Origin of the sequence: Cupriavidus lacunae (assembly GCF_003353055.1) — a bacterium.
GTDB lineage: Bacteria > Pseudomonadota > Gammaproteobacteria > Burkholderiales > Burkholderiaceae > Cupriavidus > Cupriavidus lacunae.
Window position 1 is genome coordinate 1 of record NZ_QKWJ01000042.1, and the last position, 56,256, is coordinate 56,256.

The window sequence follows — 56,256 nt, forward strand, 5'->3', positions numbered from 1 at the left end:
GATACGCCCTCGTGGAGACTCGCCAACCGCTGAGAACGCTCGATCAGCGCGACACCGTCTCAAAAGCCGCGGCGCACCGATCCATCGGATTCCCTCGGGCTCAAGTCCGACGGACTCCTAGGCACGCCGCTGTTTCATTCCTCCAGCCCGGACTGGCTGCCCACGCGCGCCGGCGTGAACGCCTTGCCCAAGGTCCTGGCCATGCTGGCCATCTGGGAACAGATAGAGGCCAGCACCGGTGCCAGGCGGTCGGCCGCGGTGATCCAGCGGTGCGAGCCCGGCCCCGTGCGCACCGGCGCGGCTTTCTGGGTGCGGCAGGCAACAATGTAGGGTCAGGCGATCCGTTCGCAGTGATAGGCCTCGGTGCGATAGGGGAAGGCAACCTCGGCGCGGCCTGACAGGGCGGAATGTCCCTCGATGACGGCCTGCAGGCGCTGGCGCACGCGGCCCTGCTCGGCTTGCGGCAGCGAGGCGATAAAGCTGACCGACATGACGCGGTCCACAATCACCTGCTGCGGCGCCCCCACATGGGCGTAGGGCAGGCTCTGCAGGGCCAGCGGCCCGAAGCCGTCGGCGGGAAAGACCCGCTTCCAGTCGCCCTTGTAGAAGCGCGGCGCGTCGCCTTCATACGGCGTCATGATGGCCGTCAGCTGCGCCACCCAGTCCACGCTTTCATCGCGCACGTTCCACACCAGCCCGAGCCGGCCGCCGGGACGCAGCACGCGGCGGATTTCCGCCATCGCGCCCGCATTGGCAAACCAGTGGAAGGCCTGCGCGCAGACCACGGCGTCGACGCTGGCATCGGGCAGCGGGATGCTCTCGGCACTGCCTTCCAGCGCCTGCACCGACGGCAGCGCCGCGGCCAGTTGCGCGCGCATCTGCGCGACCGGTTCGACCGCGATCACCGTCGCCCCTGTCTCCACCAGCCGGCGCGTGAACTTGCCGGTGCCCGCGCCCAGGTCCAGCGCGGTGCGGCCGGCGTGCAGGCCCAGCGTGCCACGCAGCCAGGCATCGATTTCAGCGGGATACTCGGGACGTCCGCGCGCGTAGGTATCGGCCTGGCTGGCGAATCCCTGTGCGGCGGCTTCGTGGATGGCGGTCATGGGTGGGCTCCGGTTTGTGTCCTGTTCCGTAGATAGCTTGCCAAAATGAAATCGTCCAGTTGGTCGTCAGGCTAGGCGCGAGGAGGCGCCATAGCCGTAGCTATGGCAACGACGAGCAACGACGCATGGCGGCCAACTGGGCGATTTCATGGCAAGGTATTTGCGGAACAGGACACTAATTACCGGTGCCGTAGCCTACTCTCCATGCCGGCGTCGGGCAAGGCCAGGGTTAGCGGACTAATGCTGCATGCCCCAGCGCCTCTTCGATTGAATGCGTGACGAACAGCAGCGTGAAGGCGGCATCGTCCCGTTGGATTGGCGCTTGCCAGTGCAAGCGCCTGAAATGACTTGCGATACCGCTGCCGACTTCAGCGCGGCACGTCGCCTTCGATGGTGGTGCGGTACATCACGCGCCGCAGTTCAGGCGGACAGCCGGCAGCAAGATGCAGCAGCGAACGGTTGTCCCAGAACACCAGGTCATGCGGCTGCCACTGGTGGCGATAGATATGCGCGGACTTGACGCTGTGCGCGAACAGCTGGTCCAGCAGGTCGCGGCTTTCATCCTCGGGCAGGCCAGCGATGCGGGTGGTGAAGTGCTCGCTGACGAAAAGCGCCTTGCGTCCGGTCTCCGGATGGGTGCGCGCCACCGGCTGCAGCACCGGCCTGACCTGCGCGATCTGCTCCGGGCTCAGGTTGGGCCGCCACGGGCTGCGCTGCTGCAGCTCGGCGTAGCGCGCCAGGTAGGTGTGTTCGGCCTGCAGGCCATCGATTGCGCGTTGCAGCGCGGCCGGCAGCGTGTCCCATGCGAGATGCATGTTGGCGAACAGTGTATCGCCGCCTTCGGCGGGCAGCTCGCGCGCATGCAGCAGCGAACCGAGGCTTGGCTTTTCCTTGTACGACAGGTCCGAATGCCAGAAGTGGCCGGCATCGCCCAGCCCGATCGGCTTGCCGTTCTCGACCACGTTGGACACCACCAACACTTCCGGATGGCCCGGCAGCTGGAACTGGTGCAGCACGTGGATCTGCAGCGGGCCGAAGCGGCGGCTGAAGTCGATCTGCTGCGCGGGCGTGATCTGCTGGTCGCGGAACACCACCACGTGGTAGTCGAGATGGGCGCGATGGATGCGGGCAAAATCCGCGTCGGACAGCGGCGTCGACAAGTCGAGCCCGATCACCTCCGCGCCCAGCGGCGCATCCAGCGGACGGATCTCGAAACTCTGTGCACCCGCAGCAAAGGCGGTGGAAAGCGGCGCGCTCTGCTGGCGCGAAACACTGGCGTGGGCGGTTGCGGTCGTCATGGCAAGCTCTGGCATACGGGGGAAGCCGGTGCGGCATCGGTGATCATTGATGTCCCGGGATGCCGCCTACAAGCTTGCACTGTAGAGAGCTGGCCATTGCAGGGTCAACGAATCATATTGCTGGCCCTTATCCGCTTATCGCATATCCATGTCTCGACACTTGGCAATGGCGCGAGGTGAGCCTCTTCGTTAGCTCACTCGGCCAACGAAGAAGATTGCATGCCGATATGCCAACGCCGCGCCGCGCGCTATATGCGCGCGGCCGATAACCAAAGCCGGAATCATTCGTTCAGGTTCGCGCGCAGCGCCGCTTATCGTGGAGCCGTCCTCCACTTCAAGAAGGTCCGCACGATGACGACCCCGCGCCCCGATGCCACCGCCGCACACACACTGACCCGCCGCGACCTGCTGCGCTGCGCGGCCTGGTCCGGCCTGGGCATGGCGGCTTCGCTGTCGCCGCTGTCCGCGTTCAGCGCCAGCCCAGCCGCGCGGCCCGACGTGATCCGCATCGGCGTGGCCCAGCCCGCCACCGGCACGCCGCCCAGCTTTGCCGGCAGTTCGCTGGCGATTGCCCATGCACGCGGCTGGCTGGAGGAATCGTTCAGGCCGACCGGCACGCGCGTCGAGTGGTTCTTCTTCAAGGGCGCGGGCCCGGCGGTCAACGAGGCGCTGGCCAACCGCCAGCTCGACTTCGCGCTGCAGGGCGACCTGCCCTCCATCGTGGCGCGCTCCGCCGGCCTGAAGACGCGGCTGGTGCTGGCCACCGGCGTGCGTGCCAATATCTATGTCGGCGTGCCGCCCGATTCGCCGCTGAAGACGGTCGGCGACCTGCGCGGCAAGCGCGTCTCGCTGTTCAAGGGCACCAACATGCATCTGCCCGCGCTGCGCCTGCTGGAAGCGAACGGGATCACCGACAAGGACCTGCGCCTGCTGAACCTGGACACCGCCGGCTACCTGGCGGCGCTGTCCACGCGCGATATCGACGCCGCCATCGGCGCCATGGACATCCTGCGCCTGCGCGACAAGGGCGCGGTGCGCATCCTGTACTCCAGCAAGAACCAGTCGCCGATCTACACGCGGCAAAGCCACGTGCTGGTGACCGATGACTTTGCCGGGCGCTATCCGGAAGCCACGCAACACCTGGTGAAGGCTGCGGTCGAGGCGGCACGGTGGGCCTCGGACGAACGCCATCGTGAGGAAGTGCTGCGCACCTGGGCGCGAGCGGGTACGCCTTATGACCACTGGAAGGAAGACTTCGACGGCGAGCCGCTGCGAGTGCGGGTGAACCCGAATTTCGATCCTTTCCTGGTCAGCCGCTACAAGGATGCGGTCGAGCAAGCCTATCGCTTCAAGCTGAGCCGCGCGCGCTTTGACGTGGACCAGTGGATCGACCAGCGCTTCCTGAGGACTGCCCTCAACGACCTGAGCCTGCAGAGCTACTGGCCCGTCTACCAACCCAACGGCAAGATCCTGGGAGCCTGACATCATGTCCGTCGCCGATTCGCTTTCACTGCCCGCCGCCGCGACACCGCGCGTTGCGACTCCGCGCCACCCACTGCACTGGCAGGACGTCACCCGCTGGCTGCTGGCCTGGCCGGTGCCGCTGGCGCTGCTGCTGGTCTGGTATGTCGCTGCCCGCAATGCGTGGATTCCGCCGCAGGTGCTGCCCGCGCCGGAGGACGTGGCGCGCACGCTGGCCGACCTGTGGCAAAGCGGCGAGCTGCAGGCCAATCTGGCCATCAGCGCGCTGCGCGTGGCCGGCGGCTTCGCCGTGGGGCTGGCCGGGGGCCTGGCGCTGGGCGTGGCCATGGGCCTGTCGCCGACCTTCCGCGACTATGTCTACCCGACCTTCAAGGCCTTCAGCCAGGTGCCGGTGCTGGGCTGGCTGCCGCTGCTGATGCTACTGGTCGGCATCGACGAGGCGCTCAAGGTGATCCTGATCGCCAAGGCTGCCTTCGTGCCGGTCGCGCTGAACACCTACAAGGGCATCGGCAGCGTGCCGACGCGCTACCTGGAAGTGGCGCGCGTGCTGCAGCTCACGCGCTGGCAGACGCTGTCGCGCGTGGTGCTGCCCGCCGCGGCCGCGCCGGTGTGGAACGGGGTGCGCTACGGCCTGACGCACGCGTGGCTGGCGCTGGTGGTGGTGGAGCTGCTGGCCTCGTCCGAGGGGCTTGGCTACATGATTGTCTATGGGCGCCAGCTGTTCCAGCTCGACATGGTGCTGGCCGCAGTGGTGGTGGTCGGCGTAGTGGGCTTTGCACTGGACAAGGCGCTGGCGCTGGCCGAAGGCGCGGTGCTGCGCTGGCGCAAGCCGGGCTTCTGAGGCGAGGCTGAGATGACCACTTCCTCCCTGCGCCAACGACTTCGCCTGCCGCGCGCATTGCGTGGCTGGGTGCTGCCCCTCATGTTGCTTGCCCTGTGGTGGGCCGCCGTGCGATTCGGCTGGACCACCTCGCCGCTGCTGGTGCCAGTCTCCAGCGTCTGGGACACCGCCGTGCGGCAGGTACAGAGCGGCGCGCTGGCCACGGCATTGGCCGCCAGCCTGTGGCGCGACCTGGCCGGCTTTGCCATCGGCGCCAGCGCCGGGCTGGTGTTCGGCACGGCGCTGGGGCTGTCGCGCCTGTTCGAGCACCTGGTCGGCCCCAGCTTCCATACCGTCAAGCAGATCTCGCTGTTCGCGTGGATCCCGCTGATCTCGGTCTGGTTCGGGCTGGGCGATGCCGCCAAGGTCGTGTTCCTGTCGCTGGCGGCATTCTTCCCGGTGGTGCTCAACACCTTCGAAGGCATTCGCGCCGTGCCGGCCGACCTGCTGGAAGTGGCGCGAGTGCTGCGCTTCAACCGCACTCAGGTGCTGTGGCGTGTGGTGCTGCCATCGGCGGCGCCGTCGATCTTCGCCGGCATCCACCTGGGCCTGATCTACGCGTGGCTGGCCACGCTCGGCGCGGAGTACCTGCTGGTATCCGGCAAGGGCATCGGCAACACCATGGTCGATGGCCGCGAGAACTTCTGGATGGACCTGGTGATCTTCGGCGTGATCGTGGTCGGCCTGGTCGGCTTCACGCTGAACTGGCTCGCCAGCCGCATCGAATCCCGCCTGCTCGCCTGGCGCGGGCGCTCGGTAGCCGCCGGCTGAGCCACCAAGCCTTTGCCACGATGCCCCTCATTGAACGGAGACCCCCCATGCCACATGCCGGCACGCTAAGCATCGCGCACCTGCACAAGCAATACGAAGTCGAGGGCCGGGCCTTGCCCGTGCTCGAGGACATCACCCTGACCATCGCCCCGGGCGAGTTCGTCAGCATCGTCGGCGCCAGCGGCTGCGGCAAGTCCACCCTGCTGCGGCTGGTGGTCGGACTGGAAGAGGATTACCGCGGCGAGATCCTGCTGGACGGCAAGCGCATATCGGGCACCAGCCTGCAGCGTGGCATCGTGTTCCAGGAGCACCGGCTGTTCCCGTGGCTGACGGTCGAGCAGAACATCCGGGTCGCGCTGCTCAACACACCGGGCAGCGACACGGAGAAGGACCGCAACGTTGCCGAGCATATCGCGCTGGTGGGCCTGCGCGGCTTCGAGCATGCCTATCCGCACCAACTCTCTGGCGGCATGTCGCAACGCGTGGCGATTGCGCGGGCATTGGTGACACGGCCCGAGATCCTGCTGCTCGACGAGCCCTTCGGCGCGCTCGACGCGATGACGCGGGCCTACCTGCAACAGGAACTGCAGCGCATCTGGCAGGCCGAGGGCATCACCATGATTCTGGTCACCCACGACGTGGAAGAAGCCGTGTTCCTGGGCGACCGCGTGGTGGTGATGGAGCCGCGCCCCGGCCGCATCCGCCGCATCGTGCCGGTAGACCTGCCGCATCCGCGCCAGCGTTCCGGGCTGCCCTTTGCCCAGGTGCGCGATGCCGTGCTGCGCGAGTTCGCCGGGCAGGAGCCGGTCGCGCAGCCCACACCCGAACCTGAGTTCGCCTGACCCAAACCCCTTACCTCCCGGGAGCTTTGCGATGACCCAAGCCAACGCCACGCAAGACCAGACCGTCCACCTCGACATCCACCCGGTCGCCGGCCGCATCGGCGCCGAGATCCGCGGCGTCGCGCTGCACGGCGACCTGCCGCCCGCGACCTTTGCCGCCATCCGCGCCGCACTACTCAGGCACAAGGTGCTGTTCTTCCGCGACCAGGTGCATCTGGACGACGCCGCGCAGCAGGGCTTTGCGCGCCTGTTCGGCGACACCGTGCCGCACCCGACCGTGCCCTCGCGCGACGGCACGCTGTTACTTGAGCTCGACTCTCAACACGGCGGCCGCGCCAACTCCTGGCATACCGACGTGACCTTCGACCTGGCCTACCCCGCGGTCTCGGTGCTGCGTGCCGTGACCGTTCCCGCCGCCGGCGGCGACACGGTGTGGACCAATACCGCCGCCGCTTACCAGGACCTGCCCGAGCCGCTGCGCGCGCTGGCCGACAAGCTGTGGGCGCTGCACACCAACGACTACGACTACGCGGCCACGCGCGTCAATCCGAGCGACGAAGGGCTCAAGCGCTACCGCGAAGTATTCACCTCGGCGCTCTACGAAACCGAACATCCGGTGGTACGCGTGCATCCGGAAACCGGCGAACGCACGCTGGTGCTGGGCCACTTCGTCAAGAAGCTGCTGGACTACTCGTCGGCCGATTCGGCGCACCTGATTGCCGTGCTGCAGGGCCATGTGCAGCGGCTGGAGAACACCGTGCGCTGGCGCTGGCGCGCGGGCGATGTCGCCATCTGGGACAACCGCGCCACCCAGCACTACGCCATCAACGACTATGGCGACGCGCACCGCGTGGTGCGCCGCGCCACCGTGGCCGGCGATATCCCGGTAAGCGTGGATGGGCGCCACAGCGTGGCAGTGAAGACCGCCGTGCGTCGCGAGGACGCAGCGCCGGCCAACCAGTCCGCCGCCGCCGCGCAACGGCAAGCGGCCTGATCCAGCCTGTCTCTTCCGGGGAGCACGATCCATGTCACAGCAAAAGCCGCCGCGCCTGCTGCACCTGGGCGCCTTTGTCCAGGCCACCGGGCATCATGTTGCCGGGTGGCGCCATCCGGGCGCGCAGGCCGATGCCGGGCGCAACCTGGCGCACTACACCGCGCTGGCGCAGCGCGCCGAGGCCGCGGGGTTCGATGCGCTGTTCCTCGCGGACGGCGTCGCCATCCGCGGCATGGACGACGCCACTCTGCCGCGCACCGCGCGCGCCGCCACCTTCGAGCCGCTGACGCTGTTGTCCGCGCTGGCCGCGGTCACGCAGCGCATCGGCCTGGTGGCGACCGTCTCCACCACCTACAACGAGCCCTTCCACGTGGCGCGCAAGTTCGCCTCGCTCGACCACCTCAGCGGCGGCCGCGCTGGCTGGAACGTGGTGACGTCGTGGTCGGACGCCGAGGCGCGCAACTTCAGTCTGGAGCATCATCCCGCGCACGCCGACCGCTATGCCCGCGCCGAAGAGTTCGTCGACGTGGTGACCGGGCTTTGGGACACCTGGGAGGACGATGCCTTCCTGTACGACAAGGCCAGCGGGCTGCACTACGATGCGGACAAGCTGCACACGCTGGACCATCGCGGCGAGCACTTCCAGGTGCGCGGGCCCCTCAACGTCCCGCGCCCGCCACAGGGCCATCCGGTGATCGTGCAGGCCGGCTCGTCCGATGCCGGGCAGGAACTGGCGGCACGCACCGCCGAGGTCATCTTCACCGCGCAGCAGTCGCTGGCCGATGCGCAGGCCTTCTATCGCGGGCTGAAGGGACGGCTGGCGCGCTATGGCCGCACCCCCGACCAGCTCAAGATCCTGCCGGGCGTGTTCCCGGTGGTGGGCCGCAGCGAGGCCGAGGCACAGGAGAAATTCGAGGCGCTGCAAAGCCTGATTCATCCGTCGGTAGGACTGGCGCTGCTGTCGCAGCACCTGGGCGGCATCGACCTGGGCGGCTACCCGCTGGACGGCCCGCTGCCCGACAACCTGGTCGAACCGAACGGCGCCAAGAGCCGCTTCCAGCTGGTCACCGGCCTGGCCCGGCGCGAGGGGCTCACCATCCGCCAGCTTTGCCTGCGCGTGGCCACCGCGCGCGGCCACTGGTCGATCCACGGCACGCCGCAGTCCATCGCCGACCAGCTGCGGGCGTGGTTCGAGGACGAGGCCGCCGATGGCTTCAATGTCATGCCGCCGTGGCTGCCTGGCGGACTCGACGACTTCATCGAGCTGGTGTTGCCGGAACTGCGCCGGCGCGGGCTCTTCCGCGAGCGCTACACCGGCACCACGCTGCGCGAGCACCTGGGACTGCGCCGACCGGAGAACCTGCGCTGGCAGCAGGCCGATCAGCCGGCGGCCGTTGGCGCATGACGGTCCGCGGGCGTGCCGCGCATATCCAAATGCAATAACCTTCCTTGCCTCGCGGGGTCCCATCCGCAACCATAGCGGCCACGCCGCAACGGCAGTGCGCGGACCGGCTGGTACCATCGCACGGCCTGGTGCGCCCGCGCGGCGCACCGCTCGGCATGCCCGGCGTCACGGCAGGCCCTGCCGCGGTGCGCCGGTCCGGCACCCAACAGCGAGAAGAAGAGAGAAGAACATGAAACTCGAAACCCTGGCCGTCCATGGCGGCTATTCGCCCGATCCGACCACGCGCGCGGTGGCCGTGCCCATCTACCAGACGGTGGCCTACGCCTTCGACAACGCCCAGCACGGCGCCGACCTGTTCGACCTGAAGGTGGCCGGCAATATCTACAGCCGCATCATGAACCCGACCAATGACGTGCTCGAGCAGCGCCTGGCCGCGCTCGAGGGCGGCGTAGGGGCACTGGCGCTGGCATCGGGCATGGCGGCAATCACATACGCCATCCAGACCATTGCCGAGGCCGGCGACAACATCGTCTCGTCGAGCCAGCTCTATGGCGGCACCTACAACCTGCTGGCACATACGCTGCCGCAGTCCGGCATCGAGACCCGCTTTGCCGATGGACGCAACCCGGCCAGCTTCGGCGACCTGATCGACGCGCGCACCAAGGCGATATTCGTCGAGTCAGTGGGCAACCCGCTCGGCAACGTGGTCGATATCGAAGCCATTGCGCGCGTGGCGCACAACCACGGCGTGCCGCTGATCGTCGACAACACGGTGCCGTCGCCCTACCTGTGCCGGCCGTTCGAGCATGGTGCTGACATCGTCGTGCATTCGCTGACCAAGTACCTGGGCGGTCACGGCAACAGCGTCGGCGGCGCCATCATCGACAGCGGCAAGTTCCCTTGGGCCAAACACAAGGAACGCTTCAAGCGCCTGAACGAGCCCGACGGGTCCTACCACGGCGTGGTCTATACCGAGGCGCTGGGAGCGGCCGCCTATATCGGCCGCGCGCGCGTGGTGCCGCTGCGCAATACCGGCGCGGCGCTGTCGCCGTTCAATGCCTTCCTGATCCTGCAGGGCATCGAGACGCTGGCGCTGCGACTGGACCGCATCACCGAGAACGCGCTGGCGATCGCCCGCCACCTGCAGCAGCATCCCAAGGTGGACTGGGTCAACTTTGCCGGCCTGCCCGAGCATGCCGACCACGCGCTGGTGCAGAAGTACCTGGGCGGGCGCGGTCCAGGCATCCTGTCGTTCGGCCTGAAGCAAGGCGGCCGCGAAGGCGGCGCGCGCTTCCTGGATGCGCTGCAGCTGTTCACGCGGCTGGTCAATATCGGCGATGCCAAGTCGCTGGCCACGCATCCGGCGTCGACCACGCACCGTCAGCTCAATGCCGATGAGCTGAACGCGGCTGGTGTCAGCGAGGACATGGTGCGGCTGTCGGTGGGCATCGAGCATATCGATGATCTGATCGAGGATCTGGATCGGGCGTTGGCGGCGGCCTGAACTCGGAGGACAGAGCCAGTTTGTTTGCTCCCCTCTCCCACTGCGCGGGAGAGGGGAGCGTATGCGAGAGGCGACAGCATTCTCGAAAGCTATCGGCCAGCTAACCGTACCTGTCACACCCCACCGCGCTTGCCATGCGCCTCCAGCATGAAATACCCCAGCGACCCAATCACCAGCGGAATCACGTAATACAACGCCCGATACGCAATCAGCGCCGCCAGCAGCAGCCCGTGCGGCACCTGGCCGCCCAGCATCGTCAGGAACACGGTCTCGATCACGCCGAGCCCGCCCGGGATCCGCACCACTACGCCCGCCAGCCCCGAGGCCAGCAGCACCCCAAGCACCGTGAAGTACGCCGCATGCGTATGCAGCAGTGAATACAGGATCGCCGCCATCGCCATCCAGTGGGCGGCCGACAACAGGCATTGCAATGCCGCGAAGCGCACCGGCGGCACATAGATGTCGTGGTCGCTCACGGTGCGATGGCGGCCGTGCCACGCAGCGCAGGCGGCCAGGTAGCCTGCGGGGATCGCCAGCATCATCATGCCCAGCACCTGTGTCAGCGCCGCGGGAATGCCCCACTCCGGCGGCAGCACCACCACTTGGCCGGCGAGAATCCCCCCCGCCAGCAAGGCGTAGCCGAGCCAGTTGCTGCTCACCACCACCACGAACAGGCTCCAGATCTGCGGCGGGCTCAGCCCGGCGCGCGAATACAGCCGGTAGCGCACGCCCGCGCCGCCCAGCGTCGCGCCAAGGTTGAGACTGAGCGTGTAGCTGACATAGGCGATGGCCATCACCCGGCGCAGCGGCAGCGGATGCCCGGCATAGCGGCAGCCGAGCACGTCGAACTGGCTGTACAGCAATCCGCTCAGCACCACGAAGCCGGCCGCCGGCAGCAGCGTGCGGGCGTTGAAGCCGCGCAGCGCGGTCAGCACCGCGTTCCAGTCGATGGCGCCCAGCTTGCGCGCGATCAGCGCCAGCACCGCGGCGATGAACAGCAAACCGATGGCACGCCGCCACGCGGGCCAGTGTGCGTGCTGGCGGATGGCCGACAGGGTGGCCGCGCCCATCATTGCGCGCGCCCCCTCGTCAGGGCCGGCGGGACTGTGCAGGAATGCTGGGGTGCAACAACCACGCCGGTATGCAATTTCTGGCCTGCCTCGTCTTCAAACAGGATAAAAGTTTCCGTCGCTACGCTTTCGCGCGCGCGCCGGATCGCGTCGGTCCCGCACGAGAGCAAGCACGCCTCGCGGTTCCCAGGCCGGTGGGGGTTTTGCGGGGTGGACTGCATTGGTGTCATGGCGGTACAGAGTGCAAACACCATGCCAGCGGCACCGTCAGTGCATGGTAGCACCGGTTTCCTTATTCACCCCGGGCATATGACCATGCGTAATATCTCGTTCGCCTATTGCCTGCCCTTCCATACAATGGGCCAACGCCGCGGCAGGACGCTGCAGGCCTCCAACAACATAACGGGGAGCATCAGATGCAATACGGGAAATTCGGCTTCGTCGCAAAGCTGGCGGCAGCGGTGCTGGCACTGGGCCTGATCCAGGGTGCGGGCGCGGCCGATCCGGACAAGAAGGAAATCCGCTTCGGTGCTACCGCCGGCCCCTACGCCGACCAGATCCGCTACGGCGTGAAGCCGGTGCTGGAAAAGCGCGGCTACAAGGTCACCATCATCGAGTTCAGCGACTACGTGCAGCCGAACCTGGCGCTGGCCGACGGCGCCATCGACGCCAACGCGTTCCAGCACGTGGCCTACCTGAAGAAGTTCTCGGCCGACCGCAAGCTGGCACTGAGCGACGTGATCCAGGTGCCGACCGCGCCGATCGGCATCTACAGCCGCAAGCACAAGGCCCTGACCGAAGTGAAGGCCGGCAACACGGTGTCGCTGCCGAACGACCCGACCAACCTGGCGCGCGCGATCGCCATCCTGCAGCAGATCGGCTGGGTCACGCTCAAGCAGGGCACCGACCCGATCCGTGCCAGCGAACGCGACATCGACGCCAACCCGCACAAGCTCAAGCTGATCCAGCTGGAAGCCGCGCAGCTGCCGCGCTCGCTCGACGATGTGGACTATGCCTTCGTCAACGGCAACTATGCGCTGGCCTCTGGCCTGAAGCTGACCTCGGCGCTGGCGCTGGAGAAGATCCCCGACTACTACATGAACCTGGTGGCGGTAAAGACGGCGGACCTGAACAAGCCCTTCGTCAGGGACATCCGCGAGGCCTACGAGTCGGCCGAGTTCAAGGCCGTGATGCAGCAGCGCTTTGCGGGCTTCGTCCCGCCGCCATACCAGCGCTGAGCCACCGCGCTCCCGCCAGCAAGGAAGCGCCGCCAGGCGCTTTTTTGCTTTCCGGGCCGCCGCCGCGCGCATTGTGCGCAGCAAGACAATTTTGCGCCGCGCACGCCGCGCAAATGCCCTACACTCAAGCTCAAGTCCCCCGCGCCCAAGAAGCACGCCAGGGATCACAACGCGATCATTGCTGCGGATAGCTGCGAAGATCCTCGCGCCTGTCCACGCGGATCATATCGAGACAACCGCATCGAGAGACCTGCCATGTCCACGGTTGCGCGCTTCGAGATCGGCTATACCCGCTACCTTGCCCCGCCGGGCGACACGTCCCCCCCCACCTCTTCCCCTCCACCGCTGGCCAGCGATCCTGACGCACTGGTGCCGCTGTACCAGGCGATGGTGCTGACGCGCCAGTTCGACCTGAAAGCGATTGCCATGCAGCGCACCGGCAAGATCGGCACCTTCGCCTCGGCGCTGGGCCAGGAGGCCATCGGCGTGGGCGTGGCCCATGCCATGCGGCCCGAGGATGTGCTGGTGCCCTCGTACCGCGATCACGCGGCGCAGTTTGTGCGGGGCGTCACGATGACCGAGAGCCTGCTGTACTGGGGTGGCGACGAGCGCGGCAGCGGCTTTGCGGCGGCGCCGCATGACTTTGCCAACTGCGTCCCGATCGGTACCCAGGTATGCCACGCGGCCGGCGCCGCCTATGCGTTCCAGCTGCGCGGCGAGCCGCGCGTGGCGGTCTGCCTGCTGGGCGACGGCGGCACCTCCAAGGGCGATTTCTACGAGGGCATGAACATGGCCGGCGCATGGCACGCGCCGCTGGTGATCGTGATCAACAACAACCAATGGGCGATCTCGATGCCGCGCAGCGGCCAGACCGCGGCGCAGACGCTGGCGCAGAAGGCCATTGCCGCGGGCATCCCGGGCGAGCAGATCGACGGCAACGACGTGGTCGCGGTGCGGCACCGCGTGGGCGAAGCCATCGAGCGCGCGCGCGCCGGCGGCGGCCCCGCGCTGATCGAGGCCATCACCTACCGCCTGGGCGACCACACCACCGCCGACGACGCCTCGCGCTACCGCGACGAGGCCAGCGTCAAGGCGCACTGGCAGGAAGAGCCGCTGCTGCGGCTGCGCACCCACCTGCTGGCCCTGCATGCGTGGGACGCAACGCGCGAGGAAGCACTGGTCAAGGCGTGCTCGCAGCAGGTCGCGCAGGCCGTGGAAGCTTACCTGGCCCTGCCGCCACCAGACCCGGCCGCGATGTTCGACTGCCTGTACGCGGCCATGCCGCCTGAACTGCAGGCGCAGCTCGAGATTGCCCGGCGCTTCCCGGCGCCACACGGATGACCCGCGAACCCTGCGCCTCCACGTAGCGACCACAGCGAGCGAACCATGGCCGAAATCAATCTGGTCGAAGCAGTCAACCTGGCGCTGGCCCATGCGCTGGATCACGATCCCGATGTACTGCTGCTGGGCGAGGATATCGGCGTCAACGGCGGCGTGTTCCGCGCCACGGCGGGCCTGCAGGCGCGCTTCGGCGCGGCGCGGGTCATGGATACGCCGCTGGCCGAGGGCGGCATCGTCGGCGCGGCGATCGGCATGGCGGCGATGGGGCTCAAACCGGTGGCCGAAATCCAGTTCACCGGCTTTATCTACCCGGCGGTCGATCACATCATCAACCACGCCGGGCGCATGCGGCACCGCACGCGCGGGCGCCTGTCGTGTCCGCTGGTGGTGCGTTCGCCATGCGGCGCCGGCATCCATGCGCCCGAACACCATTCCGAAAGCCCGGAAGCGATGTTCGCGCACATGCCCGGCATCCGCGTGGTGGTGCCGTCGTCGCCGGCGCGCGCGTACGGGTTGCTGCTGGCGGCCATCGCCGATCCGGACCCGGTCATCTTCCTCGAGCCCACGCGGCTGTATCGCCTGTTCCGCCAGGAAGTGGCCGACGACGGCGCCGCGCTGCCGCTGGACACCTGCTTCACGCTGCGCGAAGGCAGCGATATCACGCTGGTGAGCTGGGGCGCGATGGTGCAGGAGACGCTCGCCGCCGCCGACGCCCTGGCCGGCGAGGGCGTCACGGCCACGGTCATCGACGTGGCCACGCTCAAGCCTCTGGATATGCAGACAATTTTGGAGTCGGTGACACGCACCAGCCGCTGTGTGATCGTGCACGAGGCCCCGCGCACCGCCGGCTTTGGCGCAGAAATCGCCGCGCAGCTCGCCGACGCGGGCCTTTACTCGCTGGCCGCGCCGGTGCAGCGCGTCACCGGCTTCGATACCGTGGTGCCGCTGGCTCGGCTGGAATACACCTACCTTCCGAGCGTCGCCCGCATCGTCGACGCGGCGCGAAAGGCGATGGCGGCATAACGCATGGATTGGCGAGGCGGACCGTTGACATCCTCCCCTCCCTAAAGGGAGGGGATTCCCTCCGCAGGCGATCGATGTCCCGATCGGGCAAGGATATTTAGCGCAGCGTTCACATCGCGATCATGTACAGCACCGCATTCACTGCATACCCACTGCCTTATTCCAAGGTCTGCGATACCTTTCGGCCTCTCCGGCGGCATTGCGTCGCACGAAGAGCAGACCTGGGTGGTGAAACGTTCGTCGACTTCCTCGTACCACGCGCCATGCGCAATCGCCTTGTACGCGAGCATTGTACGGAAGGACGACCAGCCCGCATCGAGGACGGACTTCGCCATGCTGGTCCTGGCGAGGCCGGCGGCGTTCACATTACCCACCGCGATGTAGTCAAAGTCCCGCACGAGGCGATGCGAGAGCTTGTGCAGGAAGTCACGCCGCGCATTGGCGATGCGCGCGTGGAGGTTCATTGCCAGTCGCTTCTTGCGCGCCCGTTGCGCCTTGGCAAGGGCTTGCTCGAGTTGGCCAAGGTGGCGTGGATTCTCGACTTTCTCGGCGGTGGAAAGCGTGGCAAGGTCCTTCAAGCCCAGATCGATGCCGACGCCGCGCGCCGGGGACCGGGCCTGAGTGTCGGCAACGTCAATCACGATGTTCAGGAACCAGTTACCTCGCGCGTCGCGGGAGAAATTCGTGCCGTCCTTGATCTTGCCTTCGGGAAGGGGACGGGAGTTGAAAACGCGAAACGTATTGCCGGCAAAGCGGAACGCATCGCCAGAACGCTTGAGATCTCGCCCCTTGAGCGGCACCCAGCCGAGGGATCTGCGGCCGCGATAGCGCAGGTACGGCCGGCGGTGCTGGCTACGCGACTTGGCGTACTGCTCGCAAACCGCGTTGACGGTACCCGAATGGATGCCAAGCTCCCTGCTGCTGCCGGTCGTCAGCCCGTTCAGATCGAAACCCGTAGGCCATTTTTTGCCCCATTTCAGCGCGTGCTTCTGCGTGTCATTGCAGAAGTTCCAGACGTAGTTCACCGCGCGGCTCTGCTGATTGAGCAGGCCGTTCAGCGACTTCACCCGGTAGCGATAGACGACAAGCATGTCGGTCATTCTAATTTGGGATTGCTTGCTGCCGGCAGCACTCCTTTACTCCCCCCCTGAAGGTCGGGGTTACTCGGAGCAAGTCTGATGAGAGTCTTCAAGCTGCCCGACTTGGGCGAGGGCCTGCAGGAGGCCGAGATCGTGACCTGGCACGTCAAGACCGGCGACACCGTGGCCGCGGACCAGCCGCTGCTGTCGGTGGAGACGGCCAAGGCGATTGTGGAAATACCGTCGCCCTTTGCCGGCACCATCGGCAAGCTGTTTGCGCAGCCCGGTGACATCGTCCACCTGGGCGCGCCGCTGGTCGGCTTCGAGGGTGCGGGCGAAGACGCCGACGCCGGCACCGTGGTGGGTTCGGTTCAGGTCGGCACGCACGTGGTCAATGAAGCCGCGCCACCTGGCACCGCAGCAGTTGTCACCGGCATGGCCGCTCGCGTCAAGGCCACGCCCGCGGTGCGCGCGCTGGCACGCCGGCTGGGCGTGGACCTGGCGATGGCCACCGCCTCCGGACCCGAAGGCGTGGTGACCGCCGCCGATGTCGAACGCGTGGCCGCCACGCTGGCCGAACTGGGCGCGCCCGAAGTGCTGCGCGGCGTGCGCCGCGCGATGGCACAGAACATGGCGCGCGCGCAGGCCGAAGTGGCCGCCGCCACCGTGATGGACGACGCCGACATCCACGCCTGGCAGCCCGGCGCCGACGTCACCATCCGACTGGTGCGCGCGCTGGTGGCCGGCTGCCTCGCCGAGCCCGGCCTCAATGCCTGGTACGAAGGCCAGACCGGCCGCCGCCACGTGCTGAAGAAGATCGACGTCGGCATCGCCGCCGACCTGCCCGAAGGCCTGTTCGTGCCGGTGCTGCGCAACGTCGGCAACCGCGACGCGGCCGACCTGCGCCATGGCCTGGACCGCATGCGCGCCGATATCCGCGCGCGCACCATCGCACCGGAAGAGATGCGCGGCAACACCATCACGCTATCCAACTTCGGCATGATCGCGGGGCGCTATGCCGCGCCCATTGTCGTGCCGCCTACCGTGGCGATCCTGGGTGCGGGTCGCGTGCGCGAGGAAGTGGTCGCGGCCGGCGGCGTGCCGGCGGTGCACCGGGTGATGCCGCTGAGCCTGACGTTCGACCATCGCGTGGTGACGGGTGGGGAGGCGGCTCGGTTTCTGGCGGCGGTGATTGCGGATCTGGAGATGGCGGTGTAGGGGGCAGGATAAAGCATTGACTGTCCGACGGCATCTACGAACACTGCCGCCCCTCGCATACGCTCCCCTCGCCCGCCTGCGGGAGAGGGGAGCAAACCGCCGGCGTGCAGGCACCAGTCGGTCGCTGCAGTGGCCCTGTATATAATGCGTTTCCGATCGCCGCTGCCGTCAAGCCGGACCCATCCGGACAGCCGGACACCCTCATGGAATCCAAGACCGCCCGCCTTACCATCCTGATCGACCCGGTCAAGAAAAAGGCCTTTGAAGCCCTGTGCGCGTCGCAGGACCTGACACCGTCGCAGGTCGTGCGCCAGCTGATCCGCGAATACCTGGCCCAGCACGGCGTGGAATACGCCACCAAGGCCAGGCCGGCGGGCAGCACGCGGCAGAAGAAGTAACTCAGCGCGGGGCGGTGCCCTCGCCTTTATCCTCGCCTGCCAGCTCGCCGCAGCGCCGCACCGCCTGCGCCAGCGAATCCACGTAGTTGCCCTCCCCCAGCGCCGCCAGCACGCCCGCGCGCGCCAGCTTTTCCCTGACCCGCTCGTTGGCTTCGGCCAGCACCACCGCCACGCCGCGCTTCTGCAGCGTGACGACCACCGCCTCCAGCGTCTGCAGGCCGGTCATGTCCATGAACGGCACGCGGCCCAGCCGGATCAGCAGCACGCGCGGCTCGGTGTGGGTCTGCACCAGCGCGCGCTCGCAGGCTTCGACGGCGCCGAAGAAGAACGGGCCGTCGATCGCATAGACCAGCACGTCGGGCGGCATGTGCGCGGGCAGGCCGGCACCGGTGTCGCCCAGTTCGCGCGCCAGGTCCACGGTATCCTGGCGCGCCACCTCCACCGATGCCGACATGCGCCGCAGGAACTGCAGCATGGCCAGGATCACGCCGATATTGACCGCCACCACCAGGTCGGTCAGCACCGTCAGCGTAAAGGTGATCAGCAGGATCGCCACGTCGGCGCTCGGCGCGCGCCGGACCATGCGGGCGAACTGGCGCATCTCGCTCATGTTGTACGCCACCACGAACAGGATCGCGGCCAGCGTTGCCAGTGGCACGCTGGCCGCCAGCGGCGCCAGGAACAGCAGCACCAGCACCAATGTCAGCGCATGCACCACGCCGGCCAGCGGGCTGTTGCCGCCGTTGCGGATATTGGTGGCGGTGCGTGCGATGGCGCCCGTGGCGGCAAACCCGCCGAACAGCGGCGCCAGGATATTGGCGACGCCCTGGCCGACCAGTTCCTGGTTGGAGTCGTGCCGGGTGCCGGCCATGCCGTCAGCCACCACCGCGGACAGTAGCGACTCGATCGCGCCCAGCATGGCGATGGTGAACGCCGGGCCGGCGAGTTCCAGCACGCGGGCGAGCGTAATGTCCGGCAGCGCCGGCGTGGGCAGCCCGCGCGGCAGGCCGCCAAACGCGGTGCCGATGGTGGCGACGCCGTCGAAGCGGAACAGCGCCTGCACCGCGGTAGCCGCCAGCAGTGCCACCAGCGGCCCGGGGATACGCCGCAGCCAGCGCACGCGCGGCGCGCCCAATACCAGCGCCAGGCTGCCAAGCGCCAGCGCGGTGGTGGCCGGGTGCCATTGCGGCAGCGCCTGCAGCAAGTGCCAGAATTTTTCGTGGAAATGCTCGCCGGCCACCGGCGGCAGGCCGAAGAAGTCGCGCCACTGGCCGACAAAGATGATCACGCCGATGCCCGCCGTGAAGCCGACGATCACCGGCGCGGGGATAAACCGGATCACGCTGCCCAGCCGTGTCAGGCCCATCGCCAGCAGGATCAGCCCCGCCATCAGGGTCGCGATCTGCAGACCGTCGATGCCATGGCGCGCGGTCACCGCGGACAGCACCACGATAAAGGCGCCGGTGGGCCCCGCGATCTGCAGCCGGCTGCCGCCGAACAGCGACACCGCCAGCCCGGCGACGATGGCCGTGTACAGGCCCTGCTCCGGCTTGGCGCCGGACGCAATCGCGAAGGCCATCGCCAGCGGCAGCGCCACCACCCCGACGATCACGCCCGACACGATATTCGGCAGCCAGTTGCCGCGTCGGAACAATCCGGCCAGCCAAGCTTCGCGCAGCGCGATCATGCGTTCATCCCTCGGGTTGGTGCAGGAACAAGGTGCATTGGATGATAACAGGATGTTAATGTTCCCTGCCCCGGCCGGCTTGCGGCCGGCGCCGGCATATCCGTCATTGCGGCCCTGTCGCTTATGCCACTCAATTCCTATACTGGATTGGCTCGCCCGGCAGTCAGCGGACGAGCCAGGCGGACGCGGTATCTCTCTGCAATCGGAGGCTCATCATGTTCAGGCACCTCCTTGTACCTACCGACGGCTCCGCGCGTGCCGACGCCATGGCGGCCCGCGCCATGGCGTTCGCCAGCCGTATCGGCGCCCGCGTGACCGGGCTGCATGTGATTCCCGAGTATCACGTACTGACCTACCGGCTGACCAGCCTGCAGGACACCAAGGACACCTTCGCCGCCGAAGCCGCACGCCACGCGGACACCTTCCTGGCCGCGCTCAGCCACACCGCCTCCCAGGCCGGCGTGCCCTGCGAGACCATCACCGCCACCGACGACCATCCCTGGCAGGCCATCATCCAGTGCGCGCAGCAACGCGACTGCGACCTGATCGTGATGTCGTCGCATGGCAAACGCGGGCTGCAGGCGCTGCTGATCGGCAGCGAGACGCACAAGGTCCTGACCCACAGCACGATCCCGGTGCTGGTCTTCCGCTAGGGACAACGAGCAACCGCGCGCGGCGCCGGGCGGCACCAGGTCGACGCGCATTTCCACACCACGCCAACTGCAAGGAGCGCAACCATGGCGATTCGACTGGGCGAGCAAGCCCCTGATTTCACCGCCGACACCACGGAAGGCAAGATCAGCTTCCATGAGTGGATCGGCGACAGCTGGGCCATCCTGTTCTCGCATCCCAAGGACTTCACGCCGGTGTGCACCACCGAACTGGGCTATATGGCCGGGCTCAAGCCCGAGTTTGACAAGCGCAATACCAAGATCATCGGCCTGAGCATCGACCCGGTCGGTGACCACCAGCGCTGGGCCAAGGACATCGAGGAAACGCAAGGCCATGCGATCAACTATCCGATGATCGGCGATGCTGACCTGACCGTGGCCAAGCTCTACGACATGATCCACCCCGAGGCCAGCGGCAGCGGCCCGCGCACGGCGGTGGACAACGCCACCATCCGCTCGGTGTTCCTCATCGGCCCGGACAAGAAGGTCAAGGCAATGCTGGTGTACCCGATGAGCGCGGGGCGCAATTTCGACGAGGTGCTGCGGCTGCTGGATTCGCTGCAGCTCAATGCCAAGCACACCGTGGCCACGCCGGTGAACTGGAAGCCGGGTGAGGACGTCATCATCCCGACTTCGGTCTCGGACGAGGATGCAAAGAAGAAGTACCCGCAGGGTTTCAAGACCCTGAAGCCTTACCTGCGTACGGTGGAGCAGCCCAAGTAAGGAAAAGCGAGGGGAGCAGGGAGAGCGAGGAGCGGCAGCACCAGGGAGCGCGGCCGGCGTGGCAGTCACGCCAGGCCAGCGTCGGACTTCCCGGCCGGTATCGAGCTATGCCGGCCGGGAAGGGTCCGGCTGGTCCGACTTGTCCACAGGAACTATCCACAGGTTCAGTGGATATCCCCCCTCTTGACAACCGCAAAGGGCGCGCCGGGGCTGGAACACACTGGAGTGCCCGTTTTATAGGCAACCCGCCGGCGTACGGGAATGGTTGCGGGCGTTTGAATTTTGTGCCTGTTGCGATTCTTCCGCCGCGAGGCGCTCAGCGCGTCAGCACCTCGCGGATGGTGTCGGCCAACTCCTTGGCCACGAACTTGGCCACGTAGGCGTCCGCGCCCACCTTGCGCACATGCTCCTCGCTGGCTTCGCCCGACAGTGATGAGTGAATCACCACGGGCAGCGACTTCAGCCGGCTGTCCGCCTTGATCTTGCGGGTCAGCGTAAAGCCGTCCATCTCCGGCATTTCCAGGTCGGTCAGTACCAGCGCCACGTCGTCGTGCACCGACCTGCCGTGGCTGGCCGCCTCGGCCGCCATGCGGTCCAGCAGCTCCCACGCCTCCTTGCCCGACTTGGTCATCACCACCGGCGCCCCCAGCGCCTTCAGCCCCTGCTCGATCAGGCCGCGCGCCAGGGCCGAATCGTCGGCGGCAATGACCCTGGCGCCCGGACGCAGGCTCAACTGCGGGCCAACCGTACCCGGGTCCACGTCCGGCTGGCGCGTCGGCAGCACATCGCGCAGGATCTGCTCCACGTCCAGCACCTGGACCAGCCGCGACGGGTCCGTGCCCCCCTCGGTGTTCCCATCCAGCTTGGCGATGCTGGTGACGTGACCGGTCCGTACGCTGCCCTCGGCCGAATGCACCTGGTTCCACTCCAGGCGCACGATTTCCTCCACCCCCTCCACCGCAAAACCCTGCGTCGAACGTGCATATTCCGTCACCAGCAGGATGCCCAACCCGGTGCGCGGCTTGCACCCGACCAGCCTGGGCAGGTCGATCACCGGGATCACCTGTCCGCGGATATCCGCCATGCCCAGGATCGACGGGTCGGCGCCGACCACCGTCACCACCGGCGGCATCACCAGGATCTCGCGCACCTTGAAGACGTTGATGCCGAACAGCTCCGACTGACCCGAGTGCTCGGCCTCGCCGAGCCGGAACAGCAACAACTCGAACTGGTTGTTGTTGGTGAGGTTGGTCCGTTCGTCGATGTCCCTCATGGAACTGCTCATGCTGCGCTCCCGTGCCGTGCGTGTGGTGTTTGCCGCCGTCGTTGTCATCGGCCTGCTGCCGCGGCGGATCGCGGACGGCAGGGGTCATGACTGGATATCGGCGGACGGCATCGGGAGTTGAGCGGGGCATGCACCGCATGTTCGGATTTCATCCTTGGATATCCGGATTGCTTCGTTCCTCCGGCACAGCGTCGTCCATATAGTGGCTTCCAACTTGCCATAACACGTTATGTCGATCCGATGACCTCCCGGACCAACGCGGTACCCGCTTCCAGCCCCACGGCACTGGCGTCACCGATGCCGATCCCGCTGCCGCTCTACACGCAGATCAAGGATGCCTTGCGCGCCCGCATCCTGGACGGCACCTATCCGCCCCACCACCAGATGCCGTCGGAGAGCGAGCTGGGTGAAAGCTTCCGCGCCAGCCGCATCACCGTGCGCCAGGCGCTGGGTGACCTGCAGAAGGAAGGCCTGATCTTCAAGGTCCACGGCAAGGGCACCTTCGTCTCTAAGCCGCGCGCCTTCCAGAACGTGACCTCGCTGCAAGGCTTTGCCGAGGCGATGTCGAGCATGGGCTATGAAATCCTGAACCAGGTGCGCAGCTGCAAATGCGTCCCGGCCAGCCGTCACGTTGTCACGCAACTGCGGCTGCGCGAAGGCGATCCCGTGGTCGAGATCCGGCGCGTGCGCCTGCTCAACCGCGAACCGGTGTCGCTGGAACTCACATGGGTGCCCGCCGCCATCGGCCGCCGCCTGCTCAATGCCGACCTGGCGACGCGCGACATCTTCCTGATCCTGGAGAACGACTGCGGCGTGAAGCTCGGCCATGCCGACCTGAGCGTCGACGCCGTCCTGGCCGACGACGACCTGACCCAGGCGCTGCGCATCCAGGAAGGCGCGCCGGTGCTGCGCATCGAACGCCTGACCCACGACGCGCAAGGCGCGCCGATCGACTACGAGTTCCTCTACTTCCGCGGCGACGCGTTCCAGTACCGGCTGCGCGCGGACCGGCACAAGGCAGCGCCCGCCACCCACATCACCAACGCCACCAACGCCACCGGCCGCGCACGGCCCCGCAAACCAGCCAGCAAGGGGAAGCCCTCCGCATGAATACCCTGACTCACGAGTACGACATCGTTGTCGTCGGCGGCGGCACCGCCGGCCCGATGGCCGCGATCAAGGCCAAGGAACGCAACCCCGCGCTGCGCGTGCTACTGCTCGACAAGGCGCACGTCAAGCGCAGCGGCGCCATCTCGATGGGCATGGACGGCCTGAACAATGCCGTGATTCCCGGCCACGCCACGCCCGAGCAGTACACGCGGGAGATCACCGTGGCCAACGACGGCATCGTCGACCAGTCCACCGTCTATGCCTACGCGCGCCACAGCTTCGCCACTATCGAGCAGCTGGACCGCTGGGGAGTCCGCTTCGAGAAGGACGAGACCGGCGACTACGCAGTCAAGAAGGTGCATCACATGGGCTCCTATGTGCTGCCGATGCCGGAAGGACACAACGTCAAGAAGGTGCTGTACCGCCAGCTCAAGCGCGCGCGGGTGGAGATCACCAACCGCATCGTCGCCACGCGCGTGCTGACCGATGCCAGCGGCGCCGCCAGCGGCGTGATGGGCTTCGACTGCCGCACCGCGGACTTCCACGTGATCCGCGCGCGCGCCGTGATCCTGTGCTGCGGCGCGGCCGGCCGCCTGGGCCTGCCCGCCTCCGGCTACCTGATGGGCACCTACGAGAACCCGACCAATGCCGGCGACGGCTATGCCATGGCCTATCACGCCGGCGCGGCGCTGGCCAACCTGGAATGCTTCCAGATCAATCCGCTGATCAAGGACTACAACGGGCCGGCCTGCGCCTACGTGACTGGTCCGCTGGGCGGCTATACCGCCAACGGCAAGGGCGAGCGCTTTATCGAATGCGACTACTGGAGCGGCCAGATGATGTGGGAGTTCTACCGGGAGCTGCAGGGCGGCAACGGCCCGGTCTTCCTGAAGCTGGACCACCTGGCGGAAGAAACCATCCAGACCATCGAGACCATCCTGCACACCAACGAACGTCCCAGCCGCGGCCAGTTCCATGCCGGGCGCGGCACCGACTACCGCAAGCAGATGGTGGAGATGCATATCTCCGAAATCGGCTTCTGCAGCGGCCACAGCGCTTCCGGCGTGCATATGAATGAGCGGGCCGAGACCACGGTGCCGGGCCTGTACGCCGCCGGCGACATGGCCGCCGTGCCGCACAACTACATGCTGGGTGCCTTCACCTATGGCTGGTTCGCCGGCCACAACGCAGCCGACTACGTCGCCGGTCGCGGGCTGCCTGAAGCCGATGCGGCCCAGGTCGGGGCGGAGCGCGCGCGCGTGTTCGCACCGCTGGCCCGCGAGAGCGGCCTGCCGCCCGCTCAGGTGGAATACAAACTGCGCCGCATGGTCAACGACTACCTGCAGCCGCCCAAGGTCACGCGCAAGATGGAAATCGGCCTGCAGCGCTTTGACGCCATCGCCGAGGACATCGGCCAGATCCGCGCCGCCAATCCGCACGAGCTGATGCGCGCGGTCGAGGTGATGGCGATCCGTGACTGCGCGGAGATGGCGGCGCGAGCCTCGCTGTTCCGCACCGAGAGCCGCTGGGGCCTCTATCACCATCGCGTCGACTATCCGCAGCGCAATGACGCGCAATGGTTCTGCCATACGCACCTGAGCAAGGATGAAGCCGGACGCATGGTCAGCCACAAGCGCGCAATCGAGCCGTACATCGTCCCGGTGGAAGGCGACGACGCCACCGCCTACCAGCGGCTGCGCGTCAGCCGCGGCCAGGCATCCGCCACTGCCGCGCCCGCCAAACCCGCCACCCTGGCTGTCGCCTGAAGGAACCCACGCCATGGCCTATACCCCGCATGAGATTGCCCAGCGCAGCAGCGCGCCGGTCACCATCGACGAAGACAAGTGCATTGCCGACAAGGGCTGCACGGTCTGCGTCGATGTCTGCCCGATGGACCTGCTGGCCATCGACCTGAGCAAAGGCAAGGCCTTCATGCAGTTCGACGAGTGCTGGTACTGCATGCCCTGCGAGAAGGATTGCCCGACGGGCGCGGTCAGGGTCGAGATTCCGTACCTGCTGCGTTGATTGCCCCGCTTCATGACCACAGCACCACAGAGATAGCCCCATGAAAGCCTCCACCAGCATCCACCTGCTCCTGGCGCTTGCCGCCGCCAGCCTGGCGGGTTCGGCCAGCGCCGAAACCATCCGTGTCGCCGTCGGCACGCAGGACACCACCATCAACTGCGCCACCGGCGGCCTGCTGATCCGCGAGCTGAAGCTGCTCGACAAGTACCTGCCCCGCACCGGCAAATACAAGGACGTCACCTACGACGTGCAATGGAAGAACTTCACCTCCGGCCCGCCGCTGACCAACGAGATGGTCGCCGACAAGCTGGATATCGGTGCCATGGCGGATTTCCCCGGCTCGCTCAACGCCGCGGCCTTCCAGAAGGCCGGCAAGAAGAGCATGTTTATCGCGCCGCTGTCGGGCAACGCGATCGGCACCGGCAACGGCATCGTGGTGCCGGCGGATTCTCCGGTCCAATCGCTGGCGGAGCTCAAGGGCAAGACCATCTCGGTGCCGTTCGGCTCCACTGCGCACGGCATGCTGCTGCGCGCGATCAGGCGCCAGGGCTGGGACCCGGACAAGGACGTGATGCTGGTGTCGCAGTCGCCCGAGGTTGGCGGCTCGGCCTTGCAGGCGCATAAGGTGGACGGCCACGCCAACTTCGTGCCGTTCCCCGAGCTGTTCGTCTTCCGCGGCCTTGCCCGTAAGATCTATGACGGCGCCCAAGCCGGGGCACCCACCTTCCATGGCGCGCTGGTGAACGCGGAATACGCGCAGAAGTACCCGGAGATCGTGGTGGCCTACCTGCGTGCCGCGATCGAAGCCGACCGCCTGATGGCGGCGGAGCCCGAGAAATACAGCGAGCTGATTGCCAGGGTGACCGGCATCGACGCCGAGGTGGACTACCTGTTCCATGGTCCGCTCGGCCTGCAGAACCGCGACTACACCTGGAAGCCGGAGTACCGCCAGGCGCTGCAGACCTCGATCGAGACGCTGAAGTTGCTCAAGCGCACCGATGCCGACCTCAGCGCCGATACCGTGATCGACGACCGCTACATCCGCGAAGCCTTCAGGCTGGAAGGCCTGGACTACGAAGCGCGCCTGAAGTCCTACGACAAACAGCCCCTCGCTGCCAAGGACGCAGGCAGCGGCAAGGCCATCGCCGAACCGAAGCTGTGGCTGCAGAGCGAGCCCAGGGTGCGCGCTTATGCCTCGCCGGCGGCGGCATTCGCCGCGCTCAGGCAGCGGGCGAAGGAGGGCAAGCAGGCGCGCGTGCTGATCAACCGGCCGCGCGTGCTGCTGATGGACGAGCCCTTCGGCGCGCTCGACGCGCAGACCCGCGCGCACATGCAGGCCCTGCTGCTCGACGTCTGGGCGCAGATGCGCACCACCGTGGTCTTCGTCACCCATGACATCGACGAGGCGCTGTTCCTGGCAGACCGCGTGCTGGTGATGTCGCAGCGGCCCGGACGCATCCTGGAAGATATCGCCATCCCCTTCGCGCGGCCCCGCCGCGCCGAGCTGATGACCGAAGACGATTTCATCCGGCTCAAGCGCCGCTGCCGCGATCTTCTGCACGACAACCCCCAGGCCGGCGCGCTCGCGGCCGCTGCCTGACCGCCATATCGACCTTACTGCCATCCATGCCGCACGCTTCCGCCCTGCCCGACGTCTCCCTGTTTGATCCCGATCCCGCCATCGGCGCGCTGGCGCTGCGCCTGGCCGACCCCGACCCCGCCGCGCGCCGCGTGGCCGTGCTGCAACTGGCCGACCTGGAAGATGAGAACGGCGTGCCGCTGTTGCTGCAACGGCTGCAATCCGACCCTGCCGAGACCGTGCGCGCCGAGGCCGCGCGCACGCTGGCCAGCTGGGAACAGCTGGCGGTCGTGGCAGCGCTGGCCACCGCCCTGGCCGACCCCGGCCGCGAAGTGGCAGACGCCGCGGCGCAAGGGTTGTCTGAACTGAAGGACCCCGCTTCCGGCGCCGCCCTGCTGCCGTGGGTCACGCACGGCGATCCCTTTGTCCGGGCGTCCGCGTGGCGGGGCTTGCGCGAGTTGCGCTATGCGGCAGGCTTCGACGCGGCCATGGCCGCGCTGTCCGACGCAGCCGCGCCGGTGCGGCGCGAAGCCGTGGCCGTGCTGGGCTGGCTCAAGCGCAGTGAGGCCCTGCCTGCCCTGGCACAGGCCGCCACCCGCGACGCCGATACCGACGTGCGGCGCGCCGCCGCCGGTGCGCTCGGCCTGGCATCCGACCCGTCGGCACGCGATGCACTGCTGGCGGCCTTGCGTGACGACGCCTGGCAAGTGCGGGAGGAAGCGGCACAGACGCTGGGAAAGCTGAAATTCCCCGAAGCCGGGCGCCCGTTGATCGACGCGCTGGAAGACCCCTACTGGCAGGTCCGCCTGCAGGCTGCCAGGGCCCTGGGCAAGCTGCGTGACCGCGCGGCGCTGGTGCCGCTGACGGTGCAGCTGGCCCATGCCATCAGCAACCTGCGCAAGGAGGCCGCGCTGTCGCTGGGCAGCCTGCAGGATGCGGCGGCGCTTCCGGCCCTGGCTGCTGCGGCGAACGATGGCGACCCGGAGGTACGCAAGGCTGTGCGTATTGCGTTGGCGCAGATCGGTACACCCGAGGGCCGGGCATGAGCGACGCCATGATCGTCCCCACGCACCTGGAGCTATCCCCCGTCAACGGCGTCCTGCGCATCCATTGGCCGGACGGACAGTGCCAGTCGCTGGACCCGGGCCGCTTGCGCGCGGCGTGCCGTTGCGCCGCCTGCCGGGGCAAGCCAGTTGAGGCCGGGTTGGGCGACGCACAAATCGTCGCCCTCGGGGCAATGGGCTATGGCGTGCAGATCGTGTTCAGCGATGGGCACGACCGCGGCATCTACCCCTGGCGCTACCTGCAGGCGCTGTAGCCCGGCTCCTACCCGCCCGCCAGCGCCTGCAGGATATGTACCTCGTCGGTCTCCTGCAATGGCGCATCCAGCCGCATCAGTTGCGTGCGGTTGACGAAGACGCGGATATACGGCCGCAGCTTGCCCTGCTCATCGACGATGCGAAAGCGCATGCCGGGGAACTGGCGGTCGAGGTCGTCGAGCAGCTCGGCAATGCTGGCGCCACGGGCTTCGACGTATTCGCGCTGTCCGGTGTAGGAAAAGAGCGGCGTCGCGATGCGGACCTGCATGGATGTCTCCGGATCGGCTGATGGCATTCAGGCTGGGCGCGCCACGGTCACCGCGTAGACCTGCGGCAGGTTGCGGGCGATGCATTGCCAGGCCTCGCCCTCATCGGCGCTGGCCCAGAGCTCGCCGCCCGTGGTGCCGAAGTACACGCCCACCGGGGCGTGAGCGTCGGTAGCCATGGCCTGGCGCTTGACCGTGAACCAGCCCTGTTCGGCCGGCAGGCCGCGGTCCTGGCGCTGCCAGGTTTCGCCGGCATCGCGCGTGACATAGGCCGCCGGGTGGCCGCCCGGGCTGACGCGCGGCCAGACATCGCTGCCGTCCATCGGGAATACCCACACCGTGCGCGGATCACGGCGGTGGGCGACGATCGGGAAGCCGATATCGCCAACCTCCGCCGGCATGGCTTCGCCGATGCGCTTCCACACGCCTTCGCGGCGGTCCATGCGGTAGATGCCGCAGTGGTTCTGCTGGTAGAGGATGTCCGGGTCGGCAGGATGCTGCAGCATGCAGTGCGGGTCCTGGCCGTATTCCGGATTGGGATCGGGCAGGAAAGTGGCAAGGCTGCCGCGGTTCAGCGGCCTCCAGTCGGCGCCGCCGTCGGTGCTCTCGAACACGCCGCCGCTGGACATGCCGATATACAGGTGGCGCGCGTCGCGCGGATCGACCAGCACGGAATGCATCTTGGGGCCGTCGGGCGTGCCGTCCTGCTCGCCGCCGGTCCAGGTGCGCCACTTCGGGTGGTCGTTGAAGCCAGACACTGGCTCCCAGGTCGCGCCATGGTCGACGCTACGGAACAGCCCCTGCGGCGAGGTGCCGGCGTACCAGGCGCCGGGCTCGCTGGCATGTCCGGGCGTGAGCCAGAACACATGGTTGACGACCCGGCCGGTCTCGCCCTCCGCCGCCTTGTCGAAGGCGGGCGGGCGCGCGGCTTCGGTCCAGTTGCGGCCGCCGTCGGTGGAGCGGAACACGGTCGGGCCTAGGTGGCCGGTGCGCGCCGCCATCAGCATGCGCAACGGTTCGCGCGGGTCCTGCACGATATGGTGGATGGTATGGCCGAGAAACGTCGGGCCCTCGATCTGCCAATTGCGGCGCGCGGCGTCGCTGGTCAGGAACCAGGCACCCTTGGTGGTGGCCACCAGCAGCCTGACGGGGCCGGTATCGGTTTCGGGAGTGGGGGAAGTCGTCATCATGGCTCCTGCAAGAAGGCCGGTGAACGATGCTTCCGAGTCTAGTACTTGTAGACAGTGTTCACAATTGATGGATGCTCGATACCGTCGGCCGCACGTCGGGGGACAACCACAACGAGTTCGCAGTAGCACGGAGTTAAAAGCGGAAGCAGGCAATTTGCCTGGACATTGCGCGCGAAGTATGGCATAAGCAATGTCCGTCCGAATTCTTCGCGCCCCGACGTCCATGCTCCGCACTGTCCGCCTCGCCACCCTGACCCGCCCGGCCCTGCCGGCGGCAGGCGTGCGCGCCGCGCAGCGCCCGGGCGTTGCCATCGACCTGGCCGACCGCTTCCACGCGTACGCCCAGGTCCGCCGCGCCGTGCTTTCCCTGGCCGTGCGGGCAGCTCGGGGCACCACCCTCCAGTCCTGAGCTTTCCCGCACGGCCCATGTCGCGGATGCCATCCGGCACCCGCTCGATCATGCAGCCAGGAGAAAGCCAGACATGCCCCCCCTCTACCGCCATACCTTCTGCGCCATGGTGGCGCTTGCCGCCCTCTACCTGATCCTCAATCCCTGAGCCGGGTGGAGTCTTGCCATGGTGAATATCTATGCCCTGCACCTGCCGGCGCCTGCGCTGCCGCGCGCGCTCGAACTGCGCATCGACGTTGAGCTGGTGCCCGCCGATATCGAACGCGAACTGGACGCCCTGCACGGCCGCATCGGCCAGCCAGGCGACCGCCTGCATGCCATGCCGGCGCTGCCCGCGAGCGTGCCTGGCCTGCGCCTGCGCTACCGCGAGGCGGACGGCGAGTATTACGTCTATGTGGAAGATGTGATGCAGCGCCGGCTGGCCGGTTATACCGTCTTCAACCGGCTGATCGAGGTCGGCCGCCGGGCCGACCCCTGGGTACGCGCGCCGCATACAAAGTTTGCGCCCGCTTACCAGCGCCGCGGCCTGGCCCGGGCGCTGTACCGCTGGGCGCTGGACGGCGGGCTGTGCCTGTTGAGCGGGGCGCGGCAGTCGGCCGGCGCCAACGCCCTATGGCAGGCGCTGGCCGCCGACTATCCGATGGGCTACGTGGACTTGCGCAGCAAGACGCTGACCTGGCTGGGCCAGGCCGTCGACGCGCCCGCGCGCCAGGGCCTGCATACGCGGATGCTGCTGCTCGGGCGCGGCTGGTCGCTGGACGCTTTCATGGCCCGCACCGGCATGTACTGACGCCAGCGCGCCGGCTTACAGCCAGCGGATCGGCGCGGCTTCGCGGGCGTTGGCCGCGTACAGGGTCCAGCCCTGCGCGAAGTAACCACGCACGCGCGCGACCAGCGACTGGCTGCCGCGCACGCGGGCATAGCAGGCGACAACGCGGGCCGGCTGGGCCGCGGCGGGCCTGGCTGCCTTGGCTTGGGCGGGCTGGCGATAGAGGGTGTCGGCGATTACTTGCATGGCGAATGTCCTTTCCGGTTGGATGGAGGTTGAGCGCCTCGCGAAGCACATCTGGCCGTGGTTCGGCCCGGATCGGGAGACGGCTCAGGGTTATCCCTAGTATAGAGAAGTTACGCCCGGATCATTCGGGTCTGCACCTATAGGCCGTATATGAGGCGCGTGATAATGGCCGGCTGCCGCAAGCGCCACCTGACGCCAATCCGCCGATAGAAGGTTCCCAACCGGCACATTCGATATTCCGCGATGCACATGCCGCGCATTGTCTGCCGGTGATGATGCAGGGCGCGCGCTCACCTAGCCTTCAGCCTTGCCCGGATCACGCCCGCAGAGGCACCGACAAGCGGCACACCGATAACAGCGGGGTTGGCCAGGATTTCCGCCTCCAGCCCAGACCAGAACCACGTGAGACAAGCCTGACGACAGTCCGTACGACGGACGTTGCAGCGCCCGCAAGGAGACAGCTCATCATGATCGAACAACCCTATCCGTCGTCCGCGGCGGAAGCCGATGCTGCACGCCCCCACGCCCCCGAAGTCAGAGGCCGGCTCGACGCGTTCTTCGAGATCACCGCGCGCGGTAGCACCCAGCGCCAGGAAGTCGTGGCCGGGGTCACCACCTTCATGGCCATGGTCTACGCCGTCTTTGTCGTGCCGGGCATGCTGGGCAAGGCCGGCTTCGACACCAGCGCGGTCTTTGTCGCGGTGTGCCTGACCACCGCCTTCGGTTCCCTGCTGATGGGCCTGTGGGCCAAGCTGCCGATCGCCATCGGCTGCGCCATCTCGCTGACCGCGTTCATGGCCTTCGGCCTGGTGCTGGGGCAGGGGCTGTCGCCGGCGGTCGCGCTCGGCGCCGTGTTCCTGATGGGCGTGATCTTCACCGCGATCTCGGTCACCGGCGTGCGCTCCTGGATCCTGCGCAACCTGCCGGCCGGCGTGGCGCACGGCACCGGCATCGGCATCGGCCTGTTCCTGCTGCTGATCGCCTCGAATGAAGTCGGCCTGGTGGTCAAGAATGCCGGGGCCGGCCTGCCGGTGTCGCTGGGCAAGATCACCTCGTTCCCGGTGGTGATGTCGGTGCTGGGCCTGGCCGCCATCTTCGGCATGGAGCGCCGCAAGGTGCCGGGCGGCATCCTGCTGGTGATCATCGCCATCTCCGCGCTTGGGCTGGCCTTTGATCCGGCGGTGAAGTTCACCGGCGTATTCGCGCTGCCGTCGCTGAGCGCGCCCGGCCATCAGTCGCTGATCGGCGCCATGGACGTGCGTGGCGCGCTGTCGACCGCGGTGCTGCCGAGCGTGCTGGCACTGGTGATGACCGCGGTCTTCGACGCCACCGGCACCATCCGCGCCGTCGCCGGCCAGGCCGGGCAGCTCAATGCCGCAGGCCATATCCGCAACGGCGGACGCGCGCTGACCGCGGACTCGGTCAGCTCGATCTTCTCGGCGATGTTCGGTGGCGCCCCGGCCGCGGCCTATATCGAGTCGACCGTCGGCGTGGCCGCCGGCGCCAAGACCGGCCTGACCTGCGTGGTGGTGGGCCTGCTGTTTGTCGCGGTGATGTTCTTCTCGCCGCTGGCCGGGCTGGTGCCGTCGTACGCGACCGCGCCGGCGCTGATGTACGTGGGCCTGCTGATGCTGTCGAGCGTGAGCCGCCTGCATATGGACGACCTGGTCGACGCGCTCGCCGGCCTGGTCTGCGCCGTGTTCATCGTGCTGACCTGCAATATCGTGACCGGCATCATGCTGGGCTTCTGCACCCTGGTGGTCGGCCGCGTGGTGGCCGGCGAATGGCGCAAGCTCAATGTCGGCACCGTGGCCATCGCGGTGGTGCTGGCTGCCTTCTATGCCGGGGGCTGGGCGATCTGACCCGGTCGGAAATTGCTGACGCGTCCCGGGCGCAAAACCCGGGGCGCTGACAACCAGATGTCTCCTCCACCGCGATCCAGGTGGATTTCAAGCCCGGGCTTCCTGCTTTCCCGGGCTGTTTTTTTGGGGCTTGCGAAAGGCTTGCGTCAGGCTTGCGCAAAGGTCCCGCGGATGGTGAATGGCGTTTCGCTAAATCGCCTTCAATGCCCGGCCTGCATTGCCGCCATATCCATGTGCACCAGTTCCCAGACATGGCCATCCAGGTCCTGGAAACCATGCCCGTACATGAATCCCAGATCCATTGCCGGCTTGTAGGTATTGCCGCCCGCCGCGACCGCGGCATTGACCATTTCATCCACGCGCGCACGGGTTTCCATCGACAGGCAAACCAGCACCTCGGTGGCTTTGCGCGCATCGCAGATTTCATTGGGCGAGAAGCTGCGGAACTTGGCTTCAGTCAGCAGCATCACGAAAATGTTCTCGCCAACGATCATGCAGGTAGCGGTATCGTCGGTAAATTGCGGATTGAAGGAAAAGCCTAGTTGGGTAAAGAACGCAATCGACTTTTGCAGGTCACGGACAGGTAAATTGACAAAGATCTGCTGGCTCATAGGGGGGCTCCGGTAGTCATTGCAGGGCACTGCGCGGGGCGCAGACAAACAGTCTAGGCGCTATGGCAGCCACTTGCGCGTATTTCCATTGTCCTTAAATGATGGCAAAAACGGACATTGGCCCTGCCAATACGGAGCGCAGGGTGGACCATGGAATGGTCAATTGACACCGACAGACAATCAGTCCGTGCATTCTCCGTTATTTTTTGTAAAATTTTTTAGGTAACCCGAAATCGCAACCTCTAGTACCATGCAGCGGCCTATTTGCAGAAAGGGGATATAAATGGCGACATACAAGCAACTCCTGGCTGAGAAGGAAGCGCTGGAAGCCAAGCTGAATGAAGTACGTGCGACGGAAGTTGCCGGCGTGATCGATAAAATCCGCGAACTGATGACCGAATATGGCCTGACCGCGGAAGACATCCAGCCCCGCCGCAAGCGCGGCCGCCCTGCCGGTAGCGGGGTAAAGAAGGCTGCCGCCGCGCTGCCTCCGAAGTATATGGACCCCAAGACCGGCAAGACCTGGTCTGGCCGCGGCCGCGCGCCGGCCTGGCTGGGCAAGCGTCCGGAGCGTTTCCTGGTCGAGCAGTAAGCCGGCCCTGCCAACGGGTTGTCAGCGGGCGGCGACAGCAAGCAAACGCCCGCCTGAAACGCCCGCTTCAATCGATCCCGTCCGCTGCCCGGGGGCACGGACAGGCATCACAACGCCTGGCAGACATAATCCTTGCGCAGTGCCCTGAAGCCCTGCTGCGTCGGCTCCGCCATCAGGCGCGCGCCGCCGTCGGCCAGCGGCTGCATGCGCAATACCTGCGCTGAACACTGGCTCGCGGTCTCGTCGCGCTGGTAGCGGATCTCATACTGGCCGCCGGCAACCGGCACGAAGGACACGCCCGCGGCACAGCGCATCTCGGGCAGCGGCGGCGCCGCTGCCGAGGTCACCGCCACGTAGATCCGTCGGCCAGCCTCGACTAGGCGCTCGCGCGTGCGCGCGGGCGGCTCGGGCGAGCGCCCGGCCATGTCCAGGCTGCGCTCCCTTCCCATTGCAGACAGCTGCTTGCCCATCCCCGCCAGCACCTGTGGCCGCGCTGGCACCGGGCACTTGGCCGGATCGACAACGGTGAACGACGTGTTCTCGTCCGTGCTGGTCAGCAGCCGGACACTGGCGGCCGGGGCGCCAGCGGGCACCCGGTATTGCGCTACGCAGCCAGATAGCGCCACGGCGGCGGCAAGTATCGGCAACACGGCAGGGCGAAGCAGGACTGCGGACGACCGGTCATGGCGCATGGCGGCAGGCAGGTAGAGTCGCGATAGCGGTGCGGCTGGGGCCAACGGCAAAGTGTTGGCAGCAAGATGACGGAAAATCCGGTCCCGATGCCGCCTGATGACCGCGCGGCTACCGGCGCCACCGAAAGCGCTGACGGGGCGGACAGGGGTCGCCATGCTGCCAAACCCGGCCAGCATACCCGCATCCGAAGCCTCGCGGCAGCCGCACAAACCCATGTTGAAAACTCCGACGTGATATCCACAGAATCTGTGGATATCCTCGCCCCGCCCTCCCCGAAAGCCCCTGTCTGTGCGCCACCGCACCGGAGCGCCCAAATTTTAGGCAACAGAATGCATCGGCCCCGCGGGCCAGCAACAGCGCGGCCCTGCCGGCAGGCAGACTGCCGCCAATCCGCCGTTGCGCTGCCTGGCGCACACATCTGACTGCCGCGCGCCCTTGAAGGGGTCATCGTCACCGCGTAATCTCATTGGTACCGGGGGCTGCACTGGCGCACTGCGCCAACTTGCCAGCCAGAAAACGACGATGCCACAACAAGAGCCTCTCCAGGCCGGGCCGTTGCCTCGTGACCTGCTGCACGCGCTGCGTGAAGGCGGTTACGACGTATCGGCTTTCGCGCCTGCCCCGGAATCCGACACCGACTCCGATCCCTGCGACCACCAACCTGCCGCGCACGCGGCCGACCCGCAACAGGCGATCCACCTGCTGCTGGCCGTCTATCACGCCACCGGCGACCCCGCCATCGGCCTCTGGCTAGGCAGCCGAATACAGCCGGATCTGCTCGGCCTGGCGGGCCTGCCCGCCATGGCCGGCCCGTCGCTGGGCACGGCGCTGCGGCGCATCGCGCGCTACCAGAAGCTGCTGGCCGGCGATCGCGTCGAACTGCGCCGCCAGGGCGAGGAAGCCTGGGTCTGTATCCGCCCGAGCGACCCCGAAGCGCCCGACACCCGCCCGCGCATCGACATGGAACTGTGTTCGTTGCTGGCCTTCGGGCGCCGCTTCACGCGCAAGCCGCTGCATCCGCTGCGGGTATCGCTGCGCATCCGCCAGCCCGCCTGGCACCTGCGCTACACCGAGGCCTTCGACTGCCCGGTGCGCTTCGGCGAGCCGGAAGACGCGATCGTGTTCGGGCGCCGCGACCTGGCGCTGCGGCTGGTGGCCCGCGACCGCACCAGCCCCACGGCGCCCCCTGCCCACCGCGACATGCGGCCAGCGGCCGCCTCGCTTGACGATGTGCGGACCGCCCTGCAGCAACTGGCCGGCGACCGCGCGCTGAGCCTGGCCGCCGTGGCGCAGCACCTGGACATCAGCGAGCGCACGCTGCAACGCCGGCTGATGGCGGCAGGCACCAGCTTCCGCGCGCTGTGCGAGGATGCGCGGCGCGACCTGGCCGGCCACTACCTGACTGAAGGCGCGATGCCGCTCGGAGAGATCGCGTTCCGGCTCGGCTTTGACGATGCCAACTCGTTCTTCCGTGCCTTCCGCCGCTGGACCGGCATGACGCCGGGCGACTACCGGCGCCATGCCGCCCCGGCGGGTGAGCCGCCCGCGTAGCCCTGGCCGGCTCACCCGCCGTGGGCTTGCTCCCACGGCGGGTGCTCGCCAAAGCTTTCGGCCAGGAAATCGACAAAGGCGCGCACGCGCGGCGGCATCAGCCGCCGCTGCGGCATCACTGCGTAGATGCCGGTATCGGCGATCGGGTAGTCGGGCAGCACCTGCACCAGCCGGCCAGCGCGCAGGTCGGCGCCGACATGCCAGGTGGAATGCAGCGCGATGCCAAAGCCCGCCAGCGCCGCATCGGACAGCAGTTCGCCGGTATTGGCCTCGATGCGGCCGCGCACGCGCACAGCAATCTCGCCGCCGGCACCATCGCCCAGCCGCCAGATGTCCTGCCGCCCCTGGCTGCCCACCAGCAGCAGGCAGTCGTGCGTTGCCAGGTCCTGCGGCGAGCGCGGCGTGCCGCGCCGGCGCAGGTAGTCCGGCGACGCGCACAGCAGGCGCCGGTTATTGGCCAGCCGGCGCGCGACCAGCGTCGAGTCGTCCAGCGCGCCGATGCGGATGGCGAGGTCGAAGCCCGAGCTGATCAGGTCCAGCACGTTGTCGGTCAGGTTGACGCTCAGCGACAGCCCGGGATGCTGCGCCAGGAATTCCGGCAGCAGCGGCGAGATATATAGCCGCCCGAATGACGATGACGTGGTCACCCGCAGCGTCCCCGACACCCCGGTGCCAGCCTGCCGCAGCGAGGTGCCCAGCGCCTCCAGGTCGTCCACCAGCGCGCGCCCCTGCTCGGCCAGCACCGCGCCTTCCGGCGTGGCATGCAGCCGGCGCGTGGTGCGATGCAGCAGGCGCACGCCCAGCTCGCGCTCCAGCCGCTGCAGCCGCTGGCTGGCCACCGCCACCGACAGGTCCAGGCTGCGCGCCGCGGCGCTGATCGATCCCAGGTCCAGCACACGCAGGAACAGGCCGATATCGCCGATCCGATCCATGATTATCAAGATTTTGTTGAAACTGATTATGGATCATGCCGGTTTTTACTGAAGACGGAAAGGCACAGACTGCGGGCTTCCTTCCTTTTGCCGACGCTTCCTCCCGACCATGGCCTCACCAGTCTCCACCACCGCCACACCCGGCGCTGCAACCGCGCGCGGCCGGCTGCCCGTTGCGCTCTACGCGCTGACTGCCGGTTCCTTCGGTATCGGCTGCGCCGAATTCGTGATCATGGGCCTGCTGCTGCAGGTCGCCGCCGACCTGCAGGTGACCATCGCCGCCGCCGGCATGCTGGTGTCCGGCTACGCGCTGGGCGTCTTCGCCGGCGCGCCGGTGCTGACGCTGCTGACCCGCCGCATGCCGCGCAAGGCGGTGCTGCTGGCGCTGATGGTGATCTACACCGTCGGCAACGCCGCCTGCGCGCTGGCGCCGGACTACGCCACGCTGATGATCGCGCGCGTGCTGACTTCGCTCACCCACGGCACCTTCTTCGGCGTCGGCGCCGTGGTGGCCACCGGGCTGGTGCCGGAAGACCGCCGCGCCTCGGCGATTTCCGTGATGTTCTCCGGCCTGACGCTGGCCACGCTGCTGGGCATGCCCGCCGGCGCCTGGCTGGGCCTGCACCTGGGCTGGCGCTCGACCTTCTGGGCGATGACGCTGATCGGGCTGCTGTCGCTGGCGGTGATCGCGCTGCTGGTGCAGAAGAGCCAGGATCACGCTGCTCCGGTGGCGTTGCGCGACGAGCTGGCCACCATCGGCCGCCCGCAGGTGCTGCTGGGCCTGTTGATGACGGTGCTGCAGTCGATGGGCATCTTTGCCGTGATCACCTACGTGCAGCCACTGCTGACGCGCGTGTCCGGCTTTGGCGAGGCGGCGGTCTCGCCGATCCTGCTGCTGTTCGGCGCCGGCATGATCGTCGGCAACGTGCTTGGCGGCCGCTTTGCCGACCGCACCCCGACGCGCGCGGTGCTGGCCACACTCACTGCGCTGACGCTGGTGCTGGCGGCGATGACGCTGGCGATCCACAGCCAGGTGCTGGTAGTGGCCTTCGTCGGCATCCTGGGCATCGCGGCCTTTGCCACGGTCTCGCCGCTGCAATTGCGCGTGCTGCGCCACGCCCACGGCGCGGGGCAGAACCTGGCATCGAGCTTCAATATCGCGGCGTTCAACCTCGGCAACGGCCTGGGCGCGTGGATGGGCGGCGTGGTGGTCGATCACGGGCCGGGGCTGACGGCATTGCCGTGGATTGCGGCACTGGCGCCGATGGCTGCGCTGGGGGTGGCGTGGCTGAGCGTGAGGATGGAGCAGGACCGTGGAAAAGTGGCGCCGATTCCGGAAGCAGTCTGACAAGCGTGTCTGAAGAATGCTCCCACATCCTTCCGCTTGATGAACTTGGCTGCGCCCCATGGGAATAGTGCAACGAGCTGTTGCACTATTGCCTCGCCCGGGCTCAGCCCGGCTTGCCGTCCACCCGCGGACGCGCAAGCCGTGGCGCATACGTCAGCGCATAGAGGCCGAACCCGGCCACCCAGCACGCCCCGGCCCCCCACATCCAGTGCAAATAGCCGGCCGGCCAAATCATCGGCCCGAACACGCGCAGCACCGCCGCCGTGGCCACCAGCCAGTACGCTGCGGTCTCCGCGCGCCCGGCCACCAGCATGCGGCCCGTGTGGCCCAGCGCGGTGCGCGTGATCATGGCGATGATCGCCACGCCGAGCACGCCCACCGTGAAGGCATGGGTCGCCAGCCCGGCCATTACCAGACCCAGCGCACCCAGCGCCTGCAGCAGCAGCGCCACGGGCAACCATGCATAGGCCAGGTGCAGCACCCACAGGATCGGCCGGTTGCCTACTGCATGGCTGCGCCAGCCTGCCACGCGCCCGGCCAATACAACGGCGGCCAGCAATGACAGCGCCGCCAGCAGCCACTCTGGCAAGGGCAGCAGCCCGGAGGCCAGCCCCAGCACCGCGGCCGGCACCACCATGCGGTCCACCTGCCGGTATTGGCGCAGGCGGAACCCCGGGATCGCGTTGGTCGTGAACATCGGGATGACACGCCCGCCGATCACCACCACGAACAGCGTGACCAGCGCCACGCCGGCGCGGCACGCCAGCATCGCACCGGCGTCGTGGCCGCGCGCCTGCAGCCACAGGCTGGCGATATCGGCCACAGCCAGCAGCCACAGCGCCATGGCCAGCGGATAGTTGCGCCGATTACCGGCGCGGGCCAGGGTGCGCGTGAAGGCGAGCGCGGCCAGCGGGAGAAACGCACCCTCGATCACGAAGGCCGCCGTGCCCGGCGCCACCCACATGCCCACGCGCCCCGCCAGCCACAGCAGGAACAACGCGGCAAGCGCCGCGCCGGTCGGCGTCGGCTGGCCGGTCCAGGCCCGCCCGGCGGTGAACAGGAAGCCCACCACGATGGTCGCGGCAAAGCCGAACACCATCTCGTGCGCATGCCAGAACATCGCCGGCATCACCGGCGCCGGGCCGGCCGCGCTCACGCCCGCCAGCATCGCCGACCACGCCGCGATCGCCAGCGCGGCGAACACCGCCCCGCTCAGGTAGAACGGCCGGAACCCTAGCGCAAACAAGGCAAAGCCGCGCGGCGGCGGTCCGGCAGGCGCCTTGCCAGGGGGTGGCGAGCGCCGCGTGGGAAGAATGGGGATGGTGTCCATGGCTGGAAGCGGGAATCGGTGGGTGCGGCGCGTGCCGGCTTTTTGATCCGGCGCACGGTTTGCCGCAGGTGCGCAAACGGATGCCATTCGCGCTGACTGCACGATAGCACCGCGGCCGCCCCGGCGACCTCCGCCGGTAGAACTAGCTCCAAAGGCAGGCTGCGCACCCGCGCGCGCTGTGCGGCTGGCGAATAGGCAGCACCAGTGGCCGCCCCTACTCTGGCATCACCCCCGCCAAAGTTGACACAGGAGCATGGCCATGGCCACCCACCCACGCGCGCCGGAGCCCATTGCGCCCGGCGCCGCAATGACGCTGGCGTCCAGCACGTTCGCCTTCACCATCTGCTTTGCCGTCTGGATGCTGTTCGCAGTCCTGGGCATCCCGCTCAAGCAGGAACTCGGCCTCAACGATACGGAATTCGGCCTGCTGGCGGCCACGCCCGTGCTCAGCGGCTCGCTGATCCGCGTGCCGCTGGGCATCTGGACCGACCGCTACGGCGGGCGCATCGTCTTCTTCGTGCTGATGCTGGCCACCGTGATCCCGATCTGGCTGATCTCGTATGCGCACACGCTGTGGCAGTTGCTGGTGCTGGGCTTGTTCGTCGGGCTGGCGGGCGGCTCGTTCTCGGTCGGCACGCCCTATGTGGCGCGCTGGTTCCCGCGCTCGCGCCAGGGCCTGGCGATGGGCATCTTCGGCGCCGGCAACTCGGGCGCGGCGCTGACCAAGTTCGTGGCACCGGCAATGATCCTGGCCGCCGGCACCTGGACCGTGGTGCCGCGCGTGTACTCCGTGGCGATGCTGGTCACCGCGCTCCTGTTCTGGGTGTTCTCGCGCAGCAATCCGGCGCACCTGGTCAAGTCCAGCGCCGGCTGGCGCGACCAGCTCGCCGTCATGCGCGATCCGCGCGTGTGGCGCTACTCGCAGTACTACTCGGTGGTGTTCGGCGGCTATGTCGGCCTGTCACTGTGGATGACCAAGTACTACATCGGCGAATACGGCTTCGATATCAAGACCGCGGCCTTCCTGGCCGCCTGCTTCTCGCTGCCCGGCGGCGTGCTGCGCGCCATCGGCGGCTGGATCTCCGACCGCTACGGCGCGCACCGCACCACCTGGTGGGTGATGTGGGTGAGCTGGGTCGGCTTCTTCCTGCTGAGCTATCCGCAGACGGATTTCATCATCCAGACCACCAGCGGCCCGCAGGCTTTCCGCATCGCGCTGACGCCCACGGTGTTCACCATCCTGCTGTTCGTGGTAGGCATCGCCTTCGCCGTCGGCAAGGCCTCGGTCTTCAAGTTCATCTCCAACGATTTCACGCACAACATCGGCGCGGTCTCGGGCGTGGTTGGCCTGGCCGGCGGGCTCGGCGGCTTCGTGTTGCCGATCCTGTTCGGCGTGCTGGCCGACCTGACCGGCGTGCGCAGCAGCTGCTTCATGCTGATGTACGGCACCGTGTGCGTGAGCCTGGTGTGGATGCACTACAGCCAGCGCAGCGAGCGCGGGCGCAAGGAACAAGTCGCCGGCATTGCGCAAGCCGCCTGACGTCCTCCATCACACAAGCAACCAAGGCACACCATCATGTCCTCTTCCGTACTCACCCGCTGGGAGCCCGAGAACAAGGTCTTCTGGCAGAGCCAGGGCGAACGCATCGCCTACCGCAACCTGTGGATCTCGATCCCGGCCCTGATGCTGGCCTTCGTGGTCTGGATGCTGTGGAGCGTGGTCGCGGTAAACCTGGACCGCGCCGGCTTCCAGTTCACCAAGAACCAGCTGTTCTGGCTGACCGCGCTGCCGGCGCTGTCCGGCGCCACGCTGCGCATCTTCTACTCCTTCCTGGTGCCGGTGTTCGGCGGGCGCCGCTTCACCGCGATCTCCACCGCGCTGCTGCTGATCCCGGCCCTGGGCATGGGTCTGGCGCTGCGCGACCCGTCCACCGGTTACCCGACGCTTCTGGTGCTCGCGCTGCTGTGCGGGCTGGGCGGGGCCAACTTCAGTTCGTCGATGGCCAATATCAGCTTCTTCTTCCCCAAGGCGAAGAAGGGGCTGGCCACCGGGCTGAATGCGGGCATCGGCAACCTGGGCGTGTCGGTGGTGCAGTTCGTCACGCCACTGGTGGTGTCGGTGGCCATCTTCGGCGCGCTCGGCGGCGAGCCGCAGCAGTACCAGGCCAACGGCGCCACGCAAAACCTGTGGCTGCAGAACGCGGGCTTTATCTGGGTGCCGTTCATCATCGTCTCGGCACTGGCCGCATGGTTCGGCATGCATGACATCGCGGACGCCAAGGCATCGTTCGCCGACCAGGCGGTGATCTTCAAGCGCAAGCACAACTGGCTGATGTGCTGGCTGTACGTGGGCACCTTCGGCTCGTTCATCGGCTTCTCGGCCGGGCTGGCGCTGCTGACCAAGTCGCAGTTCCCCAGCGTGAACCCCACCACCTATGCCTTCCTGGGGCCGCTGGTGGGGGCGCTGACGCGTCCCGTGGGCGGCTGGATCTCCGACAAGCTCGGCGGCGCGCGCGTCACGCTGTGGACCTTCGTCGGCATGATCGCAGCGGTATTCGCGGTGCTGGCGTCGCTGCCGCATGACGGCGCCGGCGGCAACTTCATGTACTTCCTGGCCGCCTTCGTCACGCTGTTCGCGCTGACTGGCATCGGCAATGGCTCGACCTTCCGCATGATCCCGGTGATCTTCCTGACCGAGCGCCAGCGCGCCGCCGCGGGCAAGGGCGACACCGCACAGAAGCAGGCCCTGCAGGAAGCCGGGAAGGAATCGGCCGCCGTGCTGGGCTTCTCCGGCGCCATCGGCGCCTACGGCGGCTTCTTCATCCCCAAGAGCTTCGGCACGTCGCTGGAGCTGACCGGCGCCGCCGATGCCGCGCTGGACTGCTTTATCGCCTTCTACCTCAGCTGCGTGCTGGTGACGTGGTGGTACTACGCGCGCCGCAACGCGCCCATGCCCTGCTGACCCTGCCACTGGGATGCCGGCCGGGCTAGTTCTTCCGAACTAGTCCCGCACCCGGCGCCTAGCCCGATCGCCATGGGGCGGCTGTTCCACCAGCGAATTGGCCACCGCCCGCCTCCCCCATAAGCTGAGGGTGTCCCTGCAAAGCTCCCGGAACCACTGGAGCCCCCGCAGCAAAGTACCCGCGGAGAACAAAGCAATGAGTCATTTCCTGGATCGACTGAAGTTCATGTCGCGCATCAAGTCCACCTATGCGGACGGCCACGGCGCGGTGGTGAACGAAGAACGCAAGTGGGAAGACGGCTACCGCAGCCGCTGGCAGCACGACAAGGTCGTGCGCTCCACCCATGGCGTGAACTGCACCGGCTCCTGCTCGTGGAAGGTCTATGTGAAGAACGGCCTGATCACGTGGGAGACCCAGCAGACCGACTATCCGCGCACGCGCCCGGACCTGCCCAACCATGAGCCGCGCGGCTGCCCGCGCGGCGCTTCGTACAGCTGGTATGTCTACTCGGCGCAGCGCGTCAAGTATCCGATGATCCGCGGCCGCCTGATGGAGATGTGGCGCGAGGCCCGCAAGACCATGGACCCGGTCGCCGCCTGGGAATCGATCAGCCAGGACCCGGTCAAGGCTGCCCGCTACAAGAGCGTGCGCGGTCTGGGCGGCTTCGTGCGCGCCGACTGGAACACAGCGACCGAGATGATCGCGGCGGCTAATGCCTTTACCGTGAAGAAGTTCGGCCCCGACCGCGTGATCGGCTTCTCGCCGATCCCGGCCATGTCGATGGTGTCTTATGCCGCCGGCGCGCGCTACCTGAGCCTGCTGGGCGGCGCGTGCCTGTCGTTCTATGACTGGTACTGCGACCTGCCGCCGGCCAGCCCGCAAGTGTGGGGCGAGCAGACCGACGTGCCCGAATCGGCCGACTGGTACAACTCCACCTACCTGATGGTGTGGGGCTCCAACGTGCCGCAGACCCGCACACCGGATGCGCACTTCTACACCGAGGTCCGCTACAAGGGCACCAAGACCGTGGCGGTCTCGTCCGACTTCGGCGAGATGGTCAAGTTCGGCGATATCTGGCTGGCGCCGAAGCAAGGCACCGATGCCGCGCTGGCGATGGCCATGGGCCACGTAGTCCTGAAGGAATTCCACGCCAGCGGCAAGTCTGCGTACTTCCGCGACTACGTGAAGCAGTACACCGACATGCCGATGCTGGTGGTGCTGCGTGACAATCAAGGCACGCTGGTGCCCGACCACTTCCTGCGCGCCTCGCACCTGGCCGACAACCTCGGCGAAGCCAACCATCCCGAGTGGAAGACCCTGCTGATCGACGACGCCAGCGGCGAGATCGTCGCGCCCAATGGCTCGATCGGCTTCCGCTGGGGTGAAGCCGCGCACAATGACGGCGAGAAGGTGGGACGCTGGAACCTTGAAATGAAGGACGGCGGCAGCGGGCGCACCATCGATCCGCGCCTGTCGCTGGTCAGCCAGCATGATGAAGTGGTGGAAGTGGGCTTCCCCTACTTCGGTGGCGAGCACGACGATCTGCTGCGTCGCCGCGTTCCCGCGCGCCGCATCCCGTTGGCCGACGGCAGCACCGCGCTGGTCGCCACCGTGTATGACCTGCAGATGGCCAACTACGGTGTCGACCAGGGCCTGGGCGGCCCGAACGTGGCCGCGTCGTTTGAAGACGACGTGCCCTACACTCCCACCTGGCAGGAGAAGCACACCTCCGTGCCGGCGCGCCTGGTGACCCAGGTGGCGCGCGAGTTCGCCGACAACGCCGACCGCACGCAGGGCAAGAGCATGGTCATCGTCGGCGCCGCGCTGAACCACTGGTACCACAACGACATGATCTACCGCGGCATCATCAACCTGCTGATGATGTGCGGCTGCGTCGGCAGGAGCGGCGGCGGCTGGGCCCACTATGTCGGCCAGGAAAAGCTGCGCCCGCAGTTCGGCTGGGCCCCGCTGGCCTTCGGCCTGGACTGGTCGCGCCCGCCGCGCCAGATGAACGGCACCTCATTCTTCTACAACCACACCAGCCAGTGGCGCCACGAAAAGCTTGGCGTCGACGAGATCCTGTCGCCCACCGCCGACCGCAAGCGCTACGACGGCCTGTCGCTGCTGGACCTGAACGCGCGCGCCGAACGCATGGGCTGGCTGCCGTCGGCACCGCAGCTCGGCACCAATCCGCTCGACGTGGTCGATGCCGCCGAGCGCAACGGGCAGGACCCGGTCGCCTACACCGTGGAGCAGCTCAAGTCCGGCAAGCTGCAGTTCGCCTGCGACGACCCGGACAACCCTGCCAACTTCCCGCGCAATATGTTCGTGTGGCGCTCCAATATCCTGGGCAGCTCGGGCAAGGGGCATGAGTACTTCCTGAAGTACCTGCTGGGCACGCAGAACGCCGTGTTCGGCGACGAGAACGATGCGATCACGCCGAGCGAGGTCAACGTGCGCCCGGCCGCCGAAGGCAAGCTGGACCTGCTGACGGTGCTGGACTTCCGCATGAGCACTACCTGCCTGTACGGCGACATCGTGTTGCCCACCGCCACCTGGTACGAGAAGGACGACCTCAACACGTCCGACATGCACCCGTTCATCCACCCGCTGTCCGAAGCCGTGCAGCCGCTGTGGGAAAGCAAGACCGACTGGGAAATCTACAAGGCCATCGCGAAGAAGTTCAGCGAGATTGCCGGCCCCTACCTGGGCACACGCAAGGACCTGGTGTGCACGCCGCTGCTGCACGACACCCCGGGCGAGTTGGGCCAGCCGTTCGAGCCCAAGGACTGGAAGGCCGGCGAATGCGACCTGATCCCCGGCAAGACCGCGCCGTCGATGACCGTGGTGGAGCGCAACTACGCGGACATCTACAAGAAGTTCACCTCGATCGGGCCGCTGCTGGACAAGCTCGGCAACGGCGGCAAAGGCATCAACTGGAACACTCAGCATGAAGTGAAGGAGATCGGCGCGCTCAGCAAGACCGTCACCGAGCCCGGCGTGAGCCAGGGCCGGCCGAAGCTGGAGACCGCCATCGACGCCGCCGAGATGATCCTGACCTTCGCGCCTGAAACGAACGGCCACGTCGCCGTCAAGGCGTGGGAAGCGCTGTCGAAGATCACCGGCCGCGACCACGCCCATCTGGCCGAGGGCCGCGAGCACGACAAGATCCGCTTCCGCGACGTGCAGGCGCAGCCGCGCAAGATCATCTCCGCGCCGACGTGGTCGGGGCTGGAATCGGAAGAGGTCAGCTACAACGCCGGCTACACCAATGTGCACGAGCTGATCCCCTGGCGCACGCTGACCGGGCGCCAGCAGTTCTGGCAGGACCACCGCTGGATGCTGGACTTCGGCGAAGGCGCGTGCGTGTACAAGCCCGCCATCGACACCAAGACCGTGGCGCCGATGCTGGGCAAGAAGCACAACGGCAACCCTGAGCTGGTGCTGAACTGGATCACGCCGCACCAGAAGTGGGGCATCCACTCCACCTACTCGGACAACCTGCGCATGCTGACGCTGTCGCGCGGCGGGCCGCACGTGTGGATCTCCGAAGCCGAGGCCCGCGCCAACGACATCGGCGACAACGACTGGGTCGAGGTGTTCAACGTCAACGGCACGCTGACCGCCCGCGTGGTGGTGTCGCAGCGCGTGCCCAGGGGCATGTGCCTGATGTACCACGCCCAGGAAAAGATTGTGAACGTGCCCGGCGCCGAGACCAGCGGCATGCGCGGCGGCATCCATAACTCGGTCACGCGCGCCGTGACCAAGCCCACCCACATGATCGGCGGCTATGCGCAGCTGGCCTGGGGCTTCAACTACTACGGCACCGTGGGCAGCAACCGCGACGAGTTCGTGATCCTGCGCAAGATGAAGAAGGTCGACTGGCTGGAAGGGCCGCTCGTGGAAAAGTCGGTGAAGGAAGGAGCCCCGCAATGAAGATCCGTGCCCAGGTGGCCATGGTGCTGAACCTCGACAAGTGCATCGGCTGCCATACCTGCTCCGTGACCTGTAAGAACGTCTGGACCAGCCGCGACGGCGTCGAGTACGCCTGGTTCAACAACGTCGAGACCAAGCCCGGCATCGGCTACCCCAAGGAATGGGAGAACCAGGACAAGTGGCAGGGCGGCTGGCAGCGCAACGCCGACGGCAGCCTGGCACCGCGCCAGGGCGGCAAGCTGAAGATCCTGGCGAACCTGTTCGCCAACCCCAACCTGCCGGCCATCGACGAGTACTACGAACCCTTCACCTACGACTACGAACACCTGCAGAAGGCGCCGCTGGTCCAGACCCCGCCCACCGCGCGCCCCGTGTCCGTGCTGACCGGCCGCAAGATGGAAAAGATCGAATGGGGCCCGAACTGGGAAGACGACCTCGGCGGCGAGTTCAGCTCGCGCGGGCGCGACAAGCTCTTCGACGACGTGCAGAAGGAGATGTACTCGACCTTCGAGAACACCTTCATGATGTACCTGCCGCGCCTGTGCGAGCACTGCCTGAACCCGGCCTGCGTGGCCTCGTGCCCGTCGGGCTCGATCTACAAGCGAGAGGAAGACGGCATCGTGCTGGTGGACCAGGACAAGTGCCGCGGCTGGCGCATGTGCATCTCTGGCTGCCCGTATAAGAAGATCTACTTCAACTGGCAGAGCGGCAAGGCCGAGAAATGCCTGTTCTGCTATCCGCGCATCGAGGCCGGCCAGCCCACGGTCTGCGCCGAGACCTGCGTCGGGCGCATCCGCTACCTGGGCGTGATGCTGTACGACGCGGACCGCATCGGGCAGGCCGCGTCGGTGGCCGATGAGCGCGACCTGTACCAGTCGCAGCTCGACGTCTTCCTGGATCCGCACGATCTCGCGGTGCAGGCCGAGGCGCTGCGCCAGGGCATTGCGCAAAGCTGGCTCGATGCCGCGCGCAAGTCGCCGGTCTACAAGATGGCGTGCGAGTGGAAGGTTGCCTTTCCGCTGCACCCGGAGTACCGCACCCTGCCGATGGTCTGGTACATCCCGCCGCTGTCGCCGATCCAGTCGGCGGCTGAGGCCGGCCACATGGGCCTGAACGGCGTGATCCCCGACGTGAAGAGCCTGCGCATCCCGGTCAGGTACCTGGCCAACCTGCTGACCGCGGGCGACGTGATGCCGGTGCTGTCGGCGCTGGACCGCATGCTGGCGATGCGCGCGTACAAGCGCTCGCAGGTGGTCGACGGCGTGCAGGACCTGGGCGTGCTGCAGCAGGTGGGACTGACGCCGGAACAGGTCGAGGACATGTACCAAACCATGGCCATCGCCAACTACGAGGACCGCTTCGTGATCCCGTCCTCGCACAAGGAGATGGTCGAGGACAGCTTCAACGACAAGGCCAGTTGCGGCTTCACCTTCGGCAACGGCTGCTCGGGCGGCACCTCGGAGGGCGCGCTGTTCGGCAAGAAGCCGCAGGGCAGCGTGCATTTCGTCGACATGCCCAAGTCGCGCAAGAAAGCCGTGATGCGCTGAGCCCGCATCCATGAACCGTCCGGAGAAGAACATGCCCCTCTACCCCATCCTCAGTGCCCTGCTCGGCTATCCCGGGCAGGATCTGCTGGACGCCCTGCCCGAGATCGACGCCGCGCTGGCCGAATGGCCGCAGGCGCGCGACCTGCTCGCGCCCGTCACAGGCCTGTTGCACAGCGAAGCGCTGATCGCGCTGCAGGAGAACTACGTTGCCACCTTCGACCGCAACCCGGCGCACTCGCTGCACCTGTTCGAGCATGTGCACGGCGAAAGCCGCGACCGCGGCCAGGCCATGGTCGACCTGATCGACGAGTACCGGCGCGAAGGCTTTGAACCGGGGGCCTCGGAGCTGCCCGACTACGTGCCGCTGTTCCTGGAGTTCCTCGGCGCGCTGGTGGCCGACGGCAAGGAAGCGCGTGCCGAGCAGTTGCTGGGCGAGGCGATCCACGTGCTGGCCGCCATCGGCGAGCGCCTGGCGCGCAATCAAAGCCCCTACGCCGGCGTGTTCGCGGTGCTGCGCATGCTGACCGACGTGCAGCCGCAACCGCAGCAGGAGCCGCCGGTGCGCGACATGGACGAGGCACTGGAAACCTTCGGGCCGGGGGCCGACGGCGTGGAACCGCTGCTGGCGCCGCAGACGGGTCCGCAGGCGGTGAAGTTCTATCCGCGCGATTCACGTGTCAAGGCACAAGTTCCGGCTGCCTGCTGACCCCATGCGGACTGGCGGTGTTCCCCCCTCTCCCGCTTGCGGGAGAGGGGCGGGGGAGAGGGCGGGAGTTTCCATGAAGCGCCGGTGCTTAAACCACCCCTCTCCCCTACCCCTCTCCCGCTGAGGGGAGAGGGGAACGCAGTTGGCAATTGAGACGACCGAACCTGCCTCAACGGCAGCTACAGAGCAAACACCATGGCAACGATCCACCAATTCCTCTTCGGCATCTACCCGTATATCGCTGCCGCCATCTTCCTGTTCGGCAGCCTGGCGCGCTTCGAGCGCGAGCAGTACACCTGGAAGAGCGACAGCCCGCAGGTGCTGTACCGCGGTAACCTGCGCACCGGCAACATCCTCTTCCATGTCGGCATCCTGGGCCTGTTCTTCGGGCACCTGGCCGGCCTGCTGACGCCGGTGGCGGTATGGGATGCGCTGGGCGTCTCGCACGGCTTCAAGCAGGGCGTGGCGATGACCGCCGGTGGCGTGATGGGCACCATGTGCCTGGCCGGGCTGCTGATCCTGCTGCACCGCCGGCTGACCAATGCGCGCGTGTCGGCGGTGACTCGCACCGGCGACAAGGTGCTGCTGCTGTGGCTGCTGGTGACATTGCTGCTGGGCCTGTCCACCATCTTCGAATCGGCCGGCCACATGGATGGCCACATGATGGTGCAGCTGATGACCTGGGCGCAGCATATCGTCACGCTGCGCGGGGACGCCGCCAGCCATGTCGCGGATGCACCGCTGCTGTTCAAGGCGCACCTGATCATGGGCATCACGCTGTTCGCCATCTTCCCGTTCACGCGGCTGGTCCATGTGTGGAGCGGCTTTGCCTCGCTCGGCTATCTCGGCCGCGCCTGGCAACTCGTGCGCAGCCGCTGAGCCACGCACGCCGACCACAAGGAGAACGCAACGCCTGAATTGAAACCCGCTTCTGCCTGCATATCGTGCGCATCCTGGAGCGCTGCCCCGACACGCACCCACCCTTCGATGCGGTGCGCGGCGACATTGCGCGCTCAACTGCCTGCGCGGCGATGCAGCGGCCAGATGACCTTGGCCCCATCGCCGTCGATGCGATAGGCGTGGCAGGTGTCAAGGATCCAGGGCCTGGGTAACGGTGCCTCTCCGGCCAGCTTGGCATGCCACGGCGACTGGTCGCGCTGCACCGACATGACAGTCTGCATCGCCGTGGTCGCCAGGGGCCCCAGCAGTTCCGTCAGGTGGGTGCAGCCATTGGCCCCGCCCAGGCGCGCCCTGGCCTGCTGGCGGAAGCCGCCGCCGATGCGCAGGCCCCGTAGCTGGCGATAGGCGGCGTTGATCTCCGTGCAGAACGGCGTCGGCCCGGTCTCGGTGCGGGCCTCGAAGTCCTGGATCACCAGGTCCGTGTCGATCGTCATGCACAGGCGCATATGGTGGATAGCACCACCGGCTGCCACGCGGGCAAAGGGCATTTCCGTGGCATCGGCGGAAATGTCGCGCATTTCCGCCTCGATATCGTACAGGCCATCGTCGCGCAGATAGCCACGGCATTCGATCTGGCGGGTGTGACGCAGCGTGCGTCCGTGTTGGGGCGTGGGGGCTGTTTCCATGCGGGTTTCCATCGGGCTTCTGGTATTGACAGCCATGATGGACGCTAGTGGCGCCGGAATCGCCCCCCAATATCGGGTGGCGCGGCCCCGTACCGCGCCAGACTGGCTACCAGCACTTGTCCGCACTGCCCGCCCCGGAGGCACGGTGGCTGGCAAAGTGGTCCAGCAGGAAGTCCACCAGCGCCCGCACCTTGTCCGGACGATGGTTGCGCGCCGGGAACACCAGGTGGATATCCGCGGGCGTGAACTGCCATTGGGGCAGCACCCGGCGCAGGGCGCCGCTGCGCAGATGCTCCGCGACATCCCACTCAGAGCGCACGATCAGGCCCTGGCCATCCAGCGCCCAGGCCAGCGCCGATTCCCCGTCATTGGTACTCATGGTGCCGCGGACCTTGACGGTCTCCTGCTGCGCACCATGGCGCAGGTGCCAGGTGCCGAAGGTCTCATCGGCTTCGCGGATGAAGATGCAGTTGTGGCGCGCCAGCTCGCGCGGGCTTGACGGCTCGCCCCTCGCTTCCAGATAGGACGGCGCGGCGCAGAGCAGGCGGCGGTTGTTGGCCAGCAGGCGCGCCGTCAGCCGCACGTCCGGCATCTCGCCGAAATGGATCATGGCGTCCAGGCCCTGCTCGACCAGGTTCAGAGGGCGGTCGGTCAGGTACAGCTGGACCTCGATATTCGGAAAGCGGCGCGAGAACCCGGACAGCGCCGGCGCGATATGCCGGCGCCCGAACCCCAGCGTGGCGCCGATCTTCAGCAAGCCGTGCGGCGTGCTGCCGGTGCCCGCGATGGCGCGCTCCAGCGCCTCCATCTCCGCAAGGATCCGCGCCCCTTCCACCAGGTAGCTTTCGCCCTCCGGCGTCAGGCCGATGCGCCGCGTGGTCCGGTGCAGGAGGCGCACGCGCAGGCGGGCCTCCAGTCCGGCAAGCCGCTTGCTGACTGCGGGCGGCGTCACGCCAAGTTCCTGTGCGGCGCCCGCCAGGCTGCCGTGCTTGTTGATGCACGCGAAGAAGGCGACGTCCGAGAGGTTATCCATTCATGAATACCAGGAAACAAAGAAGTAACTGAGTTTGAATTATGTGCTTCTGGGTGAATGATACGATGGTTTGCATAACGATTCATAAACCAGGAGACACCCATGAACGTTGCCCGCCTCACCGCCCTCCTGCTCTGTGCCGCGTCGATCGGCACGGCCGCAGCCCAGTCCTATCCCCAGCGCCCGGTGCGCCTGATCGTGCCGTACGCCCCAGGCGGCAGCGCCGATATTGCCGCGCGCCTGGTCTCGGATGCCTGGTCGAAGAGCCTGGGCGGCACCATCGTGGTCGAGAACCGGGCCGGCGCCGGCGGCAATATCGGCGTCGATGCCGTGGCCAAGGCGGCCGCCGATGGGTACACGATTGGCCTGCAAACGGTGTCCCTGGCGATCAACCCGGGCCTGTTCCCGCGCATGCCCTATGACACGCTGAAGGACCTCGCCCCGATCGGCATGGTCGCCAGCTCGCAGCACGTGCTGGTGGTCAACAACAACGTACCCGCCAAAAACCTGCAGGAACTGATCGCGGCGGCCAAGGCCACGCCGGGCAAGCTGACCTACGGGTCCGCGGGCAACGGCAGCACCTTCCATATGTCGGCCGAACTGTTCAAGTCGGTGGCCAACGTCTCCATCGTCCACGTGCCGTACCGCGGCGGCGGCCCGGCCCTGGTCGACACCATCGCGGGCCAGGTCGACATGAGCTTCCCGGTGGTCTCGGCCGCGCAGCAGCATGTCCAGGGCGGCAAGCTCAGGGCGCTCGCCGTCACCGGCACCAGGCGCTCGCCGCAGTTGCCGAATGTGCCGACCGCCGCCGAGGCGGGGTTGCCCGGCTATGCCTTCGAGACCTGGTTCATGGTGTTTGCCCCGGCCGGCACGCCCAGGCCCGTGATCGACAAGCTGAACGCCGCCCTGAACACCACGCTGGCCGCGCAGGTAACCCGTGAGCGCATGCTCAAGGAAGGCTTCGAGCCCACCCCGACCACGCCCGAGGCCGCGCGCCAGCGCCTGGAAAAAGAGATGCCCATGTGGGCCAACCTGATCAAGCAGCGCGGCATCACCGCGGAATGACGACACACAAGGCAGTTGCCATGACCCCCAAGACGCTATACCAGAAGCTGGTCGACTCCCATACCGTGGCCAGGATCGACGACGACAACGTGCTGTTGTACTGCGACCTGCACCTGATGAACGAGTACACCAGCCCGCAGGCCTTCTCCGGGCTGCATGAACAGGATCGCGGCGTGCTGGCGCCCGGTCAGAACGTCTCGGTGGTCAGCCATATCATCCCGACGCACCCCACCGCGATCCGCGTGATCGCCGACCCGGCCTCGGCGCTGCAGGCCACCAACCTGCGCCGCAACTGCGAGCGGCACGCGATCCCGCTGTTCGACACCAACGATGCGCTGCAGGGCATCGAGCACGTGATCGCGCCCGAGCACGGCATGATCCGGCCGGGCATGGTGGTGATCTGCGGCGACAGCCATACCACCACCTACGGCGCGCTCGGCGCGCTGGGCTTCGGCATCGGCACGTCCGAAGTCGAGCATGTGCTGGCGACCCAGACGCTGGTCTACCGGATGGCCAGGACCATGCGCATCCGCGTCGACGGCAAGCTGCCCGCCGGCACGACCGCGAAGGACCTGATCCTCAGGATCATCGGTGCAATCGGCGCGCAAGGTGCGCGCGGCTATGTCGTGGAGTACTGCGGATCGGCGATCCGCGACCTGAGCGTCGAAGCCCGCTTCACGCTGTGCAATATGACCGTGGAAGCCGCCGCGCGCGGCGCGCTGATCGCGCCGGATGCGGTCGCCACCGACTATGTGCTGCGCCGCGCCGTGGATATCGAAGGCCCGCAGCGCGACGCCGCGCTCAGCTACTGGGCCACGCTGCAAAGCGATGCGGACGCCGTGTTCGACATGGACTTCGCCTTCGATGCCAGCGACATCGAGCCCTACGTCACCTGGGGCACCAGCCCGGACCAGGTGCTGCCGGTTTCCGGACAGATCCCGTTCCCGGAAGACCAGATCGACGAGGCCGAGCAGCGCTCGGTCGAGCGCGCGCTGGCGTACACGCACCTGCAGCCGGGCACCGCGCTGGCCGGCACGCCGATCCAGCACGTCTTCATCGGCTCGTGTACCAACGGCCGCATCGAAGACCTGCGCGCAGTGGCCAGCGTGGTGCATGGCCGCAAGGTGGCCGCGGGGGTCCGGGCCATGGTGGTGCCCGGGTCGGGCGCGGTCAAGGCGCAGGCCGAGCGCGAAGGCCTGGCCGACGTCCTCACAGCCGCCGGCTTCGAGTGGCGGCAACCGGGCTGCTCGATGTGCCTGGCCATGAACGACGACGTGCTCGCCGACGGCGTGCGCTGCGCTTCCACCACCAACCGCAATTTCGAGGGCCGGCAGGGACGCGGTGCCATCACCCACCTGATGAGCCCGGCCATGGCCGCCGCCGCGGCCGTCACCGGCGTCATCACCGACGTCCGCAAGCTGGAGATCACCCATGCCTGACCACACCTGCATCGCCGGCAAAGGCGCCGCCATCCGCTTCGAGAACCTCGATACCGACCAGATCATTCCCAAGCAGTTCCTGCGCGGGATCGACAAGGCCGGGCTGGCCGATGGCATTCTCTATGACCACCGCTTCGATGCGACGGGCGCGCCGCGCCCTGGCTTCGTGCTGAACCGGCCCGAGTACGCGAGCACCAGCATCCTGGTGGGCGGCGCCAACTTCGGCTGCGGCTCCAGCCGCGAGCACGCGGTCTGGGGCCTGCAGCAATTCGGCATCCGCGCCGTGATTGCACCGAGCTTCGGCGAGATCTTCTCTTCGAACGCGATGAACAACCGGCTGCTGCTGGTGATGCTGCCGCGCGAGGTGATCGAGCAGCTGATGAACGACGTGGATGCGGACAGCGGCAACACCATCAGCATTGATGTCGAGGCGATGCGCGTGCGCACCCCTTCGGGCGACCACAACTTCGAACTGTCGGCACGGCATCGCCGCATGTTTATCGAGGGGCTGGACATGATCGGCATGTCGTTGCAGCAGCGCGGCGAGATCGAACGGTTCATCGAACAGTACTGGACCGCGTTTCCGTGGACGGCGAATGTGGCAAGGCGCACGCGCGACCGGCTGGGCGCCACCTGAAGCCATGCACGCAAGGCGCGTCGCCGACAGGATCTGCACCCGGGCAGCTCGCATCAGATCGCGGCAGCACCCGTCAGCCACCCCTCCTCCGTACTGGCCGCGATGACCTGGGTGGCAATGGTGTTGCCCAGGCGGGTGGCATCGGCATAGACCGAGTCATGCTTGACTTCGGACACACCGTGCAGGCCCGCCCCGGTACCGGCAGCCATCGCCAGGTGGCCTGCCGCGGCGCCGACGCCGCCGGTTTCCGCCACGCCCGGCATATGCCCGCTGTCGGCATCCGCCACAAAGCTCTGCAGCGGCACCGGCGCGCCAGTTGCCGGCTGGTACGTGATCCGCACCGCAGCGCTTACCTCGCTCTTGCCGGCCCCCAGCCCGATCAGCAGGCGGCGGCGGGCGGTGCCTGCATCGATCTTGCTGAAGTCGCCGTCGACGACCAGCGCATTGGCACCCGCCGGCACCGGAGCGTCGGAACGCACGGCATGCAGGCCCTTGGCCTGCAGCGCGCGCACGATCTCGTTGGCAACCTGCTCGCGGGCTTCGGAGGCCAACTGCGCTGTCGCGCTGGCCGGGAAGCCGCCCGCCACCATCAGCTTCACCTTCCGCGCCAGGCCGCCGTCCTGCTTCACCTGCCCGGCGCTGGCGTCGAAGGCGCGCACGTAGATGACGTCGGCGTGCACCGGCTGCAGCAGTCCGGTCTGGTCGAGGCCGGTCACGCCGGCGCTGGCGCAGCCGGCGCTCAGCATCGCGGTGGCGGCAAGGGCAGCGAGGGCCAGGCGCCTGGTCTGGCCGGCGATGGCCTGGATGGTGTTGCGCATGTCGGGTCCTTCATTGGCACGTCAGTGCCGTCAGTCGTCGGGGGAAGCTGTCACCGACAATCGTTCGACCAGCAAGATCGCAAACCATCGGGGAGCCCGTCATTGCGTGCCGCGCTTCGCTGTTGCCGTGCGCTGCATCGCAGTGACCGAAGTATTGGAAATGCCGGGGGGCAATACCATGTGGGAAATATTTCGCGCGATGTCACGGCGCGGTGCCGTGCCGTCCGCTACGCGGCGGGTGCCTGCAGCGGCAGCGCCACCACCGCTTCCAGCCCGCCGCCATCGCGCGCGCGGAACTGCAGCGAGCCGCCATGCAGGCGTGCGATGCGCTCGACGATGGCCAGCCCCAGGCCAGTGCCGCCCGCATGGCCGCGCGCGTTGGCGCCGCGGCTGAAGGGGGCCTTGAGCTGCTCCAGTTCCTGCGCGGCGATGCCCGTGCCGCGGTCGCCCACGGCCACATAGGCGCACGCGGCGTCGCGCCAGGTGCGCACGCTGAAGCCGGACTTGCCGTAGACGACAGCGTTTTGCATCAGGTTCATCAGCAGCCGCATCAGGCTGACCGGGCGGAACGGCACCTGCGGCAATTCGCCCAATGACAGCACGAACTCATGGCCGAGGCCGGCGAAGTCGGACGCCAGTTGCCCGACCAGCGCATTGAGGTCGCCGGGCTGCGGCAGTTCTT

The 56,256-nt window shown here is 67.4% G+C and carries 54 protein-coding genes (1 of these 54 only partly in view); 36 read left to right on the top strand and 18 right to left on the bottom strand.

Annotation, left to right across the window (positions count from 1 at the left end; all coding sequences use genetic code 11):
- Window positions 1–134 precede the first annotated feature (134 nt).
- From DN412_RS43505 to DN412_RS26175, 3 genes are all read right to left on the bottom strand, one after another.
- Window positions 135–293: a hypothetical protein gene (locus DN412_RS43505; protein ID WP_161564046.1), complete on the bottom strand. Its 159-nt coding sequence runs from the start codon at window positions 291–293 to the stop codon at window positions 135–137.
- Between the two features lie 39 nt (window positions 294–332).
- Window positions 333–1,103 carry a class I SAM-dependent methyltransferase gene (locus DN412_RS26170; RefSeq protein ID WP_115214246.1) on the bottom strand — a complete coding sequence of 257 codons (771 nt, stop codon included), beginning with the start codon at window positions 1,101–1,103 and terminating at the stop codon, window positions 333–335.
- A 368-nt stretch (window positions 1,104–1,471) separates the two neighbouring features.
- Complete coding sequence (locus DN412_RS26175; protein ID WP_167471130.1) at window positions 1,472–2,401, bottom strand: TauD/TfdA dioxygenase family protein; 930 nt, start codon at window positions 2,399–2,401, stop codon at window positions 1,472–1,474.
- Window positions 2,402–2,752: 351 nt separating this feature from the next.
- Between DN412_RS26175 and DN412_RS26180 the strand changes: the two genes are divergently transcribed.
- From DN412_RS26180 to DN412_RS26210, 7 genes are all read left to right on the top strand, one after another.
- Window positions 2,753–3,883 carry an ABC transporter substrate-binding protein gene (locus DN412_RS26180; protein ID WP_115214297.1) on the top strand — a complete coding sequence of 377 codons (1,131 nt, stop codon included), beginning with the start codon at window positions 2,753–2,755 and terminating at the stop codon, window positions 3,881–3,883.
- Between the two features lie 4 nt (window positions 3,884–3,887).
- The gene (locus DN412_RS26185) at window positions 3,888–4,724 is read left to right on the top strand and encodes an ABC transporter permease (RefSeq protein ID WP_115214248.1); all 837 of its coding nucleotides are present in this window, start codon (window positions 3,888–3,890) and stop codon (window positions 4,722–4,724) included.
- A 12-nt stretch (window positions 4,725–4,736) separates the two neighbouring features.
- Entirely contained in the window at window positions 4,737–5,534 is a 798-nt protein-coding gene (locus DN412_RS26190) for an ABC transporter permease (protein WP_115214249.1), read from the top strand.
- 47 nt (window positions 5,535–5,581) lie between these two features.
- Window positions 5,582–6,376: an ABC transporter ATP-binding protein gene (locus DN412_RS26195; RefSeq protein ID WP_115214250.1), complete on the top strand. Its 795-nt coding sequence runs from the start codon at window positions 5,582–5,584 to the stop codon at window positions 6,374–6,376.
- Window positions 6,377–6,407: 31 nt separating this feature from the next.
- Window positions 6,408–7,370, top strand: coding sequence for a TauD/TfdA dioxygenase family protein (locus DN412_RS26200; RefSeq protein WP_115214251.1), 963 nt, complete (start codon window positions 6,408–6,410; stop codon window positions 7,368–7,370).
- Window positions 7,371–7,401: 31 nt separating this feature from the next.
- Window positions 7,402–8,775, top strand: a complete 1,374-nt coding sequence (locus DN412_RS26205; RefSeq protein WP_115214252.1) for an LLM class flavin-dependent oxidoreductase — start codon at window positions 7,402–7,404, stop codon at window positions 8,773–8,775.
- Window positions 8,776–9,004: 229 nt separating this feature from the next.
- Complete coding sequence (locus tag DN412_RS26210; protein ID WP_115214253.1) at window positions 9,005–10,279, top strand: O-acetylhomoserine aminocarboxypropyltransferase/cysteine synthase family protein; 1,275 nt, start codon at window positions 9,005–9,007, stop codon at window positions 10,277–10,279.
- Between the two features lie 113 nt (window positions 10,280–10,392).
- Here DN412_RS26210 and DN412_RS26215 read toward each other — a convergent pair whose 3' ends face one another.
- Window positions 10,393–11,352: a lysylphosphatidylglycerol synthase domain-containing protein gene (locus DN412_RS26215; protein WP_115214254.1), complete on the bottom strand. Its 960-nt coding sequence runs from the start codon at window positions 11,350–11,352 to the stop codon at window positions 10,393–10,395.
- A 413-nt stretch (window positions 11,353–11,765) separates the two neighbouring features.
- Between DN412_RS26215 and DN412_RS26225 the strand changes: the two genes are divergently transcribed.
- The 3 genes from DN412_RS26225 (at window position 11,766) to DN412_RS26235 (ending at window position 14,951) form a co-directional block, all read left to right on the top strand.
- Entirely contained in the window at window positions 11,766–12,587 is an 822-nt protein-coding gene (locus tag DN412_RS26225) for a MetQ/NlpA family ABC transporter substrate-binding protein (RefSeq protein WP_115214256.1), read from the top strand.
- Window positions 12,588–12,842: 255 nt separating this feature from the next.
- A complete protein-coding gene (pdhA, locus tag DN412_RS26230) occupies window positions 12,843–13,928 on the top strand; it encodes a pyruvate dehydrogenase (acetyl-transferring) E1 component subunit alpha (protein ID WP_115214257.1) in 1,086 nt (361 codons plus the stop codon).
- A 45-nt stretch (window positions 13,929–13,973) separates the two neighbouring features.
- Window positions 13,974–14,951 (top strand): alpha-ketoacid dehydrogenase subunit beta, encoded by a 978-nt coding sequence (locus DN412_RS26235; protein ID WP_115214258.1) that lies wholly within the window; start codon window positions 13,974–13,976, stop codon window positions 14,949–14,951.
- Between the two features lie 41 nt (window positions 14,952–14,992).
- Here DN412_RS26235 and DN412_RS26240 read toward each other — a convergent pair whose 3' ends face one another.
- A complete protein-coding gene (locus DN412_RS26240) occupies window positions 14,993–16,042 on the bottom strand; it encodes an RNA-guided endonuclease InsQ/TnpB family protein (protein WP_167471132.1) in 1,050 nt (349 codons plus the stop codon).
- Between the two features lie 87 nt (window positions 16,043–16,129).
- On the opposite strand from DN412_RS26240, the gene DN412_RS26245 reads away from it, so the two are divergent.
- The gene (locus DN412_RS26245; protein WP_115214260.1) at window positions 16,130–17,248 is read left to right on the top strand and encodes a dihydrolipoamide acetyltransferase family protein; all 1,119 of its coding nucleotides are present in this window, start codon (window positions 16,130–16,132) and stop codon (window positions 17,246–17,248) included.
- Window positions 17,249–17,451: 203 nt separating this feature from the next.
- Window positions 17,452–17,646 carry a CopG family transcriptional regulator gene (locus tag DN412_RS26250; protein ID WP_115214261.1) on the top strand — a complete coding sequence of 65 codons (195 nt, stop codon included), beginning with the start codon at window positions 17,452–17,454 and terminating at the stop codon, window positions 17,644–17,646.
- Between the two features lies 1 nt (window position 17,647).
- On the opposite strand, the gene DN412_RS26255 is transcribed toward DN412_RS26250, so the two are convergent.
- Entirely contained in the window at window positions 17,648–19,333 is a 1,686-nt protein-coding gene (locus tag DN412_RS26255; protein WP_115214262.1) for a SulP family inorganic anion transporter, read from the bottom strand.
- Window positions 19,334–19,548: 215 nt separating this feature from the next.
- Between DN412_RS26255 and DN412_RS26260 the strand changes: the two genes are divergently transcribed.
- Together DN412_RS26260 and DN412_RS26265 are read left to right on the top strand one after the other, a co-directional pair.
- On the top strand, window positions 19,549–19,986 hold the full coding sequence (locus DN412_RS26260; RefSeq protein WP_078201054.1) for a universal stress protein: 438 nt from the start codon (window positions 19,549–19,551) through the stop codon (window positions 19,984–19,986).
- An 84-nt stretch (window positions 19,987–20,070) separates the two neighbouring features.
- A complete protein-coding gene (locus DN412_RS26265) occupies window positions 20,071–20,727 on the top strand; it encodes a peroxiredoxin (RefSeq protein ID WP_115214263.1) in 657 nt (218 codons plus the stop codon).
- Between the two features lie 316 nt (window positions 20,728–21,043).
- Here DN412_RS26265 and DN412_RS26270 read toward each other — a convergent pair whose 3' ends face one another.
- Complete coding sequence (locus DN412_RS26270) at window positions 21,044–22,012, bottom strand: chemotaxis protein (RefSeq protein ID WP_115214264.1); 969 nt, start codon at window positions 22,010–22,012, stop codon at window positions 21,044–21,046.
- Here DN412_RS26270 and DN412_RS45535 point away from each other — a divergent pair.
- The 7 genes from DN412_RS45535 (at window position 21,999) to DN412_RS26300 (ending at window position 28,044) form a co-directional block, all read left to right on the top strand.
- Entirely contained in the window at window positions 21,999–22,133 is a 135-nt protein-coding gene (locus DN412_RS45535; RefSeq protein ID WP_279635240.1) for a hypothetical protein, read from the top strand. The genes DN412_RS26270 and DN412_RS45535 overlap by 14 nt on opposite strands.
- A 119-nt stretch (window positions 22,134–22,252) precedes the next feature.
- Window positions 22,253–23,122 (top strand): GntR family transcriptional regulator, encoded by an 870-nt coding sequence (locus tag DN412_RS26275; protein ID WP_425267448.1) that lies wholly within the window; start codon window positions 22,253–22,255, stop codon window positions 23,120–23,122.
- Complete coding sequence (locus tag DN412_RS26280; RefSeq protein ID WP_115214266.1) at window positions 23,119–24,888, top strand: fumarate reductase/succinate dehydrogenase flavoprotein subunit; 1,770 nt, start codon at window positions 23,119–23,121, stop codon at window positions 24,886–24,888. The genes DN412_RS26275 and DN412_RS26280 overlap by 4 nt, the downstream gene beginning before the upstream one ends.
- Window positions 24,889–24,901: 13 nt before the next feature.
- On the top strand, window positions 24,902–25,147 hold the full coding sequence (locus tag DN412_RS26285; RefSeq protein WP_115214267.1) for a 4Fe-4S dicluster domain-containing protein: 246 nt from the start codon (window positions 24,902–24,904) through the stop codon (window positions 25,145–25,147).
- A 40-nt stretch (window positions 25,148–25,187) separates the two neighbouring features.
- The gene (locus tag DN412_RS26290; RefSeq protein ID WP_167471131.1) at window positions 25,188–26,747 is read left to right on the top strand and encodes an ABC transporter substrate-binding protein; all 1,560 of its coding nucleotides are present in this window, start codon (window positions 25,188–25,190) and stop codon (window positions 26,745–26,747) included.
- Window positions 26,748–26,773: 26 nt separating this feature from the next.
- Window positions 26,774–27,772, top strand: coding sequence for a HEAT repeat domain-containing protein (locus DN412_RS26295; RefSeq protein WP_115214268.1), 999 nt, complete (start codon window positions 26,774–26,776; stop codon window positions 27,770–27,772).
- Entirely contained in the window at window positions 27,769–28,044 is a 276-nt protein-coding gene (locus DN412_RS26300) for a gamma-butyrobetaine hydroxylase-like domain-containing protein (protein ID WP_115214269.1), read from the top strand. Before DN412_RS26295 ends, DN412_RS26300 begins: the two co-directional genes overlap by 4 nt.
- Before the next feature lie 8 nt (window positions 28,045–28,052).
- On the opposite strand, the gene DN412_RS26305 is transcribed toward DN412_RS26300, so the two are convergent.
- Both DN412_RS26305 and DN412_RS26310 read right to left on the bottom strand, forming a co-directional pair.
- Window positions 28,053–28,313 carry a MoaD/ThiS family protein gene (locus DN412_RS26305; protein WP_078201057.1) on the bottom strand — a complete coding sequence of 87 codons (261 nt, stop codon included), beginning with the start codon at window positions 28,311–28,313 and terminating at the stop codon, window positions 28,053–28,055.
- Between the two features lie 27 nt (window positions 28,314–28,340).
- Window positions 28,341–29,501 (bottom strand): WD40/YVTN/BNR-like repeat-containing protein, encoded by a 1,161-nt coding sequence (locus DN412_RS26310; protein ID WP_244222786.1) that lies wholly within the window; start codon window positions 29,499–29,501, stop codon window positions 28,341–28,343.
- A gap of 223 nt (window positions 29,502–29,724) precedes the next feature.
- Between DN412_RS26310 and DN412_RS26315 the strand changes: the two genes are divergently transcribed.
- Complete coding sequence (locus DN412_RS26315; protein ID WP_115214298.1) at window positions 29,725–29,910, top strand: glycosyl hydrolase; 186 nt, start codon at window positions 29,725–29,727, stop codon at window positions 29,908–29,910.
- Window positions 29,911–30,076: 166 nt separating this feature from the next.
- Complete coding sequence (locus tag DN412_RS26320) at window positions 30,077–30,700, top strand: N-acetyltransferase (RefSeq protein WP_115214271.1); 624 nt, start codon at window positions 30,077–30,079, stop codon at window positions 30,698–30,700.
- Between the two features lie 15 nt (window positions 30,701–30,715).
- Here DN412_RS26320 and DN412_RS26325 read toward each other — a convergent pair whose 3' ends face one another.
- Complete coding sequence (locus DN412_RS26325; RefSeq protein WP_115214272.1) at window positions 30,716–30,925, bottom strand: hypothetical protein; 210 nt, start codon at window positions 30,923–30,925, stop codon at window positions 30,716–30,718.
- Between the two features lie 467 nt (window positions 30,926–31,392).
- On the opposite strand from DN412_RS26325, the gene DN412_RS26330 reads away from it, so the two are divergent.
- On the top strand, window positions 31,393–32,787 hold the full coding sequence (locus tag DN412_RS26330; RefSeq protein WP_115214273.1) for an NCS2 family permease: 1,395 nt from the start codon (window positions 31,393–31,395) through the stop codon (window positions 32,785–32,787).
- Window positions 32,788–32,987: 200 nt separating this feature from the next.
- Here DN412_RS26330 and DN412_RS26335 read toward each other — a convergent pair whose 3' ends face one another.
- Complete coding sequence (locus DN412_RS26335) at window positions 32,988–33,398, bottom strand: VOC family protein (protein ID WP_115214274.1); 411 nt, start codon at window positions 33,396–33,398, stop codon at window positions 32,988–32,990.
- A 283-nt stretch (window positions 33,399–33,681) separates the two neighbouring features.
- Between DN412_RS26335 and DN412_RS26340 the strand changes: the two genes are divergently transcribed.
- Window positions 33,682–33,990, top strand: a complete 309-nt coding sequence (locus DN412_RS26340; RefSeq protein WP_078201063.1) for an H-NS histone family protein — start codon at window positions 33,682–33,684, stop codon at window positions 33,988–33,990.
- 107 nt (window positions 33,991–34,097) lie between these two features.
- Here the strand turns inward: DN412_RS26340 and DN412_RS26345 are convergent, their stop codons facing one another.
- Entirely contained in the window at window positions 34,098–34,631 is a 534-nt protein-coding gene (locus DN412_RS26345; protein ID WP_425267449.1) for a hypothetical protein, read from the bottom strand.
- A gap of 574 nt (window positions 34,632–35,205) precedes the next feature.
- On the opposite strand from DN412_RS26345, the gene DN412_RS26355 reads away from it, so the two are divergent.
- Complete coding sequence (locus tag DN412_RS26355) at window positions 35,206–36,234, top strand: AraC family transcriptional regulator (protein ID WP_244222788.1); 1,029 nt, start codon at window positions 35,206–35,208, stop codon at window positions 36,232–36,234.
- An 11-nt stretch (window positions 36,235–36,245) separates the two neighbouring features.
- Here DN412_RS26355 and DN412_RS26360 read toward each other — a convergent pair whose 3' ends face one another.
- Window positions 36,246–37,166 carry a LysR family transcriptional regulator gene (locus DN412_RS26360; RefSeq protein ID WP_115214277.1) on the bottom strand — a complete coding sequence of 307 codons (921 nt, stop codon included), beginning with the start codon at window positions 37,164–37,166 and terminating at the stop codon, window positions 36,246–36,248.
- A gap of 109 nt (window positions 37,167–37,275) precedes the next feature.
- Between DN412_RS26360 and DN412_RS26365 the strand changes: the two genes are divergently transcribed.
- Entirely contained in the window at window positions 37,276–38,514 is a 1,239-nt protein-coding gene (locus DN412_RS26365; RefSeq protein WP_115214278.1) for an MFS transporter, read from the top strand.
- Between the two features lie 103 nt (window positions 38,515–38,617).
- On the opposite strand, the gene DN412_RS26370 is transcribed toward DN412_RS26365, so the two are convergent.
- Entirely contained in the window at window positions 38,618–39,844 is a 1,227-nt protein-coding gene (locus DN412_RS26370; protein ID WP_115214279.1) for an NnrS family protein, read from the bottom strand.
- 259 nt (window positions 39,845–40,103) lie between these two features.
- Here DN412_RS26370 and DN412_RS26375 point away from each other — a divergent pair, with 259 nt between their 5' ends.
- The 6 genes from DN412_RS26375 to narI all read left to right on the top strand — a co-directional run bounded on the left by DN412_RS26375 (window position 40,104) and on the right by narI (window position 49,875).
- A complete protein-coding gene (locus DN412_RS26375) occupies window positions 40,104–41,384 on the top strand; it encodes an MFS transporter (protein ID WP_208647661.1) in 1,281 nt (426 codons plus the stop codon).
- Window positions 41,385–41,420: 36 nt separating this feature from the next.
- Window positions 41,421–42,806, top strand: a complete 1,386-nt coding sequence (locus tag DN412_RS26380; protein WP_115214281.1) for a NarK family nitrate/nitrite MFS transporter — start codon at window positions 41,421–41,423, stop codon at window positions 42,804–42,806.
- A 196-nt stretch (window positions 42,807–43,002) separates the two neighbouring features.
- Window positions 43,003–46,743, top strand: a complete 3,741-nt coding sequence (locus DN412_RS26385) for a nitrate reductase subunit alpha (protein WP_115214282.1) — start codon at window positions 43,003–43,005, stop codon at window positions 46,741–46,743.
- Window positions 46,740–48,290, top strand: a complete 1,551-nt coding sequence (gene narH / locus DN412_RS26390) for a nitrate reductase subunit beta (RefSeq protein ID WP_115214283.1) — start codon at window positions 46,740–46,742, stop codon at window positions 48,288–48,290. Before DN412_RS26385 ends, narH begins: the two co-directional genes overlap by 4 nt.
- Before the next feature lie 31 nt (window positions 48,291–48,321).
- On the top strand, window positions 48,322–48,996 hold the full coding sequence (narJ, locus tag DN412_RS26395) for a nitrate reductase molybdenum cofactor assembly chaperone (protein ID WP_115214284.1): 675 nt from the start codon (window positions 48,322–48,324) through the stop codon (window positions 48,994–48,996).
- Window positions 48,997–49,191: 195 nt separating this feature from the next.
- Window positions 49,192–49,875, top strand: a complete 684-nt coding sequence (gene narI, locus DN412_RS26400) for a respiratory nitrate reductase subunit gamma (protein WP_115214285.1) — start codon at window positions 49,192–49,194, stop codon at window positions 49,873–49,875.
- A gap of 134 nt (window positions 49,876–50,009) precedes the next feature.
- Here narI and DN412_RS26410 read toward each other — a convergent pair whose 3' ends face one another.
- Together DN412_RS26410 and DN412_RS26415 are read right to left on the bottom strand one after the other, a co-directional pair.
- The gene (locus DN412_RS26410; RefSeq protein ID WP_115214286.1) at window positions 50,010–50,582 is read right to left on the bottom strand and encodes a DUF2889 domain-containing protein; all 573 of its coding nucleotides are present in this window, start codon (window positions 50,580–50,582) and stop codon (window positions 50,010–50,012) included.
- Window positions 50,583–50,688: 106 nt separating this feature from the next.
- Entirely contained in the window at window positions 50,689–51,615 is a 927-nt protein-coding gene (locus tag DN412_RS26415) for a LysR family transcriptional regulator (RefSeq protein ID WP_115214287.1), read from the bottom strand.
- A 102-nt stretch (window positions 51,616–51,717) separates the two neighbouring features.
- On the opposite strand from DN412_RS26415, the gene DN412_RS26420 reads away from it, so the two are divergent.
- The 3 genes from DN412_RS26420 to leuD are packed head-to-tail and all read left to right on the top strand — an operon-like array spanning window position 51,718 to window position 54,756.
- Complete coding sequence (locus DN412_RS26420) at window positions 51,718–52,680, top strand: tripartite tricarboxylate transporter substrate binding protein (protein WP_115214288.1); 963 nt, start codon at window positions 51,718–51,720, stop codon at window positions 52,678–52,680.
- A gap of 20 nt (window positions 52,681–52,700) precedes the next feature.
- On the top strand, window positions 52,701–54,119 hold the full coding sequence (leuC, locus tag DN412_RS26425; RefSeq protein ID WP_115214289.1) for a 3-isopropylmalate dehydratase large subunit: 1,419 nt from the start codon (window positions 52,701–52,703) through the stop codon (window positions 54,117–54,119).
- Complete coding sequence (gene leuD / locus DN412_RS26430) at window positions 54,112–54,756, top strand: 3-isopropylmalate dehydratase small subunit (protein ID WP_115214290.1); 645 nt, start codon at window positions 54,112–54,114, stop codon at window positions 54,754–54,756. Before leuC ends, leuD begins: the two co-directional genes overlap by 8 nt.
- Before the next feature lie 53 nt (window positions 54,757–54,809).
- On the opposite strand, the gene DN412_RS26435 is transcribed toward leuD, so the two are convergent.
- On the bottom strand, window positions 54,810–55,574 hold the full coding sequence (locus DN412_RS26435) for a DUF4410 domain-containing protein (protein ID WP_115214291.1): 765 nt from the start codon (window positions 55,572–55,574) through the stop codon (window positions 54,810–54,812).
- Between the two features lie 227 nt (window positions 55,575–55,801).
- Window positions 55,802–56,256 carry the end of an ATP-binding protein gene (locus tag DN412_RS26440; RefSeq protein WP_115214292.1) on the bottom strand. 868 nt of this gene lie beyond the right edge of the window, so 455 of the gene's 1,323 nt are visible here — the last part of the coding sequence; its start codon lies beyond the right edge, outside the window; the stop codon is at window positions 55,802–55,804.

Coding starts and splice junctions, on each gene's coding strand:
- DN412_RS26170 (WP_115214246.1), bottom strand. CDS start 1,103: ATGACCGCCATCCACGAAGCCGCCGCACAGGGATTCGCCAGCCAGGCC.
- DN412_RS26175 (WP_167471130.1), bottom strand. CDS start 2,401: ATGACGACCGCAACCGCCCACGCCAGTGTTTCGCGCCAGCAGAGCGCG.
- DN412_RS26180 (WP_115214297.1), top strand. CDS start 2,753: ATGACGACCCCGCGCCCCGATGCCACCGCCGCACACACACTGACCCGC.
- DN412_RS26185 (WP_115214248.1), top strand. CDS start 3,888: ATGTCCGTCGCCGATTCGCTTTCACTGCCCGCCGCCGCGACACCGCGC.
- DN412_RS26190 (WP_115214249.1), top strand. CDS start 4,737: ATGACCACTTCCTCCCTGCGCCAACGACTTCGCCTGCCGCGCGCATTG.
- DN412_RS26195 (WP_115214250.1), top strand. CDS start 5,582: ATGCCACATGCCGGCACGCTAAGCATCGCGCACCTGCACAAGCAATAC.
- DN412_RS26200 (WP_115214251.1), top strand. CDS start 6,408: ATGACCCAAGCCAACGCCACGCAAGACCAGACCGTCCACCTCGACATC.
- DN412_RS26205 (WP_115214252.1), top strand. CDS start 7,402: ATGTCACAGCAAAAGCCGCCGCGCCTGCTGCACCTGGGCGCCTTTGTC.
- DN412_RS26210 (WP_115214253.1), top strand. CDS start 9,005: ATGAAACTCGAAACCCTGGCCGTCCATGGCGGCTATTCGCCCGATCCG.
- DN412_RS26215 (WP_115214254.1), bottom strand. CDS start 11,352: ATGATGGGCGCGGCCACCCTGTCGGCCATCCGCCAGCACGCACACTGG.
- DN412_RS26225 (WP_115214256.1), top strand. CDS start 11,766: ATGCAATACGGGAAATTCGGCTTCGTCGCAAAGCTGGCGGCAGCGGTG.
- pdhA (WP_115214257.1), top strand. CDS start 12,843: ATGTCCACGGTTGCGCGCTTCGAGATCGGCTATACCCGCTACCTTGCC.
- DN412_RS26235 (WP_115214258.1), top strand. CDS start 13,974: ATGGCCGAAATCAATCTGGTCGAAGCAGTCAACCTGGCGCTGGCCCAT.
- DN412_RS26240 (WP_167471132.1), bottom strand. CDS start 16,042: ATGCTTGTCGTCTATCGCTACCGGGTGAAGTCGCTGAACGGCCTGCTC.
- DN412_RS26245 (WP_115214260.1), top strand. CDS start 16,130: ATGAGAGTCTTCAAGCTGCCCGACTTGGGCGAGGGCCTGCAGGAGGCC.
- DN412_RS26250 (WP_115214261.1), top strand. CDS start 17,452: ATGGAATCCAAGACCGCCCGCCTTACCATCCTGATCGACCCGGTCAAG.
- DN412_RS26255 (WP_115214262.1), bottom strand. CDS start 19,333: ATGATCGCGCTGCGCGAAGCTTGGCTGGCCGGATTGTTCCGACGCGGC.
- DN412_RS26260 (WP_078201054.1), top strand. CDS start 19,549: ATGTTCAGGCACCTCCTTGTACCTACCGACGGCTCCGCGCGTGCCGAC.
- DN412_RS26265 (WP_115214263.1), top strand. CDS start 20,071: ATGGCGATTCGACTGGGCGAGCAAGCCCCTGATTTCACCGCCGACACC.
- DN412_RS45535 (WP_279635240.1), top strand. CDS start 21,999: ATGGAACTGCTCATGCTGCGCTCCCGTGCCGTGCGTGTGGTGTTTGCC.
- DN412_RS26270 (WP_115214264.1), bottom strand. CDS start 22,012: ATGAGCAGTTCCATGAGGGACATCGACGAACGGACCAACCTCACCAAC.
- DN412_RS26275 (WP_425267448.1), top strand. CDS start 22,253: ATGACCTCCCGGACCAACGCGGTACCCGCTTCCAGCCCCACGGCACTG.
- DN412_RS26280 (WP_115214266.1), top strand. CDS start 23,119: ATGAATACCCTGACTCACGAGTACGACATCGTTGTCGTCGGCGGCGGC.
- DN412_RS26285 (WP_115214267.1), top strand. CDS start 24,902: ATGGCCTATACCCCGCATGAGATTGCCCAGCGCAGCAGCGCGCCGGTC.
- DN412_RS26290 (WP_167471131.1), top strand. CDS start 25,188: ATGAAAGCCTCCACCAGCATCCACCTGCTCCTGGCGCTTGCCGCCGCC.
- DN412_RS26295 (WP_115214268.1), top strand. CDS start 26,774: ATGCCGCACGCTTCCGCCCTGCCCGACGTCTCCCTGTTTGATCCCGAT.
- DN412_RS26300 (WP_115214269.1), top strand. CDS start 27,769: ATGAGCGACGCCATGATCGTCCCCACGCACCTGGAGCTATCCCCCGTC.
- DN412_RS26305 (WP_078201057.1), bottom strand. CDS start 28,313: ATGCAGGTCCGCATCGCGACGCCGCTCTTTTCCTACACCGGACAGCGC.
- DN412_RS26310 (WP_244222786.1), bottom strand. CDS start 29,501: ATGATGACGACTTCCCCCACTCCCGAAACCGATACCGGCCCCGTCAGG.
- DN412_RS26315 (WP_115214298.1), top strand. CDS start 29,725: ATGCTCCGCACTGTCCGCCTCGCCACCCTGACCCGCCCGGCCCTGCCG.
- DN412_RS26320 (WP_115214271.1), top strand. CDS start 30,077: ATGGTGAATATCTATGCCCTGCACCTGCCGGCGCCTGCGCTGCCGCGC.
- DN412_RS26325 (WP_115214272.1), bottom strand. CDS start 30,925: ATGCAAGTAATCGCCGACACCCTCTATCGCCAGCCCGCCCAAGCCAAG.
- DN412_RS26330 (WP_115214273.1), top strand. CDS start 31,393: ATGATCGAACAACCCTATCCGTCGTCCGCGGCGGAAGCCGATGCTGCA.
- DN412_RS26335 (WP_115214274.1), bottom strand. CDS start 33,398: ATGAGCCAGCAGATCTTTGTCAATTTACCTGTCCGTGACCTGCAAAAG.
- DN412_RS26340 (WP_078201063.1), top strand. CDS start 33,682: ATGGCGACATACAAGCAACTCCTGGCTGAGAAGGAAGCGCTGGAAGCC.
- DN412_RS26355 (WP_244222788.1), top strand. CDS start 35,206: ATGCCACAACAAGAGCCTCTCCAGGCCGGGCCGTTGCCTCGTGACCTG.
- DN412_RS26360 (WP_115214277.1), bottom strand. CDS start 37,166: ATGGATCGGATCGGCGATATCGGCCTGTTCCTGCGTGTGCTGGACCTG.
- DN412_RS26365 (WP_115214278.1), top strand. CDS start 37,276: ATGGCCTCACCAGTCTCCACCACCGCCACACCCGGCGCTGCAACCGCG.
- DN412_RS26370 (WP_115214279.1), bottom strand. CDS start 39,844: ATGGACACCATCCCCATTCTTCCCACGCGGCGCTCGCCACCCCCTGGC.
- DN412_RS26375 (WP_208647661.1), top strand. CDS start 40,104: ATGGCCACCCACCCACGCGCGCCGGAGCCCATTGCGCCCGGCGCCGCA.
- DN412_RS26380 (WP_115214281.1), top strand. CDS start 41,421: ATGTCCTCTTCCGTACTCACCCGCTGGGAGCCCGAGAACAAGGTCTTC.
- DN412_RS26385 (WP_115214282.1), top strand. CDS start 43,003: ATGAGTCATTTCCTGGATCGACTGAAGTTCATGTCGCGCATCAAGTCC.
- narH (WP_115214283.1), top strand. CDS start 46,740: ATGAAGATCCGTGCCCAGGTGGCCATGGTGCTGAACCTCGACAAGTGC.
- narJ (WP_115214284.1), top strand. CDS start 48,322: ATGCCCCTCTACCCCATCCTCAGTGCCCTGCTCGGCTATCCCGGGCAG.
- narI (WP_115214285.1), top strand. CDS start 49,192: ATGGCAACGATCCACCAATTCCTCTTCGGCATCTACCCGTATATCGCT.
- DN412_RS26410 (WP_115214286.1), bottom strand. CDS start 50,582: ATGGAAACAGCCCCCACGCCCCAACACGGACGCACGCTGCGTCACACC.
- DN412_RS26415 (WP_115214287.1), bottom strand. CDS start 51,615: ATGGATAACCTCTCGGACGTCGCCTTCTTCGCGTGCATCAACAAGCAC.
- DN412_RS26420 (WP_115214288.1), top strand. CDS start 51,718: ATGAACGTTGCCCGCCTCACCGCCCTCCTGCTCTGTGCCGCGTCGATC.
- leuC (WP_115214289.1), top strand. CDS start 52,701: ATGACCCCCAAGACGCTATACCAGAAGCTGGTCGACTCCCATACCGTG.
- leuD (WP_115214290.1), top strand. CDS start 54,112: ATGCCTGACCACACCTGCATCGCCGGCAAAGGCGCCGCCATCCGCTTC.
- DN412_RS26435 (WP_115214291.1), bottom strand. CDS start 55,574: ATGCGCAACACCATCCAGGCCATCGCCGGCCAGACCAGGCGCCTGGCC.